General features: G+C 46.9%; 54 protein-coding genes and 1 tRNA gene (2 of these 55 running past the window's edge). 29 read left to right on the forward strand and 26 right to left on the reverse strand.

The genetic code is table 11. From position 1 onward, the window contains the following. Together gldJ and BUB43_RS06545 are read left to right on the forward strand one after the other, a co-directional pair. Nucleotides 1-374, forward strand: partial view of a gliding motility lipoprotein GldJ gene (gene gldJ / locus BUB43_RS06540; RefSeq protein WP_073179554.1) — the 3' end only. It extends 1,228 nt beyond the left edge of the window; 374 of the gene's 1,602 nt are visible here — the last part of the coding sequence; its start codon lies beyond the left edge, outside the window; it ends in the stop codon at nucleotides 372-374. 57 nt (nucleotides 375-431) lie between these two features. Continuing rightward, a complete protein-coding gene (locus BUB43_RS06545; protein WP_073179448.1) occupies nucleotides 432-1,703 on the forward strand; it encodes a UDP-N-acetylmuramoyl-tripeptide--D-alanyl-D-alanine ligase in 1,272 nt (423 codons plus the stop codon). Here the strand turns inward: BUB43_RS06545 and BUB43_RS11260 are convergent. Further along, nucleotides 1,700-1,846: a hypothetical protein gene (locus tag BUB43_RS11260; RefSeq protein ID WP_159430232.1), complete on the reverse strand. Its 147-nt coding sequence runs from the start codon at nucleotides 1,844-1,846 to the stop codon at nucleotides 1,700-1,702. The genes BUB43_RS06545 and BUB43_RS11260 overlap by 4 nt on opposite strands. Before the next feature lie 26 nt (nucleotides 1,847-1,872). On the opposite strand from BUB43_RS11260, the gene BUB43_RS06550 reads away from it, so the two are divergent. From BUB43_RS06550 to BUB43_RS06560, 3 genes are read left to right on the forward strand one after another with little or no spacing between them, the layout of a single operon-like run. Continuing rightward, a complete protein-coding gene (locus tag BUB43_RS06550) occupies nucleotides 1,873-2,598 on the forward strand; it encodes a GNAT family N-acetyltransferase (RefSeq protein ID WP_260200477.1) in 726 nt (241 codons plus the stop codon). 21 nt (nucleotides 2,599-2,619) lie between these two features. Next, complete coding sequence (gene kbl / locus BUB43_RS06555) at nucleotides 2,620-3,813, forward strand: glycine C-acetyltransferase (RefSeq protein ID WP_073179449.1); 1,194 nt, start codon at nucleotides 2,620-2,622, stop codon at nucleotides 3,811-3,813. 52 nt (nucleotides 3,814-3,865) lie between these two features. Then, nucleotides 3,866-4,300 (forward strand): DUF4268 domain-containing protein, encoded by a 435-nt coding sequence (locus tag BUB43_RS06560; protein ID WP_073179451.1) that lies wholly within the window; start codon nucleotides 3,866-3,868, stop codon nucleotides 4,298-4,300. Between the two features lie 15 nt (nucleotides 4,301-4,315). Here BUB43_RS06560 and gldG read toward each other — a convergent pair whose 3' ends face one another. The 4 genes from gldG to BUB43_RS06580 form a co-directional block, all read right to left on the reverse strand. Then, a complete protein-coding gene (gene gldG / locus BUB43_RS06565) occupies nucleotides 4,316-5,971 on the reverse strand; it encodes a gliding motility-associated ABC transporter substrate-binding protein GldG (RefSeq protein WP_073179453.1) in 1,656 nt (551 codons plus the stop codon). Next, nucleotides 5,968-6,696 (reverse strand): ABC transporter permease, encoded by a 729-nt coding sequence (locus BUB43_RS06570; protein ID WP_073179454.1) that lies wholly within the window; start codon nucleotides 6,694-6,696, stop codon nucleotides 5,968-5,970. Before BUB43_RS06570 ends, gldG begins: the two co-directional genes overlap by 4 nt. Further along, nucleotides 6,696-7,253 carry a CopD family protein gene (locus BUB43_RS06575; RefSeq protein ID WP_073179456.1) on the reverse strand — a complete coding sequence of 186 codons (558 nt, stop codon included), beginning with the start codon at nucleotides 7,251-7,253 and terminating at the stop codon, nucleotides 6,696-6,698. Before BUB43_RS06575 ends, BUB43_RS06570 begins: the two co-directional genes overlap by 1 nt. A 70-nt stretch (nucleotides 7,254-7,323) precedes the next feature. Then, nucleotides 7,324-8,154 carry an SAM hydrolase/SAM-dependent halogenase family protein gene (locus BUB43_RS06580; protein WP_073179458.1) on the reverse strand — a complete coding sequence of 277 codons (831 nt, stop codon included), beginning with the start codon at nucleotides 8,152-8,154 and terminating at the stop codon, nucleotides 7,324-7,326. A gap of 103 nt (nucleotides 8,155-8,257) precedes the next feature. Between BUB43_RS06580 and BUB43_RS06585 the strand changes: the two genes are divergently transcribed. Both BUB43_RS06585 and BUB43_RS06590 read left to right on the forward strand, forming a co-directional pair. Next, nucleotides 8,258-9,217, forward strand: coding sequence for a PhoH family protein (locus BUB43_RS06585; protein ID WP_073179460.1), 960 nt, complete (start codon nucleotides 8,258-8,260; stop codon nucleotides 9,215-9,217). A gap of 135 nt (nucleotides 9,218-9,352) precedes the next feature. Further along, nucleotides 9,353-9,883, forward strand: a complete 531-nt coding sequence (locus BUB43_RS06590; RefSeq protein ID WP_227411545.1) for a hypothetical protein — start codon at nucleotides 9,353-9,355, stop codon at nucleotides 9,881-9,883. 68 nt (nucleotides 9,884-9,951) lie between these two features. On the opposite strand, the gene ffh is transcribed toward BUB43_RS06590, so the two are convergent. Next, nucleotides 9,952-11,325, reverse strand: coding sequence for a signal recognition particle protein (gene ffh, locus BUB43_RS06595; RefSeq protein WP_073179463.1), 1,374 nt, complete (start codon nucleotides 11,323-11,325; stop codon nucleotides 9,952-9,954). A gap of 59 nt (nucleotides 11,326-11,384) precedes the next feature. On the opposite strand from ffh, the gene BUB43_RS06600 reads away from it, so the two are divergent. From BUB43_RS06600 to prmC, 10 genes are all read left to right on the forward strand, one after another. Then, nucleotides 11,385-11,765, forward strand: coding sequence for a hypothetical protein (locus BUB43_RS06600; RefSeq protein WP_143154055.1), 381 nt, complete (start codon nucleotides 11,385-11,387; stop codon nucleotides 11,763-11,765). A gap of 90 nt (nucleotides 11,766-11,855) precedes the next feature. Further along, a complete protein-coding gene (gene atpB / locus BUB43_RS06605; protein ID WP_073179467.1) occupies nucleotides 11,856-12,914 on the forward strand; it encodes a F0F1 ATP synthase subunit A in 1,059 nt (352 codons plus the stop codon). A gap of 40 nt (nucleotides 12,915-12,954) precedes the next feature. Beyond that, nucleotides 12,955-13,170 (forward strand): ATP synthase F0 subunit C, encoded by a 216-nt coding sequence (gene atpE, locus BUB43_RS06610; RefSeq protein ID WP_073179469.1) that lies wholly within the window; start codon nucleotides 12,955-12,957, stop codon nucleotides 13,168-13,170. Nucleotides 13,171-13,246: 76 nt separating this feature from the next. After that, nucleotides 13,247-13,741: a F0F1 ATP synthase subunit B gene (locus BUB43_RS06615; protein WP_073179471.1), complete on the forward strand. Its 495-nt coding sequence runs from the start codon at nucleotides 13,247-13,249 to the stop codon at nucleotides 13,739-13,741. 2 nt (nucleotides 13,742-13,743) lie between these two features. After that, nucleotides 13,744-14,280, forward strand: a complete 537-nt coding sequence (gene atpH, locus BUB43_RS06620) for an ATP synthase F1 subunit delta (RefSeq protein WP_073179473.1) — start codon at nucleotides 13,744-13,746, stop codon at nucleotides 14,278-14,280. A gap of 15 nt (nucleotides 14,281-14,295) precedes the next feature. Further along, complete coding sequence (atpA, locus tag BUB43_RS06625) at nucleotides 14,296-15,873, forward strand: F0F1 ATP synthase subunit alpha (RefSeq protein WP_073179475.1); 1,578 nt, start codon at nucleotides 14,296-14,298, stop codon at nucleotides 15,871-15,873. A 39-nt stretch (nucleotides 15,874-15,912) separates the two neighbouring features. Continuing rightward, nucleotides 15,913-16,776 carry an ATP synthase F1 subunit gamma gene (gene atpG, locus BUB43_RS06630; protein ID WP_073179477.1) on the forward strand — a complete coding sequence of 288 codons (864 nt, stop codon included), beginning with the start codon at nucleotides 15,913-15,915 and terminating at the stop codon, nucleotides 16,774-16,776. A gap of 99 nt (nucleotides 16,777-16,875) precedes the next feature. Next, nucleotides 16,876-18,234 (forward strand): hemolysin family protein, encoded by a 1,359-nt coding sequence (locus tag BUB43_RS06635; RefSeq protein WP_073179479.1) that lies wholly within the window; start codon nucleotides 16,876-16,878, stop codon nucleotides 18,232-18,234. 6 nt (nucleotides 18,235-18,240) lie between these two features. Next, nucleotides 18,241-18,540 carry an ATP-dependent Clp protease adaptor ClpS gene (locus tag BUB43_RS06640; protein ID WP_073179481.1) on the forward strand — a complete coding sequence of 100 codons (300 nt, stop codon included), beginning with the start codon at nucleotides 18,241-18,243 and terminating at the stop codon, nucleotides 18,538-18,540. Between the two features lie 54 nt (nucleotides 18,541-18,594). Next, nucleotides 18,595-19,452, forward strand: a complete 858-nt coding sequence (gene prmC, locus BUB43_RS06645) for a peptide chain release factor N(5)-glutamine methyltransferase (protein WP_073179482.1) — start codon at nucleotides 18,595-18,597, stop codon at nucleotides 19,450-19,452. Between the two features lie 8 nt (nucleotides 19,453-19,460). Here prmC and BUB43_RS06650 read toward each other — a convergent pair whose 3' ends face one another. The 5 genes from BUB43_RS06650 to BUB43_RS06670 all read right to left on the reverse strand — a co-directional run bounded on the left by BUB43_RS06650 (nucleotide 19,461) and on the right by BUB43_RS06670 (nucleotide 27,589). Further along, nucleotides 19,461-20,114, reverse strand: coding sequence for a rhomboid family intramembrane serine protease (locus tag BUB43_RS06650; RefSeq protein WP_073179484.1), 654 nt, complete (start codon nucleotides 20,112-20,114; stop codon nucleotides 19,461-19,463). Nucleotides 20,115-20,117: 3 nt separating this feature from the next. Continuing rightward, nucleotides 20,118-22,718: a DNA gyrase/topoisomerase IV subunit A gene (locus BUB43_RS06655; protein WP_073179485.1), complete on the reverse strand. Its 2,601-nt coding sequence runs from the start codon at nucleotides 22,716-22,718 to the stop codon at nucleotides 20,118-20,120. 49 nt (nucleotides 22,719-22,767) lie between these two features. Further along, nucleotides 22,768-24,663 (reverse strand): DNA topoisomerase IV subunit B, encoded by a 1,896-nt coding sequence (locus BUB43_RS06660; protein ID WP_073179487.1) that lies wholly within the window; start codon nucleotides 24,661-24,663, stop codon nucleotides 22,768-22,770. Between the two features lie 141 nt (nucleotides 24,664-24,804). After that, on the reverse strand, nucleotides 24,805-25,896 hold the full coding sequence (gene ychF, locus BUB43_RS06665; protein WP_073179488.1) for a redox-regulated ATPase YchF: 1,092 nt from the start codon (nucleotides 25,894-25,896) through the stop codon (nucleotides 24,805-24,807). 100 nt (nucleotides 25,897-25,996) lie between these two features. Then, on the reverse strand, nucleotides 25,997-27,589 hold the full coding sequence (locus BUB43_RS06670) for a glycoside hydrolase family 10-like protein (protein WP_073179490.1): 1,593 nt from the start codon (nucleotides 27,587-27,589) through the stop codon (nucleotides 25,997-25,999). Nucleotides 27,590-27,642: 53 nt separating this feature from the next. Between BUB43_RS06670 and lipB the strand changes: the two genes are divergently transcribed. Then, nucleotides 27,643-28,365, forward strand: a complete 723-nt coding sequence (gene lipB / locus BUB43_RS06675) for a lipoyl(octanoyl) transferase LipB (protein WP_073179492.1) — start codon at nucleotides 27,643-27,645, stop codon at nucleotides 28,363-28,365. 62 nt (nucleotides 28,366-28,427) lie between these two features. Further along, the gene (locus tag BUB43_RS06680; protein ID WP_073179493.1) at nucleotides 28,428-29,783 is read left to right on the forward strand and encodes a dihydrolipoamide acetyltransferase family protein; all 1,356 of its coding nucleotides are present in this window, start codon (nucleotides 28,428-28,430) and stop codon (nucleotides 29,781-29,783) included. A gap of 40 nt (nucleotides 29,784-29,823) precedes the next feature. Here BUB43_RS06680 and typA read toward each other — a convergent pair whose 3' ends face one another. Then, nucleotides 29,824-31,626: a translational GTPase TypA gene (typA, locus tag BUB43_RS06685; RefSeq protein WP_073179495.1), complete on the reverse strand. Its 1,803-nt coding sequence runs from the start codon at nucleotides 31,624-31,626 to the stop codon at nucleotides 29,824-29,826. Nucleotides 31,627-31,713: 87 nt separating this feature from the next. Then, nucleotides 31,714-32,235, reverse strand: coding sequence for a hypothetical protein (locus BUB43_RS06690; RefSeq protein WP_073179497.1), 522 nt, complete (start codon nucleotides 32,233-32,235; stop codon nucleotides 31,714-31,716). 164 nt (nucleotides 32,236-32,399) lie between these two features. Between BUB43_RS06690 and BUB43_RS06695 the strand changes: the two genes are divergently transcribed. The 4 genes from BUB43_RS06695 to BUB43_RS06710 all read left to right on the forward strand — a co-directional run bounded on the left by BUB43_RS06695 (nucleotide 32,400) and on the right by BUB43_RS06710 (nucleotide 40,500). After that, nucleotides 32,400-32,472, forward strand: a tRNA-Met gene (locus BUB43_RS06695). 179 nt (nucleotides 32,473-32,651) lie between these two features. Next, nucleotides 32,652-37,676, forward strand: a complete 5,025-nt coding sequence (locus BUB43_RS06700) for a translocation/assembly module TamB domain-containing protein (RefSeq protein WP_317615160.1) — start codon at nucleotides 32,652-32,654, stop codon at nucleotides 37,674-37,676. Beyond that, nucleotides 37,663-39,993: a translocation and assembly module lipoprotein TamL gene (tamL, locus tag BUB43_RS06705; protein ID WP_073179499.1), complete on the forward strand. Its 2,331-nt coding sequence runs from the start codon at nucleotides 37,663-37,665 to the stop codon at nucleotides 39,991-39,993. The genes BUB43_RS06700 and tamL overlap by 14 nt, the downstream gene beginning before the upstream one ends. Before the next feature lie 69 nt (nucleotides 39,994-40,062). Then, nucleotides 40,063-40,500: an HD domain-containing protein gene (locus BUB43_RS06710; RefSeq protein ID WP_073179501.1), complete on the forward strand. Its 438-nt coding sequence runs from the start codon at nucleotides 40,063-40,065 to the stop codon at nucleotides 40,498-40,500. A gap of 58 nt (nucleotides 40,501-40,558) precedes the next feature. Here BUB43_RS06710 and BUB43_RS06715 read toward each other — a convergent pair whose 3' ends face one another. The 13 genes from BUB43_RS06715 to BUB43_RS11105 form a co-directional block, all read right to left on the reverse strand. Beyond that, the gene (locus BUB43_RS06715) at nucleotides 40,559-40,825 is read right to left on the reverse strand and encodes a hypothetical protein (protein WP_073179503.1); all 267 of its coding nucleotides are present in this window, start codon (nucleotides 40,823-40,825) and stop codon (nucleotides 40,559-40,561) included. Between the two features lie 79 nt (nucleotides 40,826-40,904). Further along, nucleotides 40,905-42,593 carry a signal peptidase I gene (lepB, locus tag BUB43_RS06720; protein WP_073179505.1) on the reverse strand — a complete coding sequence of 563 codons (1,689 nt, stop codon included), beginning with the start codon at nucleotides 42,591-42,593 and terminating at the stop codon, nucleotides 40,905-40,907. Nucleotides 42,594-42,681: 88 nt separating this feature from the next. Beyond that, nucleotides 42,682-43,386 (reverse strand): 4-hydroxy-tetrahydrodipicolinate reductase, encoded by a 705-nt coding sequence (gene dapB, locus BUB43_RS06725; RefSeq protein ID WP_073179507.1) that lies wholly within the window; start codon nucleotides 43,384-43,386, stop codon nucleotides 42,682-42,684. A gap of 9 nt (nucleotides 43,387-43,395) precedes the next feature. Continuing rightward, nucleotides 43,396-43,977, reverse strand: coding sequence for a DUF5683 domain-containing protein (locus tag BUB43_RS06730; protein WP_395858372.1), 582 nt, complete (start codon nucleotides 43,975-43,977; stop codon nucleotides 43,396-43,398). 32 nt (nucleotides 43,978-44,009) lie between these two features. Then, nucleotides 44,010-44,894, reverse strand: coding sequence for a ParB/RepB/Spo0J family partition protein (locus BUB43_RS06735; RefSeq protein WP_083541186.1), 885 nt, complete (start codon nucleotides 44,892-44,894; stop codon nucleotides 44,010-44,012). Continuing rightward, entirely contained in the window at nucleotides 44,891-45,682 is a 792-nt protein-coding gene (locus BUB43_RS06740) for a ParA family protein (protein ID WP_073179511.1), read from the reverse strand. Before BUB43_RS06740 ends, BUB43_RS06735 begins: the two co-directional genes overlap by 4 nt. 166 nt (nucleotides 45,683-45,848) lie before the next feature. After that, on the reverse strand, nucleotides 45,849-46,646 hold the full coding sequence (locus BUB43_RS06745) for a SpoIIAA family protein (protein ID WP_073179512.1): 798 nt from the start codon (nucleotides 46,644-46,646) through the stop codon (nucleotides 45,849-45,851). 147 nt (nucleotides 46,647-46,793) lie between these two features. Beyond that, nucleotides 46,794-48,080: an adenylosuccinate synthase gene (locus BUB43_RS06750; protein WP_073179514.1), complete on the reverse strand. Its 1,287-nt coding sequence runs from the start codon at nucleotides 48,078-48,080 to the stop codon at nucleotides 46,794-46,796. Between the two features lie 21 nt (nucleotides 48,081-48,101). Continuing rightward, on the reverse strand, nucleotides 48,102-49,466 hold the full coding sequence (locus BUB43_RS06755; RefSeq protein WP_143154059.1) for a peptidylprolyl isomerase: 1,365 nt from the start codon (nucleotides 49,464-49,466) through the stop codon (nucleotides 48,102-48,104). A 73-nt stretch (nucleotides 49,467-49,539) separates the two neighbouring features. After that, on the reverse strand, nucleotides 49,540-50,466 hold the full coding sequence (locus BUB43_RS06760) for a PfkB family carbohydrate kinase (RefSeq protein ID WP_073179518.1): 927 nt from the start codon (nucleotides 50,464-50,466) through the stop codon (nucleotides 49,540-49,542). Between the two features lie 19 nt (nucleotides 50,467-50,485). Continuing rightward, nucleotides 50,486-51,040, reverse strand: coding sequence for a gliding motility lipoprotein GldD (gldD, locus tag BUB43_RS06765; protein ID WP_073179519.1), 555 nt, complete (start codon nucleotides 51,038-51,040; stop codon nucleotides 50,486-50,488). A gap of 28 nt (nucleotides 51,041-51,068) precedes the next feature. Then, entirely contained in the window at nucleotides 51,069-52,088 is a 1,020-nt protein-coding gene (gene mutY / locus BUB43_RS06770; protein WP_073179521.1) for an A/G-specific adenine glycosylase, read from the reverse strand. 25 nt (nucleotides 52,089-52,113) lie between these two features. Beyond that, a complete protein-coding gene (locus BUB43_RS11105; RefSeq protein ID WP_143154056.1) occupies nucleotides 52,114-52,299 on the reverse strand; it encodes a hypothetical protein in 186 nt (61 codons plus the stop codon). A gap of 493 nt (nucleotides 52,300-52,792) precedes the next feature. Between BUB43_RS11105 and BUB43_RS06775 the strand changes: the two genes are divergently transcribed. From BUB43_RS06775 to BUB43_RS06800, 6 genes are all read left to right on the forward strand, one after another. Continuing rightward, nucleotides 52,793-53,269: a hypothetical protein gene (locus tag BUB43_RS06775; RefSeq protein WP_073179523.1), complete on the forward strand. Its 477-nt coding sequence runs from the start codon at nucleotides 52,793-52,795 to the stop codon at nucleotides 53,267-53,269. 92 nt (nucleotides 53,270-53,361) lie between these two features. Further along, nucleotides 53,362-53,820, forward strand: coding sequence for a hypothetical protein (locus BUB43_RS06780; protein ID WP_073179525.1), 459 nt, complete (start codon nucleotides 53,362-53,364; stop codon nucleotides 53,818-53,820). 30 nt (nucleotides 53,821-53,850) lie between these two features. Further along, nucleotides 53,851-55,287 carry a TolC family protein gene (locus BUB43_RS06785; protein WP_073179527.1) on the forward strand — a complete coding sequence of 479 codons (1,437 nt, stop codon included), beginning with the start codon at nucleotides 53,851-53,853 and terminating at the stop codon, nucleotides 55,285-55,287. A gap of 3 nt (nucleotides 55,288-55,290) precedes the next feature. Continuing rightward, on the forward strand, nucleotides 55,291-56,292 hold the full coding sequence (locus tag BUB43_RS06790; RefSeq protein WP_073179529.1) for an HlyD family secretion protein: 1,002 nt from the start codon (nucleotides 55,291-55,293) through the stop codon (nucleotides 56,290-56,292). Between the two features lie 12 nt (nucleotides 56,293-56,304). Next, the gene (locus BUB43_RS06795; protein ID WP_073179531.1) at nucleotides 56,305-57,471 is read left to right on the forward strand and encodes an ABC transporter permease; all 1,167 of its coding nucleotides are present in this window, start codon (nucleotides 56,305-56,307) and stop codon (nucleotides 57,469-57,471) included. After that, nucleotides 57,455-57,671, forward strand: the beginning of a protein-coding gene (locus BUB43_RS06800) for an ABC transporter permease (protein ID WP_073179533.1). Its footprint extends 953 nt past the window's final position; the window shows 217 of its 1,170 coding nt (coding positions 1-217); the start codon lies at nucleotides 57,455-57,457; its stop codon lies beyond the right edge, outside the window. Before BUB43_RS06795 ends, BUB43_RS06800 begins: the two co-directional genes overlap by 17 nt.

The raw sequence follows: 57,671 nt of genomic DNA on the forward strand, positions 1-57,671 counted from the left end.
TGCCGGGGCAGTTTGAGCGCGAAGTAATTGCAGATAACAGTGACTTCCGGGATGGTGACTTTATGTCATCACTGGATGCGGGCTACGGACGCGAACCGGACAGTTCAGGGTCCTACAGCATGTACAATTCCCCACGCACGAGATTTCGTGTGGATGAAAAAGGCCGCGTGATTCTGGAAAAAGATGAAAGGCAAAGGACTTCCGCAGTCTCTAACGAGTCCCGCGTTGTAAAAGGCGGCTCCTGGCAGGACACTGCTTATTGGCTGGATCCGGGGCAGCGCAGATTCAAAAATGAAAATAAAGCCTATGGATGGATTGGCTTCCGCGTTGCGCAGGATGCTGCCAATGCAAAAGGAGGCAGGTCGAGGAGATAATGTGAATTTTTTTCAGTAAAGCCTTCCCGTATTGGGAAGGTTTTTTATTTTTGAATGATGAACATTTCGGATTTTTACCAGATTTTTCTAAAATCAAGCAACACCGTTATAGACAGCAGGAAGGTACAGCCAGGCGACATTTTCTTTGCTTTTTCCGGAGAAAATTTCAACGCTGCGCTGGCAGCAGAGCAGGCCATCGAGTCCGGTGCGCTGGCAGCGATTGTTGAAGATAAAAATTATGAGAATCCCGACAAAAATATTTTTTACACTCCTTCCACATTAAAGTTTCTTCAGGAACTCGCAGTGCATCATAGAGAAAAACTAAACATCCCAATAATCGGGCTTACCGGAAGCAACGGCAAAACCACTACCAAAGAGCTCATCAGCGCAGTTTTGGCAGAAAAGTACAAAGTGCAGTTCACGCAGGGAAATTTAAACAATCATATCGGAGTGCCTCTTACGCTGCTTTCCGTAAAAGCCTTTCACGAAATTGCCGTGGTGGAAATGGGTGCTAATCATCAGAAGGAAATAGAATTTCTCTGCAGTATCGCCAGACCAGATTACGGATATATCACCAATTTCGGTAAGGCGCACCTGGAGGGATTTGGCGGATTTGAGGGCGTAATAAAAGGAAAATCTGAGCTTTATGATTTCCTGCTAAAAAACAGCAAAACAGTTTTGGTGAATGCTGCAGACCCATTGCAGGCAGAAAAAACTGAAAAATATCCGAAAACTATTACTTTCAGCACAGCCAATTCAGATTATGAATTTTCTCCCGCTGAAAAGGATAATTTCGTCGGGATCTGCTATCGCGATGTTTGCGCTATTTCCCACCTCACAGGTCCTTACAATTTTACGAACCTTTGCGCCGCTGCAGCTTTAGGATTGCATTTCGGCATTCCCTTTCACAAAATAAAAAATGCAGTTGAAAACTATAAACCTACCAATATGCGCTCGCAGGTTGTAGAAAAAAAAGGCAGAAAACTGCTGCTGGATACCTACAACGCCAACCCCAGCAGTATGGAGGCTTCCCTTCGGAATTTTGCTGACTTCAAAGGCACAAAAGCTGTGATTCTGGGAGATATGCTGGAGCTGGGCGCGGAAAGTAGGAGAGAGCACCAAGCTATTTTATCCTTAGCTAAAACACTGAAATTCAATGAGATAATCACGGTAGGAGAAAATTTCCTTGAAGAAAACAGCGAGAATGCTTACCGAAACACCGAGCAACTCGCGGAGCATCTCAGAGAAAACCCGCCACAGTGGGAGAACATTCTGCTGAAAGGCTCCCGGGGAGTCGCGCTGGAAAAACTAATGGATGTATTGATTTAACCCCCGCAGCTCCTCAGGCCCTCCGCTCCCAAATAAAAGACCGCCAGCCAGGCAAGCCCTTTTACTGTGAAAAATACCAGACCACCGATGCCCACTCGTTTTAACCAGGTTTTGCCTTTGTCGTTATTTTTAGTATTCATCATTATTTTTGCAAACATAATAAAAAGATATGACCGCCACCGTATTTGAAGATGAAAATCTGCGGCTCGTGGAGGATATAGCAGGCCATCTATCTGCCGAAGGAATGAGCCCGGAAATTGTAAACGAGTACGAAGCTTCCGGGTTATATAAACTAAAAGTTACCTTACTGGAGGAGTTCCGCGCTTTTGAAATTATTGATAAATTTTTAAACGATAATTTTCAGACTAAAACCCACGCGCTTGTCTGTGCAAAAAATGAGCAAGCAGATTTAATCTGGAAAATCCTTCAGCACGGAATCCGTCTGCGTGCCGAATCGGGAAGTGCCCAATGGCAGGACGGCTATCCAAACCCTGAGGTGGTAGCCGATGATATTGCTAAAAACCAAGCCTATTTGCTTTTAGAAAATGGAGTTGCCGTCGCTTATGCTGCATTAGTTCCCGCGCCGGACCCTAATTACGAATATATTTTCGGAGAATGGCTTTCTGATGGAAACTACATCGCGGTGCACAGGCTAGCGGTGGCAGAGGGGCAGCAGGGACGCGGCCTAGCCGGTATTTTCCTTAATATGGCGGAAGGTTATGCACTTGAAAATCAGTTTAAAAGCATAAGATTGGATACAAATTTTGATAATCTGGCAATGCTGAAAACCGCAGAAAAACTTGGATACAAATTTTGCGGGAAAGTGATGCAGAGAAGCGAGGAGCGCCTAGCATTTGAGAAACTTCTTTTAGCCGATTCCGATTTTTTAGGCTAAATTAGCGGGAAAAAAAAAATTATGATTTCTGAAAAATTTTTGAAAAATCTGCAAAATGAATTGCTGAGCATAGATAACGACGGACTGTACAAAAGAGAGCGCATCATTACTTCGCAACAATCGGCAGAAATTGAAGCCAACGGAAAAACGCTGCTAAATTTCTGCGCCAATAATTATCTTGGCTTGGCGAATCATCCTGAAGTGATGAAGGCGTCGCAAGATATGATTGAGAAGCGTGGCTACGGGATGTCCTCCGTCCGCTTTATCTGCGGAACTCAGGACATCCACAAGGAATTGGAAGAAAAAATTTCCGACTTTTTGGGAATGGAAGACACGATTCTTTACGCGGCGTGCTTCGATGCAAACGGTGGCGTTTTCGAGCCGCTTTTCACGGCGGAAGATGCTATTATTTCCGACGAGCTCAATCACGCCTCCATCATCGATGGCGTAAGGCTCTGTAAAGCAGCGCGTTACAGATACAAGAATAATGATATGGTGGATTTGGAAGCGCAACTGAAGACTGCTTCCGAACAGAACCACCGCTTTAAAATTATTGTGACTGATGGCGTTTTTTCAATGGACGGCATAGTTGCCAACTTGAAGGGCATTTGTGATTTGGCAGAAAAATACGATGCTTTGGTGATGGTAGATGATTCTCACGCCACAGGATTTATCGGCAAAACTGGCCGCGGAACGCACGAGGCAAATGATGTAATGGGCAGGGTGGATATCATCACTTCTACGCTGGGCAAAGCTTTGGGCGGTGCTTTGGGCGGTTTCACTTCGGGGAAAAAGGAAATTATCGATATGCTTCGGCAAAGGTCTCGGCCTTATCTTTTTTCGAATTCTTTGGCACCAGGAATTGTGGGTGCGGCAATGAAGGTTCTTGACCTGGTTTCTGCCGATACTTCGCTGAGAGACAGCGTGATGGAAAATGCGGAATATTTCCGTAATGAGATGAAAGTCAAGGGTTTCGACATTCCGGATGGCGATGCGGCAATTGTTCCCGTGATGCTTTACGATGCACCTTTAGCGCAAAAAATGGCTGAAATGCTGATGGACGAAGGCATCTATGTCATCGGGTTTTTCTACCCGGTTGTTCCGAAAGGCAAGGCAAGAATCAGGGTGCAGCTTTCGGCGGCGCACACCAAAGAGCAGCTGGATAGGGCCATTGCAGGCTTCGAAAAAGTAGGGAAGGAATTGGGCGTAATTTAATTTTTACATAAATTTTGCAGAATCCTTCAGCGATGAGGGATTTTTTTTTAAAATGTTTTCAAGACAGGAAGCGCAGCAGCTGAAGACGGAATTCTGGACGGTTTTTGGAAAAGCTTTTCCAAGAAAGTGGCTGCTGTATGACACGAAAATTAAGGATTTTTCCTTTAAATTTTTTGCGGATAACAAAAAGGCAGAGGTTTCGCTGGAAATAGAAATGAAGGACGAAGACTTGCGCAAAGCCTATTACGATAAAATTTGGTCGCTGGAAAATATGCTTGCCGATTATGTTGGCGATTTTCAGAAGGATGAATCTTACGCTTTGGAAAACGGCAAAACGATTTCCAGATTTTGGGTGGAAAAGCACGGCGTATCCATCTACAATAAAGATAGCTGGCGAGAAATCTTCGAATTTTTCGTTGAGAAAATGGACGGTTTCGAAAGATTTTTCTACGAATTTGAAGACTATATAAAAGATGTTGATATATAAGCAATAAGCCTGATTTTACCGGGAAAATTTTCTTCGGAAATAAAACAAACTTGCGCCGAAGATTCCTATCACGAATAGTGGCAGCAACAAATTCAGCCATTGCCAAAACGCCCTTTCCTCGCTAATTCTTCCGCGGTCCAAGAGCCGTGCCTCAATATTGCGGTTCCGCAAATCAATCAAGTTGGCATCGTCCAGAAGCCAATCCAAAGCATTGCGCAAAAACTGCTCGTTCCCAAAGTGCTCATTTGTAAGCACATCCATTCCCAAGGGCAAGGCTTCGCCACGCAACAATTTATTCCTGCCCACATCACCGTCCGCAATTACAATCATCTTATTTTCAGGGCTTTGCGCGGAAAAATTCGGGAAAGTATTGCGCTGCATTCTCGTAGCATAGGCAGAAGGAAATTGGCCTTCCAATGCCACGGCATAGATTTTCGGCGTGCTCGCTTTTTCATTCATTCCCAAAGAATCCACGCTGGCAATTTCCTTCAGATCCACAAAATTCGGCACCTGTTTCAGCGTCGTTCTGTCGGACGATTCGTACAGCACCTTCGTTTTAATGCCAGGTCTTGCAAGCGTATCAATGGAAGTTGGGAACTCAAATTTCACGGGGTTGATGTTTCGCGTGATTGGGTGGTTGGCCTCATCAATCCCCAGCGTAAAATAAGGCCACGGCAAACTCATATATTGCGGATTGCCGCTGATTTCGCCGGTTACCAGGCGCAGTAAAGCGAATTTTTTAAAATCTTTTACCAAAGACGGATTTATTCGCAATCCATAATTGAAGAAAAAATCGCCAAGATTCAGGTCTATCGGCATCGCCACCATTTTGTTTGAGCGCATCAGCGTATCCATCTCAGCATTCACCGCATCCAGCATCCACAGCGTTTTCCCGCCCTTCATTATGTATTGGTCCAGCAGCAGTTTTTCGTCATCGCTAAAGGCTTTCCGCGGTTTTGCAATTACCAGTGCCTGCGTTCTCGAAAGGTTCGGGAAATCCTCCAAAGTCAGTTCCTGAAGGTTTTTCGGGATGATGGGAAAGGCATTGTAATTTTCCGTTGCCATTTCCATAAAACCTTGGAATTCATCCGGCCGAAGTTCATCGTGGTTTACGAGGATGCCGATGTTTTTCCGTTCAGTTTGCATCACATTTTTTATCGCGGAAATCAGGCTGTATTCCAAATTCTCGATCGAGCGGTTCAGCTGTTCATCGGCGTTTACATTCTGCTGCTGAGAAATCAGCGGCACGGAAATTCCTCTGCCTTCGTACTTGGCAACGGCATAGGGGAAGAGTACAATCTGCGAAATCCTGCCGTCCCGCACATCTGGGAGCACCGATGGCTGCATCCCCATCGCCATCAGCGTGTCTTTGGACATTTTATTTTTTACAGGATCAGTAAATTTAAAACTGATGTTGGGATTAATTCTTCGGAATTCTTCCAGCATAAATTTTGTCTCCGACTGCAGTTGCTTGAAGTTGGCGGGGAAATCGCCTTCGAGATAAACTTCGAAACGAAGAGGATGTTTAATCTGTGTTAAAATATTTTCGGATGTATCGGAGAGCGTGTACCGCCGGTCTGCCGTGAGGTCCAGACGGAATTTAAAAACCCCAGCCGCTCCCAGCAGGGAGATCAGGATTAAAAAAATATAGGGTAGGGTAGTTTTCTTCATTTTTTTCTTTTCAAAATCCAGCCTGCCAGAAGGAGGTTCAGCAAAATCATCAGTACAAAGTAGAAGAGGTCTCTGCTGTCGATCAGCCCCCTGGTAAATCCTTGAAAATGATAATAAAAACCCAGGTTCCGCAGGAAAAAATCCGCACTTCCTAGCAGCGAAAAATTGGCGAGCTGCTCGATCCCGAAATACATCGTAAAGCATAGCAGAAGTCCGAGGAGGTAGGCTAAGACCTGGCTGGAGGAGAGCGCGGAGCAGAGGATGCCAAGCGCAGAAAAGGCGCCGGTAAGGAGTGTGAGCCCTAAATAGCTGCCAAATGTAGCGCCAAAATCCCAGTTGCCATTGGGGATCCCCAAAAAATGGATAGTGCAAAGGTGCATTAGGGAGGGTAGCAGGCAAAGAAGCCCTATGAGCCAAACGGCGAGAAATTTACCCAGAACAATGTCCGACAGTTTCACGGGCAAAGTGAAAAGGAACTGAAGCGTGCCGGTTTGCTGCTCCTCCGCGATGCTGCGCATAGTAAGTGCGGGAATTACAAACATCAAAATCCAGGGGGCAAGCACGAAATAGCTTTGCAGAGAGGCTGCCCCGATATCCAGAAGGTTGAAATCATTACTGAAGAAAAAAAGGAACGCGGCACTCACGAGGCTGAACGCAGCAAAGGCCGTCCACGCCGTGTAGCTGCCCAGATAGCTCCACAATTCTTTTTTTAAAATTGGCTTCATCAGCTATTGGATTTATTTTTTCTTCGGTTTACAAGCCGCACGGTAGCCATTATAAGAACCACAAAGCCCGCAAAACCCAGGAGGAGCTGCCACCAGTGCTCAAGTGCCAGATTCTTGAGAATCACAGTGAAAACCACAGCGAAGAGAATCAGGGTTGCAAATTCGTTTGCCATACGCAGTTTCAGGTTGTCTTTAGGCAGGTTTTCTCCGTTTAAATTTTTTATGAGCCGTACCATCTTCCAGCACCAAGCGTGGTAGGCTGCGAGGGCAAGCAGGAATGTAAGTTTCAAATGAAACCACGGCGCGGAAAGCAAGCCTGGATTCATCACAATCATTACGATACCGAAGGAGAGCATAAGTACTCCTGCTGGCAGCGTGATGATGTTCCAGAGGCGTGCTGCCATGAAATTGTATTGTTCGCGGAGGATTTTCCGGCGGGTTTCGTCAAAATCATCGGTATCCTTATAGTAGACAAAAAGACGCACTAGATAGAAGATCCCTGCGAAATAGCTGACCATAAAAATGATGTGTAAGGCTTTGATAACGGAGTAGGCCATCTGTTTTCCTGCTAATATATACCTGCTAATATATAATTGTGTATTTGTATAATTATTTATACCAAAAAATTTACTCGTCAAAAAATTCAATATAAACCTTTTCGCCCACATTCATCCCGAAGAGTGTTTTGGCGCCGTTATTTTTATTCCCGCGGTAAATTACCAGCTCCAGAAGATTTTCTTCATTGAAAACCGCTACGGACTTGCCGTGATAGTCGGATTCATTCGCCCAGTCCTTTACAAACTCGGTGTGGTGGTTGTAGATGGAGGTAAGCGCGAGGTTGCGGAATTTCACGATATACCGCGCGTGGCCGGCAAGTTTGTTAATAAAAAACTTCTTGCTGATATTGCTCACCAGATTCCCGAAATTATCTATGTACATTACCTCGCCCACTATCATCTTTTCCGCACCCGTGTACACGGCACGCTGGAAGGAGAGGATTTTCGGGTCATCGATCTGGCGGCCTATCACCTCCGGCACACCGCCGTGCGAGAGGTGTACCGCAGCAGGCGCAAGTATGTCCGTAGCCACGGATTTCAGCTCTTCATCGAAGCGCTTCAGGGTGATTTCGTGCACGCTTTCGGGATTAATATCAAAAAAAATGAGGCTTAGCAGGCCGTTGTCCGCAGCTACGAAATAATGCCCGTCCGCGCTGTACACAATGCTCCGCACCTCCTTCCGGTAGAAGCTGTCCACCGCAATCAGGTGCACGGTACCCTTGGGGAAGTACCGGTAGGCATTGTGGATGATGTAGGATGCCTGCCGGAGGTTGTATGCCTCGATCTCGTGGGAGATATCGGCGATCACTGCCTGCGGGCTTTGGGAAAGTATCGCCCCCTTCACGGCAGCCGTGCGGTAGTCTGTAAGGCCGAAATCTGAGGTAAGGGTAATCACAGGCATTTTGCAAAAATAAGAAAGATAGGATAAAATTTACAGAAAATTTAAAATTGCCGTTTTTAGAAAAATTTCTAATTTTAGGAGCTGAAATTTCTAAAATCTTTTAATGTTTGAACTGAATTATGAACTCTCCGGCATAGACACTAAAATATTCTACGGCGTTCAGAACCAGAATTTTAACAAGATAAAATCTGCCTTCCCCACGCTGAAAATTACAGGAAGAGATCATTACATTTTCGCGATGGGCAACCGTGAAACGCTTGATATCCTTGAGAAGAAGCTGAACGATATCGTGAACTTCATCTCAAAAAACAACAGCATCAGCTTAAAAGACATAGAAAATATTCTTAGCATAAAAGATGAATTCGAAAAGCAGCTGGTGTTCGATCAGGATATCATAGTAAAGGGCGTCAACGGCAAAGTCATCAAAGCAAAAACCACCAACCTGAAAAAGCTCGTTCGCGAGAGCGAAAGGCGCGATATGGTTTTCGCAATAGGGCCTGCGGGAACGGGAAAAACCTACACCAGCGTGGCACTTGCCGTGCGCGCGCTGAAGGAAAAGGAGGTGAAGCGCATCATCCTTACCCGGCCGGCGGTGGAGGCGGGGGAGAGCCTAGGCTTTCTGCCTGGCGACCTAAAAGAAAAGCTGGACCCGTACCTGCAGCCCCTTTATGATGCGCTCCGCGATATGATACCCCACGAGAAGCTGGAGGGCTACATCGAGAAAAAGGTGATAGAAGTGGCGCCGCTTGCCTTTATGCGCGGTCGCACGCTGGATGAGGCTTTCGTAATACTGGACGAGGCGCAGAATACCACGCATTCCCAGATGAAGATGTTCCTCACGAGGATGGGGATGAATGCGAAGTTCATCATCACCGGGGACCCGAGCCAGATAGACCTTCCGCCCAAACAGAGCTCCGGGCTGAAGGAAGCGATGCGCATCCTGAAAGATGTGGAAGAGATTGGCTTCGTTCACCTTACGGAAGGCGATGTAGTGCGCCACCCGGTGGTGAAGAAGATTATTTCTGCCTACAATATAGAAGAGAAGAGGCTGAGAGAAGAGTAGTAGTATGCAATTTTTTATGATTTTTTTAATTTTTTTTAAACAGAATATTTGCAGAAAGAATATTTGTTTGTAGATTTGCGCTGTAAAAATATTTAAACTATGAAAAAATTATTAGTAGCTGGTGCTCTGGCACTTATGGGAACTGCAGCAAATGCGCAGCTTCAGCAAGGTAACTGGACTGTAGGTTCTGACTTGGTAAACATGAGATTTACTAATGGTTTCGCATTAAGTCTTCAGCCGAGAGCTGCTTACTTCATTCAGGACAGATGGGCAGTTGGTGCTCATGTAGGTGTAGATGTACAAAAAGTAAATGGTGAAAGCGACACTCAGACCAACTGGGAAATTGCGCCATTCACCCGTTATTACTTTACTAGCAGCCAGATTGACTCTATGTTGAGAAACGGAGCTTTCTTCGGTGAAGCGCTAATAGGTGTGGGCGGCGTAAACAGCTCCGGCGGCGACACTACAAATGGTTTCGTATACGGTATTGGTGCTGGTTATTCTTATTTCATCACTGAGAATGTGAGTGTAGAAGGTCTTTTAAAATTTAGAGGAATCACAGGTGGAGGTAATGATTCTGACAACAATGATGTTTTCCTTGGTGTAGGTTTCAGCATCTACCTGCCTTCTGCTAAGGTTCGCCAGGTTGCAAACGACAGACAGTAATTATTACTTTTAAAAAACAAAAATCCCGATATTTTTATCGGGATTTTTTTTTGCCATAAAGTTAAATTTTATCGTCCGAAAAGATTGCCCATCCCTGGCATTCCGCCCGGCATATTGCCCATTTTGCTCATCATCTGCATCATCTGCTTGCCCTGCGGTCCCTGCATCATCTTCATCACTTTTCCCATCTGGTCAAATTGCTTCATCAGCTGGTTCACCTCTTCCAGCTTTCTGCCGGAACCTTTCGCAATTCGGGCTTTCCGCTGGGTGTTGATGATGGAAGGCTTCCGGCGCTCTTCCGGCGTCATAGAATAGATGATGGCCTCGATGTGCTTGAACGCATCATCCGAAATATCCACATCCTTGATGGCCTTGCCAACGCCTGGAATCATTCCCATCAAATCCTTCATATTTCCCATTTTTTTGATTTGATGAATCTGCTTCAGGAAATCGTCAAAACCAAATTCATTCTTCGCGATTTTCTTGTTGAGCTTCCGCGCTTCTTCCTCGTCGAATTGTTCCTGAGCCCTTTCCACAAGGGAAACCACATCGCCCATTCCCAAAATCCTGTCCGCCATTCTTTCGGGATAGAACAAGTCGAGCGCTTCCATTTTTTCACCGGTGGAGATAAATTTAATAGGCTTTTCCACCACGGAACGAATGGTGAGCGCAGCACCGCCCCTTGTATCGCCATCCAACTTCGTAAGCACCACGCCGTCGAAGTTCAGCGCATCGTTAAAGGCTTTAGCAGTGTTCACGGCATCCTGCCCAGTCATCGAATCTACCACGAAAAGCGTTTCCTGCGGTTTGATGAAATAATGAATCGACTTGATTTCGTTCATCATCTGCTCATCCACGGCAAGCCGCCCTGCCGTATCCACAATCACGGTATCGTGGCCGTTTTTCCTGGCGTACTCAATGGCGTTGGCTGCAATCATCGATGGATTTGTGGCGCCTTCTTCGGTATAAACTGGGATATTAATCTGATTTCCAAGCACTTTCAGCTGATCCACAGCAGCAGGCCGGTAAACATCGCAGGCTACGAGCAACGGTTTTTTATTTCTTTTTTGTTTTAGGTAATTGGCTAATTTTCCTGAAAAAGTAGTCTTTCCCGAACCTTGAAGTCCGGCAATCAGGATTACCGTAGGTTTTCCGGAAAGGTTGATGCCTTCCTGGGTACCGCCCATCAAATCCACCAGTTCATCGTGGACGATTTTCGTCATCAGTTGTCCTGGCGTCAAAGATGTCAACACATTTTGGCCAATGGCCTTATCCTGAACCCTTTTGGTAAGGTCTTTCGCCACTTTGTAATTCACATCGGCATCCACCAAGGCACGGCGGATTTCCTTCACGGTTTCCGCCACATTGATTTCGGTAATTTTTCCGCGGCCAGAAATATTGTGCAGCGCCTTATCGAGTTTATCCTGTAAGCTATCGAACATAGAAAATTAAAATAATTGCAAAAATACAAATAGCCGCCAAGCTTTCAAAATGTGAAAAAATGAAATACTTTTGCGGAATGGTCTACCGCAAAAAAACACTGCTTTCTGCCTCGCTGGGTTTTTTAGCCGTGGCAGGCGGGATGTTTGCCTTGCAGTGGCTGGTCTGCGAATTCGGCTGGCTGTGCCTGGGCTATCGTGTGCACATCCTGATTTTCTTTTTATCGCTGCTCCTCTGCGCCACCTGCGGCGCGGCATACCTCCTGAAAGTAAAGGAAATAGGTTTCATCTATCTTGCTTTTATTATTGTAAAAATGTTTGCGCTGGGCTTTATCACCGTATATTACTCAGAATTTAGGGAAAATGTAATCGCATATTTCGTGCTGATATGGCTTTACATCGCCGCTGATTTGCTTTTTACGGTAAAATTGTTGAGAGAATAAGATTTTTATCATACAAAGTGGCTGGAAAAATATACTACTGAACAGATAATTTTTATATTTTTGCAAACACTAAGAATTAAGAGTGTTCTGATGAATTTCAAGAAACTGTTTACGCTGGCGCTGTCTTTTATCTTCGTCCTATGTTTTTCTCAGCAAGATGCTGCCCATGCTGCAGATGCTGGTGAGGAGAGGTATGACCCTGTGCCGTTCATTATGCACCATATTTCTGATTCGCATCAGTGGCATCTTTGGGGCGAGGGCGAAAACAGTGTAGGCTTCAGCCTTCCGGTAATCCTTTTTGATGACGGGCTTCATGTTTTCAGCTCTTCTAAATTTGGCCATCACGAAGACCAGGTGGCGGAGAGCAACGGCAAATATTTCAAAATCGATCACGGGAAGATCTATGAGTCTGATGTCCAGGGAAATATCAAAAAGGATAATATACCGCTGGATTTTTCTATAACAAAAGTGGTGGCGCAAATGCTTATAGCGGCGCTGATACTCTTATTACTAGGTTTTGCCGCTGCAGCTTCTTACAAAAAATCTGCTGTGCCAAGCGGTGTTGCTAAATTTTTGGAACCGATAATCGTTTTCGTCCGTGATGATATTGCTTTCCAGAACATCGGATCACTTTATTATAAAAAATACACTCCATACCTTGTTACATTATTCCTCTTTATATGGATTCTCAACATCCTGGGTCTAATACCTGGTGCGGCAAATACCACGGGGAATATAGCATTCACTTTTACACTGGCGCTTTTCACGATGCTCGTGGTGAATTTCAGCGGGAAGAAAACCTACTGGCAGCATATGTTTGACCCGCTTGGCAACAATATGCCGTTTGGCGGAAAAATTCTGATTTATCTGATTCTCGTTCCGGTCGAGCTTCTCAGCATCATTACGCGGCCTTTTGCTCTTATGATCCGTCTTTTTGCTAATATGACGGCGGGGCATATCATCATCATGGCGCTCATTTCCCTGATTTTCATAATGCAAACTTATTATGTAACGCCGGTGTCTCTAGGTCTTGCGCTTTTTATCTACATACTAGAGGTGCTGGTGGCTGCGCTGCAGGCATACATATTTACAATGCTTACCGCGCTTTTCATAGGATCAGCGGTAGAAGAGCCTCATCATGATCATTAAAAAACAAATTTATAAGAACTAATATTTTAAATTTTTTGTTATGGTAGTAGCAGGTAGTATTGCCGCTTTGGGAGCTGGTCTTGCAGTTCTTGGCGTTGGTCTCGGAATCGGAAGAATCGGTGGCGCTGCGATGGATGGCATCGCAAGACAACCGGAGCAGTCAGGAAAAATCCAAACTGCGATGATTATTTCGGCTGCCCTTATTGAAGGTGCCGGGCTTTTCGGAATCGTAGTTGCTCTTCTGGGTAACGGCTAACAACCCTAAGGGATTCTGCAGACGGTTGGTTTGCGGAATCCCTTTTAATCCTAAAACAAAGAATTAATTCGTATATATGGACTTATTAACACCATCGATCGGTAATATTTTCTGGACTTCTGTAGTCTTCCTTATGCTGCTTTTCATTCTAGGTAAATATGCCTGGAGGCCAATACTTTCGGCAGTGGGGCAGAGAGAAAAGGACATCCAGGACGCACTGAATCAGGCGCAGCTTGCAAGAAAAGAAATTGAAGACCTGAAAGCTGATAACGAAAGAATACTTCGCGAGGCGAAACTGGAGCGAGATGCTATCCTAAATGATGCCAGAAAGATTCGTGAAAATATGATTGCCGAAGCGAGAGATACTGCAAAACAAGAAGGGGATAAAATGATTGAATCTGCGAGAATAAGCATTCAGAATGAAAAGGCTGCAGCTATGAAGGAGGTGAAATCACAGATCGGAGCCTTATCCGTAAGCATTGCGGAGCAGATTCTTAAACAGAAACTGGATGCCAGCGAGGCTCAGAATGCCCTCGTGGAAAATTATCTTGCACAAAATAACCTTAATTAAAAATGCGTTCTACAAAGGTATCAAGAAGGTACGCGCAGGGCTTGCTGGAATTTACTGAACAGGAGAATACCACTGCGGCTGTGCTTGGGGAGATGAAGGAAGTCGTTAATATTTTTAAAAACTCCCCGGACTTAGCTGTGTTTATGCAGACTCCATTTATAGATGCCAAAAAGAAATCGGCTGCCGCTTCGCAGATATTTGCGGGGTTTTCACCTGTTGTGCAGCGGTTTATAGATTTGGTAATCCGGCAGGGCAGGGAATCCCAAATTAAAAATATTGCGGAAACCTATATAGAAAAAGTGGAGGAAATGCAAGGAGTTCAGCGCATTACGCTTACCAGCGCGGTACCTTTATCCCATGAAAATATTAAAAAGATTCTCAACACTTCAGCACTCGTCAATAATCCAGAGAATGCGGAAGTAACACTGAATGTTGATAAAGATATCATCGGGGGTTATATTCTTCGAGCTGGGGATTTGCAGGTGGATGCCTCAGTAAAATCAAAATTGAACAAGATAAAAAAAGAATTTTCACAATAAAAATATACCATTATAATGGCAGAAATAAATCCGGCAGAAGTATCAGCGATACTGAAGCAGCAATTAGCAAATTTTGATACGCAGTCTGATGTAGAAGAAGTCGGCACCGTACTAATGATCGGCGACGGTATCGCAAGGGTATACGGACTCACACATGTGCAATATGGTGAGCTGGTGAGGTTCGAGTCCGGTGTGGAAGGTATCGTACTAAACCTTGAAGAGGACAATGTTGGCGTTGCGCTTCTTGGCGAATCGAAAATGGTAAAGGAAGGAGATACAGTGCGCAGAACACGCTCTATCTCTTCCATCAAAGTAGGGGAAGGATTGCTTGGCAGAGTAGTAGATACACTTGGGAACCCGATCGACGGTAAAGGGCCGATCACGGGGGAACTTTACGATATGCCGCTTGAAAGAAAGGCCCCTGGTGTAATTTTCAGGCAGCCTGTGAATGAGCCATTGCAGACCGGTATTGTTGCTATTGACTCCATGATTCCCGTTGGCCGCGGCCAGAGAGAGCTTATCATCGGTGACCGCCAGACTGGTAAGACAACCGTTGCCATTGATACCATACTTAACCAAAAAGAATTTTACGATGCCGGCCAGCCTGTATTTTGTATCTATGTTGCAGTAGGGCAGAAGGCATCTACCGTAGCACAGATCGTACAAACACTTGCTGATAAAGGCGCGCTGGCATACACCGTGGTGGTAGCTGCAAATGCTTCCGACCCTACACCGATGCAGGTATATGCGCCTATGGCAGGAGCTTCGATCGGGGAATATTTCCGCGACACCGGCCGGCCAGCACTTATCGTTTACGATGACCTATCTAAGCAGGCGGTAGCCTACAGGGAACTGTCACTGCTTTTGAGGAGACCTCCAGGCCGTGAGGCGTATCCTGGTGATGTTTTCTACCTACATTCCCGGCTTCTGGAGCGTGCAGCGAAAATCATTGCAGATGATGATATCGCAAAACAGATGAACGATCTACCCGAGTCTCTAAAACCTGTGGTAAAAGGCGGGGGATCGCTTACTGCACTGCCAATTATCGAGACACAGGCGGGCGATGTTTCTGCATATATTCCGACGAATGTGATTTCCATTACTGATGGGCAGATTTTCCTTGAATCTGACTTGTTCAACTCTGGTGTTCGTCCGGCAATTAATGTGGGTATTTCCGTTTCCCGCGTAGGCGGTAATGCTCAGATTAAATCTATGAAGAAAGTTTCTGGTACGCTGAAGCTGGATCAGGCGCAGTACAAAGAGCTTGAAGCTTTTGCGAAATTCGGTTCAGATTTGGACGCATCCACACTTGCCGTTATTACCAAGGGTGAGAAAAATGTTGAGCTGCTGAAACAACCGGTGAACTCGCCGCTGCCGGTGGAGAATCAGGTGGCGATGATTTATGCAGGTACAGAAAACCTTCTGAAAAATGTACCTGTAAATAAAGTAAAGGAGTTTCAAAAAGATTATGTTGAACTATTGAAAGCGCAGCATCCGGATACCATGAGTGCCATAAAATCCGGCAAGATTGATGACAGCATTACAGCCGTACTTAAAAGCGCTGCCAATGATGTGGCTTCAAAATATAATTAATCACAGGTTTAGCAAACTTTATTTTTAACCAAAGAGTAAATGGCTAATTTAAAGGAAATCCGCGGCAGAATTGCTTCCATAGCTTCTACAATGCAGATTACGAGTGCCATGAAGATGGTATCTGCAGCAAAACTGAAGAAAGCGCAGGATGCAGTGACGATGCTTCGGCCTTATTCAGAGAAACTACAGGAATTGATAGAGAGAGCAAGCGCTTCTCTTCCCGAAGAAAACACGCCTGTTTATGCAAGACAGCGCGATGTTCAGAAGGTACTGTATATTGCTATCACCTCCAATCGTGGACTGGCAGGCGTCTTCAACTCTGCGGTGGTGAAGGAACTTAACCAGAATCTTAATAAAGTAGGAGGAGACGCTGCTGATATCATCACCATTGGAAAAAAAGTTTATGATGCCGTGCGGAGAAGCAGAGGGGTACCTCAAAACGCGAGTGACCTTTACGATAATCTGTCCTTTTCAAAGGTTTCGAAACTGACTTCCTCAGTGATGCGTGATTTTAGAGAGGGTAAGTATGATGAAGTTTACCTGGTTTATAACAAATTTATCAACGCTGCGACGCAAGAGGTAGTTACAGAGCAGCTTCTGCCAATCCGTATGCCAGAAAAAACGGATGAAAATTCTGAATCAGATTATATTTTCGAGCCAGACCGCGATGAATTACTTGAAACACTGATACCTAAGTCTATAAAAACTCAGGTTTTTAGGGCCGTACTGGATTCGCTTGCTTCCGAACACGGTGCGCGGATGACCGCTATGCACAAGGCTACGGATAACGCCAAGGCATTACGCAGCGAACTGGTAATTTATTATAACAAGGCGCGCCAGGCTGCGATTACTAATGAAATTCTCGAGATTGTTTCCGGCGCGGAAGCACTAAAAAATTCCTAAGATATTATTTGCTGAATAAAAGCTGCTAATAGAGCAGCTTTTTTTGTGAGTAGGAAGATTAGAAATTATCTTATCTTTGCCCAATATTCCAAATCTTAAATGGATTCCGATTTATTTAAAATCCTGATTGCCATCTTTTTAGTTTGCCTGAACGGGTTTTTCGTTGCTGCAGAATTTTCCATCGTAAAAGTGCGCTATTCGCAAATTCAGCTAAAGGCTGATGAAGGCGATGCGGTGGCAAAAAGAGCAATAGAAATCATAAAAAATCTTGACTCGTACCTTTCTGCAACCCAATTGGGGATTACCCTTGCTTCCCTCGCGCTCGGCTGGGTGGGAGAGAGCGCCCTCCACCATATTATTGAAGGAATTTTTGCAAACTTTGGTGTTGAAACCGATGGAGCAACGATCACCACCATTTCTGTAGTCCTTAGTTTCCTGATTATCACGGTAATGCATATTGTATTTGGAGAACTGGTACCAAAATCCATAGCCATACGCAAGGCAGAAAATACGGTAATGCTTATTTCTACGCCTTTGATGCTTTTCTATAATATTTTCCGTCCGTTTATCTGGTCTATGAACGGAATTTCCAATGCCTTCCTTAGGCTTATTAAAATAGATCCGGCAAGCGAACAGGATATACACTCCACAGAAGAATTACAACTTTTGGTAAAGCAAAGTGCGGATTCAGGACAAATTGAAGAAGAAAATTACGAAATCATTAAAAATGCATTTGATTTCACAGACCATACCGCTAAGCAAATTATGGTACCGAGACAGAATATCATTTCCATCGATATTGAAGATACTGTTGAGGCAATAATGGAGGTGATGATGGAAAGCGGCTATTCACGCATACCTGTGTATGAGGATTCTATCGATAATGTGATAGGCGTTCTTTATACAAAAGAAATAATTCGGGAATTCATAAAATGCAAGGGAAAATTATCCCATGAGGATTTACGGGCCTTAATGCGGGAGGCTTTTTTTGTGGTTGGCAGTAAAAAAATCTCAGATTTGCTTAAAGTTTTCCAGCAGAAAAAGCAGCACCTTGCTATTGTGATAGATGAATTTGGCGGTACGGAAGGCCTCATCACTCTCGAAGATATCCTGGAGGAATTGGTGGGAGAAATTCAGGACGAGGAAGACGAGGAAGACAGCATAGTGAGCAAAATGGGAGAAAATGTTTACTGGGTGCAGTCAACAGGAAATCTGGAAGAGATCAATGACCAGCTGCCGAAGGCATTCCCGCTTTCTGAAGAGGGAGATTATCAGACGCTCTCCGGATTCATTATGCATGAGCTCGCTGATTTGCCGGAAGAAAATCAAGAGTTCTCTCTGCAAAATTACGATTTTAAAATTCTGAAAATGAATAACAAAAGCGTAGAACTTGTGGAGCTTATTTACAAACCAGTTACAGAATTAGAAGAAGGCTCAGAAGGTTTCATCAAGCTTTAAAAATTAATGAAAATTTTAGAAAAATATAACGAAAGTCCGTCCCGTGAATATGAAGAAGATATTCTCGTGGAAGAGATCCTTACTGACTCTCATAGACTAGTGCTCCATAATGATGATTTTAATACTTTCGATTTCGTGATCGAATGCCTCATCGAAATTTGCGGCCATACAGAAGAGCAAGCACAACAGTGCACTTTGCTTGTACATTTTAAAGGCAAATGTACAGTAAAAACTGGTCCAACCGATATACTTATTCCTATGCATGAAAAACTGATTTCTCGGGGGCTTACTTCGGAAATAGTTTAATCCTTTGCTCAGATTCACTCTATTTAACATAATATAAATTATAGGAATTTTTAATTGACCGTTTCCCAAATCAAAACTCTTTTTCGCGACGAAATTTCCGAGATCTATTCGGATACAGAAATTTCTTTTCTGTTTAAAATTTTTGCGGAAAAGTTTTTGGCGATGGATCTTACGGAAATTCGGAATGAAAATTTTGTTCCTGATGATGAGCTTCTGAAAATTTTTCTGGATAAAACTCAGCAACTAAAATCCGGCAAACCTTATCAGCAGATTCTCGGCGAAACGGAATTTTTTGGTTTGAATTTTTTCGTCAATGAAAATGTCCTGATTCCACGGCCTGAAACCGAAGAATTAATGGAAATTGCTATTCAAAGAATTCGGACAGTTCGCCAAAATTCGCGAGATTTAAAAATATTGGATATTGGCACAGGCAGCGGAATTATTCCCATCATCCTGAAAAAGAATTTCCCGGAAGCTGAAGTTTTCAGCGTTGATATTTCTGCAAAAGCCCTGGAAATTGCGCAGAAAAATGCCGACTTTCATCAAGCTGAAATTCATTTCATCCACGATGATTTTCTCACGATGAATTTCAGCGAAAAATTCAGCCAAAAGTTTGGCATCATTATTTCAAATCCGCCGTACATCGGTCAAAATGAATGGTCGGAAATTTCAGAATCCGTAAAAAATTTCGAACCAAATATCGCGCTGTTTTCACCTGTTTCAGATGCGCTCATTTTCTATAGAAAAATCGCTGATTTTGCCTGTAAATATTTGATTTCCAATGGTCTAGTCTTGTTAGAAATCAATCAGAAGTTCGGTAATGAAACCTTGGCATTATTTCAAAATTTCCGTAGGAAAGAATTGCTGAAGGACCTTTCAGGAAATCACAGATTTATCATCGCCCAAAAGTGAATTCCCCTTTATTTTCGGCGCTTCACGAAAATCATATAGGCGATGTAAAACAGCGGTAAGGCCATTACCAAAAGCTGCAGGATGTTCTGCATTGCAAGTTTTGGCGCCAATATGATTGCGCACAAAAGTCCGACCGCTGCGCCGCCTAAGTGCGCTGAATGCCCGATATTGTCGTACTGCCGTGGATTCAGCATCATATACGCTGAGTACGCGAAATACAGCAGCCCGAAAATGTAGCCTGGCACAGGAATCGGGATGAACATAATGTAGATGCCGATGTGCGGATAAAGCGCAATGCTGGCGAAGAGAATGCCCGAAACGCCGCCGCTTGCACCGATTGCCGAATAATGGCCCTGGTCCTTGTACACCAAAAGTGAGAAGAGATTTCCCGCCAAAACGGAACCGAAATATATGAGCAAAAATGTGATGCTGCCGAAAACTTCCAATACGATGGGCGCAAAGAAATACAGCGTTAACATATTGAAAATCAGGTGCATCCAATCGGCATGAAGGAATCCGGATGAAATCAGGCGGATGAAATCGCCGCGATTTACTGCGCCCACATTGAACATATATTTCTCGAAAAGTGCGCGGTTCTGAAAGCCAATGAATGAAATGATTGCAGTCACAGCAATTACCACAGTTATCGGTGAAATTTCCATAATTTATTCGTCAAAAAGATTACCAATCACACCTTCCTCCGGCATTGCACCACTGCCCTTTTCATCATGGTCGATGAAGGAAATGTGGTCCTCAGCCTGCTCCACCTCGTCAAAACCCGGATGTTCTTCTGGTTCAGGAATTGTGACATTAATATTTTTTACCTTAAATTTCGTGAGCTGATTTCCGATGGCTTTAATGCCTTTCACGGCGATAAAGCTGTCAATTTCAACAGTTTCCGCGTCACGCTGCTTGCCGTTTTCCTTGGCGAAAACCAGTTCTGCCGTGGCAGCGTTTCTCGTGATAATCTGCTCGATGAAGGACTTCGGATGTTCGGAAGGCATCACGGTCTGAACATTCGGCGTGGCATCCAGCAAGAAGCGTTTGATGTAATAAAGCTGCTTTTCCCCGTCGAAATAAATTACGGAAATCGGTTGCTCGGGTTGCCATTTTTCCAGCACAAGATACTCGTCGTCAAACCGGTTAGCAAGGTCAAAAGAGACCAGTTTTGCTTCGCCTTTGTTATTGATCGTCAGGATTTTATCATCGCCTTTGAAGCTGCCCAGGAAAGTTCCGCGAGCATCCACATTCAGCCTTCGTACCGCATCATCGAACCAGATTTTCCGCGGCGCCAAAGTTGAAACGCCCTCTTCCTTCAGGTCGATTTTTTTCACGGCATATTTCGTCACGAGATTTCCGCGGGAATTTCTGCCTTTTATTCCCAGTTCCGAAAAATCCACTTCGATTTTATTTTTCCTAATTCTCGAGTTATTTTTCAGTAGAACCGTTACGGTTTCTGCCTCTCCGTTAGCATTTGCTGAAAAATACAGCACCTCGGATGATTTTTTATCAGAAGCCAAGGCATACTCAGTATTTCTGGTAACAGCGGTTACCGGAAAGCGTTTCATATAGTACGGCCCATCTTTTCCTTCGCGGTAGATCATATTGTAAACCGTTCTGGCATCGCCCTTCTTCCAGATGCCGACATGCAGAATATCCTTACCGATAAAGGTTTTCTGCTCCACTTTTACCACCTTCATTGTGCCGTCTTTCCGGAAGGTAATGATGTCATCAATGTCCGAACATTCGAAGAGGAACTCATCCCTGCGAAGCGAAGTTCCGACGAAGCCTTCCTGTCTGTTCACATAGAAACGAACATTGGCTACGGCAACTTTCGAAGCATCAATGGTATCGAAAATGCGTAATTCTGTACGCCGTTCTTTGTCTTTTCCGTATTTTTTCTTGATATTTTGGAAATAATCAATAGCAAATTGAATTAAATTTTCGAGATGATATTTCACCTGCTCAATCTTCCCTTCCAGCGAAAGAATATTCTCCTTGAATTTATCCAAATCAAAGCGAGAAATCCGCTTGATTCGTATTTCCGTCAAGCGCACGATATCATCCTGTGTCACTTCGCGAAGCAAGTGAGAAATGTGTGGTTTAAGGCCTTCTTCAATGGTGGAAAGCACTTCTTCCCAGGTCGTAACTTCCTCAATATCACGGTAGATACGGTTTTCGATGAAGATTCTTTCCAGCGATGCGAAGTGCCAGCTTTCCTGCAATTCGTGCAGCTCTATTTCCAGTTCACGCTTCAGAAGGGCAACCGTGTTATCTGCGTTAATTTTCAAAATTTCCGAAACGGAAAGGAAGGCAGGCTTATCATCGATGATTACACAGGCATTCGGCGAAATAGAAACCTGGCAATCCGTGAAGGCATACAGCGCATCAATCGTCTTATCCGGCGAAGTATCGCTATAGAGGTGTATCAGGATTTCAACTTTGTCCGAAGTATTGTCCTCAATTTTTTTAATCTTAATTTTTCCGCGCTCTGTCGCTTTTACGATACTGTCAATTAATTCGCCTGTATTTTTCGAATATGGTAATTCAGAAATTACCAGCGTATTTTTATCAAGCTGCGTAATTTTCGCACGCGCTCTCAGCTTCCCGCCTCTTTCACCATCATTATATTCCGAGACATCCAGCAAACCGCCAGTCAGAAAATCCGGGAAAATCTGAAACTTTTTTCCTTTCAAATAATTGACCGTGGCATCAATCAGTTCATTGAAATTATGCGGAAGGATTTTCGTGGAAAGCCCTACACCAATGCCTTCAGCACCCTGCGCCAAAAGCAGCGGAAACTTCACCGGAAGGTCGATGGGCTCGTTGTTTCTGCCGTCGTAAGACCTCACCCATTTTGTAGTTTTCGGGTTGAAAACCACCTCCATCGCAAAAGGCGTGAGCCTTGCCTCGATGTATCGTGACGCAGCCGCAGAATCACCTGTGTAAATGTTCCCCCAGTTTCCCTGGGTATCGATGAGCAGCTCCTTCTGCCCCATCTGAACCATCGCATCCGTGATGGAAGAATCGCCGTGCGGATGGTACTTCATCGTGTTGCCCACTATGTTGGCAACCTTGTTGTAGCGGCCGTCTTCCAGCTCTCGCATAGAATGCATTATGCGGCGCTGCACCGGCTTGAAACCATCATAAACAGACGGAATTGCCCTGTCCAGAATTACATACGAAGCGTAATCCAGAAACCAGTCCTTGTAAAGTCCGGAAACTTTTTTCAGCTGTTCACCGCCTGTATTTTCTTCCTCCGCCATTTGTATTTTCGCAAATATTTTGCTAAATTTTTATCAATTTAATAATCTGCTACAATGGATTTTCCACGAATTCTTTCTTATCGATATCCATATCTTCCACCACCAGATTTTCCAGGATAAACTGCTGTCTGTCCGGCGTATTTTTACCCATATAAAATTCCAGTAACTGGTTGATTGTCTGTTCTTTACCAATCACCACAGGTTCCAGCCGAATATCTTTCCCAATGAAGTGTTTAAACTCATCCGGCGAAATTTCGCCTAAACCTTTAAATCTTGTAATTTCCGGATTTTTCCCCAGCTCGTTCAGCGCGCGGATTCTCTCTTCATCCGTGTAGCAATACCTTGTTTCCTTCTTGTTCCGCACCCTGAACAGCGGTGTTTGTAGAATATACAGGTGTCCGTTTTTAATTAAATCCGGGAAAAACTGCAGGAAAAAAGTGATGAGCAGCAAGCGGATGTGCATCCCATCCACATCAGCATCCGTAGCGATGATGACCTGATTGTAGCGCAAATCTTCCAGCGAATCTTCGATGTTCAGCGCAGCCTGCAGCAGATTGAATTCTTCGTTTTCGTATACTATTCTTTTTGTTAAACCAAACGAATTTAGCGGCTTCCCACGAAGCGAAAACACAGCCTGCGTCTCCACATCCCGCGATTTCGTAATGGAGCCAGAAGCTGAATCACCTTCCGTGATGAAAATCTGCGATTCCGATTTCCGCGGCGCTTTCTGATCGCTGTAATGCTGACGGCAATCCCGCAATTTTTTGTTGTGCAACGACACTTTTTTCGCACGCTCTCTCGCCAGTTTTTGTATGCCGGAAAGTTCCTTGCGCTCTCTCTCGGAAATCAGGATTTTCTTCTGAATAGCCTCCGCAGTTTCAGGATTTTGGTGCAGGAAATTGTCCAGTTTGCTCTTTAAGAAATTGGTCGTGAAGGTTTTAATGGTTTCCAGCTCATTCCCAGCCTTGTCCTGCCCCATCGTTGTAGAGCCCAGTTTCGTTTTCGTCTGAGATTCAAAAACCGGGTTGCCCACATTGATGTAAACCGCACCAATAATGGCTTTGCGGATGTCCGCCGCTTCAAAATTCTTGTTGTAAAATTCCCGGATGGTTTTCACGAAGGCTTCCTTGAATGCGCTCAGATGCGTTCCGCCTTGCGAAGTATATTGCCCATTTACAAAGGAAAAATAGGTTTCCGACTGAGATTTGTCAGAATGTGTCACGGCAATTTCCATATCCTCATCCTTGATGTGGATGATTGGGTAAACGATTTCACCGTCGAGTTCTTCCTCCAGCAAATCCTTCAGGCCGTTCTGAGATTCAAAGACCTGGCCGTTGTAATAAATCTTCAACCCGAGATTCAGGTACGCATAATTCCGCAGCATCCGCTCCACATATTCGTTGCGGAATTTGTAATTGATGAAGATGGAATTATCTGGGATGAAGGTAATTTCCGTGCCGTTTTTTTCGGTTGTATCTTCCTCATTATGAGCCTCTTGCAGAATTCCCTCGCGAAATTCTGCGCGGCGCATTTTCCCATCTCTCACGGATTTTACCTGAAAATAGGTGGAAAGGAAATTCACCGCCTTCGTTCCCACGCCATTCAGCCCGATGGATTTCTTGAAAGCGCCTTCATCGTATTTTCCGCCGGTATTCATTTTGGAAACCACATCCACGATTTTCCCAAGCGGAATTCCGCGGCCATAATCCCGTACCACCACTTTCCCGTCAGATATTTTTACATCGATGCGCTTACCGAATTTCATCCGGAATTCATCGATGGAATTATCCAGCACTTCCTTCACCAGGATGTAGATGCCGTCATCACTCGCAGAACCGTCGCCCAATTTCCCGATATACATCCCGGGACGCAAACGCACATGCTCGCGCGGCTCAAGCGTTTTAATATTATCTTCGCTGTAGTTTGCAGCAGTATTTTCAATCATCAATCAGGTTGAGAAAATCCGTAATTCTGCAAAAATAAGGTTTAAAATTTTAGATTCAAAGCGGGAAAGCCGCTAAAAATTTTAGCAAAAAGTTTTTTCTATTTTGAAGGAACGAATTTCAAACAAGCCCTAAATTGGTTTTTACACATTAAACCGGAAATGCATTATATCGCCGTCCTGCACTATGTATTCCTTTCCTTCCACACCCATTTTGCCGGCCTCCTTCACCTTCGCTTCCGAACCGTAATTCACGAAATCATCAAACTTGATAACTTCCGCACGGATGAATCCTTTCTCAAAATCCGTGTGGATTACGCCTGCAGCCTGCGGTGCTGTCCAGCCTTTGCCAATCGTCCAGGCCCTCACCTCCTTTACACCTGCCGTGAAATAAGTCTGCAGCTGCAGCAAATCGTATGCGCTTCGTATCAGCCGGTTTACGCCAGGCTCATCCAGCCCAAGCTCCTCCAGGAACATCTGCCTTTCATCGTAGGTTTCTAGTTCATTAATATCCGCCTCAATTTGCGCCGCCAAAACCACAACTTCCGCGCCTTCCTGCGCTGCCATTTCCTGCACCTTTTCCACCCATTCGTTGCCGTTTTTTATTGATGCTTCGTCCACATTGCACACATACAGTATCGGCTTGTTCGTGAGCAGATGCACCTCATCCAAAATTGGTTTGGTAAGGTCATTGGTTTCAAATTCCCGAGCGTTTCTGCCGTCTTCCACGAATTTTTGTAGCGCCTGCAATGTTTCATAGGTCAGGATGTCTTCCTTCTTTCCGGATTTTATGAATTTCTTGGCTTTCTCCGCAGCCTTCGTCAGCGTTTCCAGGTCTTTCAGCTGAAGCTCGGTATCGATGATTTCCTTGTCACGAATGGGATTTACCGAGCCCTCCACATGAACGATATTTCCATTGTCGAAGCATCTCAAAACATGGATAATCGCATCGCATTCCCTGATGTTCGCCAGAAACTGATTGCCCAGCCCTTCGCCTTTCGAGGCGCCTTTCACAAGGCCAGCGATGTCCACAATTTCTACAACTGCCGGCACTACCCTTTCCGGTTTTACCAGGTCTTCCAGCACATTCAGCCTTTTATCCGGAACGGAAACTGTTCCCAGATTTGGTTCAATGGTACAAAACGGATAGTTCGCACTTTGTGCTTTCGCATTGCTTAGGCAGTTAAACAGCGTTGATTTCCCTACATTAGGCAAGCCTACAATTCCGCACTTCATTATTTATAGTTCAAGTTTTAGGTTCAAAGTTTAAGGTATGGCCTCAGATATTGAAATTTTCGAGCATACCTATTCCTTTAAATTTTCAAAGTTTTAATAATTAATTTTTCAACTGCACGGCAGCATTTTCCGTTTCGTTGCCAAGCCTGTCCACAGCAGTTATCGCCACTATTTCCAGCGGTTTTCCGTTTTTCACGGCAGGCAGTGTTTTGCTTGAAATTTGCCTGTCCGTAATTTCGTAAGTCCAGGTGCCGCCGTACTTTGTGTAAAGCACCCAGCTGTAAATTTTACCCGAATCCTTTGAATTCCACTTCGCCTGAAAATCCGCGCCGTTTTTGCTGACATTAAGATTGGGCTTGGCTAATTTTTCCGACTTTATCCAATGGCTTACCGGCACCAGGGCTCTTTCTTTGTAAAGGTCCTTCACGGCAGAAAGCATCGCAGCATCCTTAATTACGCCATCCACATTATAATGGATTTCGCCGGCGTTATTCTGCAAAAGCGCACGGGTCGTGCGGATTTGCCCTGCAATTTCAGAAGGCTTATCCACGCCGCGAATTCCCACCGTGTTCAATCCTGGCCAAAGGTGAATGTTGCGGTAGTTTTCATCGTTCCACCATTTTAAAAGCGCGGAATAGCTTTGCGGCCCTCCTTCCTTCCAGTAAAGCTGCGGCGCAAAATAATCGCACCAGCCTTCGTTCAGCCAAAGTTTAGCATCGGCAAAAAGTTCATCGTACTGAGAAGAGCCCTTGATTCCTGCAGGATAGCCAGGCTTCCAGATTCCAAACGGCGAAATCCCGAATTTTACATAAGGTTTTTCCGCCTTGATTTCATCGTGAATTCTTTTGATGAAACCGTTCACATTCCCTCTCCTCCAATCCGCTCTGGACAATTTTCCGCCGCCGTTTCGGTAGGCATTCCAGGTACGGTTGTCCGGGAAATCCGCACCGCCATTGTATTCTTTGTAGGGGTAGAAATAATCGTCGATGTGTATCGCATCCAAATCATAGCGCTTCACTAAATCTCGGATGACCGCCGCAGAATGATCCTGCACCTTTTGGTCCGATGGATCCATCCAGTACATCCCGTTTTTCAGGCGGTAGATGGATTCTGGCATCCTGTTCACCATACTTCCGGAAGTTACCCTTCCTCCGGCAGAATGGTGCGCCCTGTAAGGGTTTACCCAGGCGTGAAGCTCCATTCCGCGCTTATGCGCTTCCTCGATCCAGAATTCCAGCGGGTCGTACATTGGTGATGGCGCTTTGCCGATTTCCCCTGTCAGGAAATAAGACCAAGGCTCCAGATTAGTTTTGAAAAATGCATCTGCAGAAGGCCTCACCTGGAAAACCACCGCGTTGAAATTCGCATCCTTCAGCGCATCCAGAATTTGTATCGCTTCCCTTTTCTGCGCCTCGGTATTGAAATTTCCTTTCGAAGGCCAGTTGATATTGGCAACCGTGGCCACCCACGCTGCACGGAATTCCCGATTAACAGGCGGCAAAGCCACTGCCACAGGTTTTGGCGCCTCTTCCTTTGCGGATTTTTTCGGCTGCTGATTGGTTGTGTTTTTCGTGCCCTGTTCGGTTTTCGGTTTCTCCTGTTTCTGCGGCGGTGCAGGCTTCTGCGTTGCACAAGATGCCGCGAAAATTCCGGCAAGTACCGCGCGGAAAATTTGGGATTTAAAACTTCTCATTCGGCAAAAATAATGAAGTTTTTAGCATTCCTTATTTTTGTTTAAATTTTATGATGAAAATTCAGCAGAACAAGCGTATCCGGTTTGAAGATTTAGGGCTGATGAACTACGATGAAGCCTTTGCCCATCAGGAAAAACTGATGCAGCACATCATTGCGCAAAAAATTGCCAACCGTGAAAATCCCGGTAATTTCCAACCTACGGAAAACCACCTGCTTTTTGTAGAGCACCCACACACCTACACCTTGGGAAAGAGCGGCCACGAAGAAAATATGCTTGCCAATCCGGAAAAATTGCGCGAGATAAACGCCGTTTACACCAAGACGAACCGTGGCGGCGATATTACCTACCACGGTTTTGGGCAAATCGTGGGCTACCCTATTTTGGATTTGGAAAATTTCCGGACGGATATCCACCTTTACATGCGAAATCTTGAAGAAGTCATCATCCGGAGCATCGCAGAATTCGGCCTGAAAGGTGAGAGAAGTTCCGGTGAAACGGGTGTTTGGCTGGATGTTGGGAAGCCCTTTGCACGGAAGATTTGTGCGATGGGTGTGAAGGCTTCACGATGGGTCACGATGCATGGTTTTGCGCTGAATGTAAATACGGACATGCGCTATTTTGAGTACATCGTTCCGTGTGGAATCAGGGATAAACAGGTGACTTCGCTTCAGCGTGAACTGGAGCGCGAACTTTCACCGGAAGAAGTGCAGAGGGTGAAAAATTTAATCGTAGAAAATTTCGCGGAAGTGTTTGAATGTGTAATAGATGATTGATAGGCCGGCTTCTTACTTAATTATCAATTATATCCTATCTTTGTAAAAATCAAAACAAATTTATGGCTGAATATAAACTGCTGCTGCCTTCGATGGGCGAAGGCGTGATGGAAGCTACCATTATTTCATGGCTTTTTAATGAGGGCGATTCTGTGAATGAGGATGATTCCGTAGTGGAAATCGCTACCGATAAAGTGGATAGCGATGTGCCTACGCCGGTTTCCGGAAAAATCGTGAAAATCCTGAAACAGAAGGATGAGGTGGCGAAAGTTGGCGAGGCAATCGCCATTCTGGAAATTGCCGGCGAAGGCTCTGCAGATGTGCAGGAACAGCAGCAGGAACCGAAGTCCGCGGAAGAAGTGCGTACCGATATTCCGCAGATTTCTCAGGAAGAAATCAGCGAATTGGAAAAGCCGCTGAAAGATGCCGAGCAAGTTTCCGCACAGAATCCATTTGCCCAAATTTCCGGCGAGAGATACCTTTCTCCTTTGGTAAAATCCATCGTGCAGGAAGAAAATATTTCCGAAGCGGAACTGCAGACCATCAAAGGTTCCGGGCTGGAAGGCAGAATCACGAAGGAAGATATTTTGAACTTCCTTGAAAACCGCGGGAAATCTCAGCCGCAAACTGAGCCGCAGCAACCGCAAACCGCACAGCCTGCCGCTGCTAAGCCTGTGGAAATACCTGCCGCAACAATCCCAACCTACGATGGCGACGAAATCATCCAGATGGACAGGGTGCGGAAGATCATCGCCGATGCTATGGTGAATTCCAAGCGCACATCGCCTCATGTAACATCCTTCATCGAAACGGATGTAACGAATGTGGTGAAATGGCGCAATAAAAATAAGGCACCGTTTGAAAAGCGCGAAGGTGGAAAGCTCACCTTTATGCCTATTTTCGTGAAGGCTGTGGTAAAGGCCATTCAGGATTATCCGATGATCAATGTATCTGTGGACGGCGATAAAATCATCAAGCGGAAAAACATCAACATCGGTATGGCAACGGCTCTGCCGGACGGCAACCTGATTGTGCCAGTCATCAAAAATGCCGATCAGCTTTCGCTTTCAGGGCTGGCAAAAGCCATCAACGATTTGGCGGAAAGAGCGCGCAGCAAAAAGCTGAAGCCGGAAGATACGCAGGGTGCCACCTACACGATTTCCAATGTGGGAACCTTCGGGAACCTGATGGGCACGCCTATTATTCCGCAGCCACAGGTTGCGATATTGGCAATTGGCGCCATCGTGAAAAAGCCTGCCGTGGTAGAGACGCCGGACGGCGATATGATAGGCATCCGCCATCTGATGTTTATGTCGCACTCTTACGATCATCGCGTAGTGGACGGCTCTTTGGGCGGGATGTTCCTGAAGAAAGTTCACGATTACCTGGAGGCCTGGGATCAGAATTTGGATATTTAAAAATGGTCTCTTAAAATCGTTTAAAAGACCATTTTATTTCTTAAGATTTCGCACTGCGCTCCACCCTCTTTCTCTCCTCTTCGGAAAGGATTTTCTTTCGCATTCTGATGAAATTCGGCGTTACTTCTATCGCTTCATCCGCCTGGATATATTCCATACATTCCTCCAGGGAAAACTCCACTTTTGGCGCTATGCTGCCGTCCTTGTCCTTCCCTGCAGCTCGCATATTATTCAGCTGCTTGCCTTCCACAATGTTCACCACCAGATCGCCGGGCTTATTCTGCTCGCCAACAATCATTCCTGCGTAAACTTCCTCGCCAGGATCTACGAAAAAGCGGCCTCTGTCCTGAAGTTTTTCAATGGAATAGGCGGTAGATTGTCCCTGATTTTTTGCAACCAAAACGCCGTTGTTTCTCCCCGGAATATTGCCCTTGAAAGGCTTGTACTCAGAGAAGCGGTGCGCCATAATGGCTTCGCCGGCTGTTGCTGTGAGCATTTGTGAGCGCAGCCCGATTAATCCGCGGGACGGAATTTCAAACTCCATATGCTGCATTTCGCCCTTGGTTTCCATTATGAGCAAATCGCCTTTGCGCTGCGTGGCAAGGTCGATAACGCGGGATGCAAATTCTTCCGGCACATCTACCACCATCATTTCGTACGGTTCCATTTTCTCACCGTCAATTTCGCGCAAGATTACTTGTGGTTGCCCTATTGTCATCTCGTAGCCTTCCCTCCTCATCGTCTCGATAAGCACGGAAAGGTGCAGAATTCCTCTGCCGAAAACCAAGAAGGTATTAGCATCATCGGTTGGTTGAACTCTCAGTGCCAGGTTTTTCTCCAGCTCTTTCTCCAGCCTGTCTTTTAAATGATTGGAAGTCACATACTTACCATCTTTCCCAAAGAAAGGCGAATTATTGATGGAAAAAGTCATATTAAGCGTAGGCTCGTCGATTTCAGTTCTTGGTAAGGGCTCTGGATTTTCCAGATCGACAAAGGAATCGCCAATTTGGAACGCATCGAAGCCTACAACTGCGCAAATGTCTCCTGCCTGAACTTCCTGCACTTTTTTCTTGCCAAGGCCTTCAAATTCATAAAGCTCCTTCACCTTGCCCTTCACGGTTTTCTCTTCCTGTGCAAGGCCAATCCACTCCCCTTCTTTTAGCGAGCCTCTTGTAATTTTGCCGATGGCAATTCTCCCTAAAAACGATGAATAATCCAACGAAGTAATCTGCATTTGCAGGCTGCCTTCTTCCACTTTTGGCGCGGGAACATATTGCAGAATGCCGTCAAGAAGCGGCGTGATATCGTTTGCAGGCTCCAGGCTTGTATTGAACCAGCCCTGCTTTGATGAGCCGTAGAAAGTCGGGAAATCCAGCTGTTCTTCCGTGGCATCCAGGTTGAAGAAAAGGTCAAAAACCTGGTCGTGCACTTCTTCCGGCCTGCAGTTCGGCTTATCCACTTTGTTGATGACTACTATTGGTTTCAGGCCAAGCTGGAGGGCCTTGTGCAGCACGAATCTTGTTTGCGGCATCGGCCCTTCGAAGGCATCCACCAGCAGAATTACGCCGTCTGCCATTTTCAGAACGCGCTCTACTTCTCCGCCGAAATCGGCGTGGCCAGGTGTATCAATCACATTGATTTTCACACCTTTATATGTTACCGCAATATTTTTTGAAAGAATGGTAATGCCGCGCTCACGCTCCAAATCGTTATTATCCATAATGAGCTCCCCGCTTTCCTGATTTTCGCGAAAAACACTCGTAGCGTGAATTATCTTATCCACCAATGTTGTTTTCCCGTGGTCCACATGGGCAATGATGGCGATGTTCCTGATGTTCTGCATAAAAATTTTTTAACGGCGCAAAAGTAATTAAAAATAAAAATTCCCGGGCAATCCGCCGGGAATTTCATCCTAATTTTTGTAGGTGGTTTATCTTGCAGAGTACCACTCATCATAGGTTTCTCTAGCATCATCGGCATTCTTCGGCCTGTAGCCAAGGTAAATACCGCCATCTTTGATGTCGCTTTCGTAGCGCTTCGCTTCCTCTTCCGGAACGCCCATACCCGTAAGCGCGCCGATAAGGCCACCAGCGGCAGCACCTGTACCTGCACCTGCAAGACCTGCTGCAAGGGGTCCCGCTACGATGAGGCCTACACCCGGAAGAAGTACATTAGTGCCGATAGCTGCAATCGCACCTACCAAGGCGCCGATAGAGCCACCAATAAGGGAGCCTTTGCCCGCATTCTCCGCTACTTTATCACCAAGTTGCGAGTCTATATCAGAATTTGTATAATATTTATCCCTGGTAGCATCGGACATCATTACATTCACCTCATCCTCTGTGTATCCTTTTTGTCTCAGGCGGTCATAAGCAGCATCCGCTTCTTCTCTTGTGTTAAATACTCGGGATACATAATCTTCTCTGTATTCCGGTCTGTAATCTGTAGCCATAATTTATATCTTTAATTTGATTAAACTTCTAAAAAAGATGCAATAGTGGTGCCGAGATTCCCCTTGCGTAGCATTTTAACTTTTTTTAACAATTCTTTTTTGTAATGAATTTTTTTAAAAAAATTGGATATTTAAAAATAAGTTGTATCTTTGCAGTTCAAAACCGCGGGGTAGAGCAGTAGGTAGCTCGTCGGGCTCATAACCCGGAGGTCGCACGTTCGAGTCGTGTCCCCGCTACAAAGTGGAAAAATCAGTTGTTGGAAAGCCGGTAACTGATTTTTTTTATTTTTTAGGAAATTCATCCATTCCTAACCTAATCATCCCGATGCAACTTTAGAAAACTTTTCTCCAAATTTTTAAAGGATACAATCCGAATTTTTTGCCGGGCTTCCAAAATCTTCCCTGAATTTCTATCTTTGCGGAAATTCACAGTTTTGAAGGCACGCCTTTTAAAGATACTTCGCGTTTTGGCCATCATCCTGCTCAGCGTTCTGGCGCTGGTCTTCATCCTGATTGGTGCGGTGCAGATGCCTGGCGTTCAGAATGCGCTTAAAAATAAACTCGTTAATTACCTAGAAGAAAAGGTAAAAACGAATGTTGAGCTGGAAAGGCTAGCCATAAAATTCCCCAACAGCCTGGTGATGGAAAACCTGTACCTGCAGGGCCAGGATGTGGATACGCTGCTATTCGCCAAAAAATTCGATGTAGGGCTGGATATTCCTGCGCTGCTGCGGAACGAAGCGAAGCTGACTTCCATTGATCTGGAAAAAATCCGTGCCAATGTTGTGCGCCGAGAAGATGGTAGTTTCAACTTCGATTATTTCGTGGATGCCTTTACCAACAAGGAAGAGAAAAGCTCCGAAAGCAAGCCGTTCATTCTCTCGCTCGACAAAATTAAGCTGCAGGATATAGGCGTAAGTTTCCGCGATGAACAGGCGAGAAACGATATGAATGTGCGCTTCCGCTACTTCGATACAAGGGTGAAGAAGTTCGACATTGACCAGAATACCTATGCGATCGGCGATATTGTGATGGATGGGCTGAAATTTCGGCTGAAGCAGGATTTGCTGGAAGAAGTGGCGGAAAAAGCCGATGAAAAGGTGGATTCCCTTCGTGAGAAAAAACCGATGAGGCTGGATTTGGCCGGGATAAAGTTCACGAATTTCGATATTGATTTTCAGGATGAAAATTCACGGATGAATTCCAAAATCTTGTTCAGAGAGCTGAATACGAAGGTTAAGAAAATCGATATTGAGCGCAACGATTATGAAATTCCGCACCTTTTGCTTTCCGGTGCCAATATCGATTTGAACCTCTACACACCGCCAACCAACGGAAGCGCCGACCCTGAAGCGAAAAACGACCGCGGTAACCCGATGACCTTAGTTTTAGGCAAAGGAAAGCTGCAAGATGTGAAGCTGCGCTACAACAATACGGCTGTTGGAAGGCAGGCAGGTTTAGACCCTAATCATTTGGATGTCAGCAAGTTAAACCTGGAATTATGGAATTTCAAAATGAACGAAGGTCAGTTTGCAGGCACGATAAATTCTGCGGAAATTCAGGAAAAAAGCGGGTTGAACATTCAAAAGCTGCATACTGATTTTCTGTATGCCGAAAAGCAGGCGTACCTAAAATCTCTGCTGCTGCAAACGCCGAAAACCTTGCTGCGCGATGAAATTATCTTGGATTACAATTCCATCCAGGAACTCAGCCAAAACCCTGGAAATGTGAAGGTTGCGGCGAACATCCGCAATTCAAAAATTGCATTTTCGGATATTTTGAATCTGGTGCCAAGTTTGCAGAAAACCGCGCCGTTCAACACCTACCCAAATGCTGTGATGAATCTGGATACCGGGATTTTCGGCAGGCTGGATGATTTGCAGATTAACCGTTTTAGATTGACAGGGATTGACAAAACCGTGGTGCTGGCTTCCGGAAAAATCCAGAATGCGGTGAGCAACCCGGACAACCTGTTTTTCGACCTGAACATCCGAGAGCTTTCGAGCGAGGGGAAAACGATTTACAAGCTGGTTCCGAAGGGCACGATTCCGCAGAACATCAGTCTTCCGGCGGCGTTTACAATTCGCGGAACGGCGAAAGGTTTTGCCAATAACCTGGCGGCAAATCTCAGCCTGAATTCTACCGCTGGAAATGCGAAGATAAATGCACGGGCAGATTTACGCAGAAAAGGTGCGGAACTTTACGATGTAGCCGCAGAGCTTGACAGGCTGAACATCGGGAAAATCATCCAAAACAATCAGCTGGGATTGGTGAGCGGAAAAGTGATTGCAAAAGGCCAAAACTTTGATGTGATGAAAGGTACGGCGCAAATTTCCGGCAATCTTTCAGCGTTTGATTTCAACGGCTACCGTTATCAAAATGTTCGGCTGGATGGGAAACTGAACCACGGCAATTACCGCCTGAACCTGGATTCAAAAGATGCGAATGCCAACCTGAAACTTGTGGCAAGCGGAATGCTGCGCGACAATAATCCTACGATAAAAATGCAGGGCGACCTGAAAAATGTGGACCTTTACAAACTTGGTTTTTACAAGGAAGCCCTGGCGCTAAAAGGCTCACTTTCAGCGGATTTCACGAACATTAACCCTGATTTTCTGAATGGTGGCCTGCTCATTGATCAGCTGCAGATTACGGATAAAAACGGCGTGTATCCTTTGCAAGAAATTCGTTTGACGGCGGTTTCCAACAATGAAAAAAACAGCCTGCAACTCACTTCGCAAATTGCCGATGTGGATCTGGAAGGAAGGTATAAACTCACGGAAATTGGCGATGCACTGATGCAGACCGTGAATGAATATTACCAGATTTCTGCGCCGAAGAAGAAGATTTCGCCGGGACAATATTTCGATTTCTCGGCAAAAATCAAGGATGATGATTTAATCCGGAAATTCGTGCCAGAGCTTAAATCCTTTGAAACCATTGCGCTGGACGGAAATTTTGCAGCAGACAGGAAATCATTAGCGATCAATGCTAAAATTCCACAGTTGCAGTACGGCGAAAACCATATTGAAAATGCGGCACTCAGCGTTCGCAACGAAGGCCCTGCCCTACTCTACAGCCTGAATGCCGAGGAACTGCATAACGAAAATTTGGCGCTGAACAAGGTGAGCATCGATGGTGATGTGCAGGAAAATACCATCACCTACAATCTTGCGGCGAAGGACGAGAAAGATGAAACGAGATTTTTGGCGGCTGGAAACCTCAGAAGTTTAGGCGAAATCACGGAAGTTTCGCTGGACGGAAATTTAGTGCTAAATTACTCAAAATGGCAGGTAGCTGACGGCAACAAAATCAGCATCGGGAAAAAGGGCATCATTGCAGACCAATTTGTCTTAACGAAAAACGACAGCAGAATTGTCTTACAATCTGAAAATCAAAGTTTTACGAGCCCGCTGAATGTGGAAATCGTGAACTTTAAAATTGACGACATTGCGGAACTTCTTCGCAAAGATGAACTTCCGGCTTCCGGAACAATCAACGGAACGGCGCAGATTCGTGATTTGATGGGTAAAAACCTGAACCTGAATGCAGACCTGAACATCACAGACTTGGCGGCGTACGAAAATCCGGTGGGCAATGTACAGGCGAAAATTTCGAACAGCAGCGCTGAAATGCTGAATGCAGACATACGGCTGACTGGCTACGACAACGATGTTTCCATCACAGGTACATACAACACGGCGGCTGCGCAATTCAATCTGCTGATGGATATGAAGGCGCTGCAAATGAAGAGTCTGCAGGGCTTCACGCAGAACCAAATCAAAAATGCGGAAGGCTACCTTTCCGGAAGGCTGGATATTACGGGCAGCACTGAAAAGCCGAGCATTTTGGGCAGCATTAAATTCAATGATGTTGGGATGGAAATTGCGCAAACCGGCAGTAATCTTCGCAACCTGAACGATGAGCTAAGATTTACAAATACCGGCATTAATTTTAACCGATTCAGAATTAATGATAAAGATGGTAACGCGCTGGTTATCAATGGTGATGTACTGACTCCGGATTACAAAAGTTTTGCCTTTGATCTGAAAGTCCGTGCGGATGAATTCCGTGCGGTAGATTCTGAAAAGGATAATGACAAAATGATGTACGGCCTGCTCATCATTAATGCAGATTTGACGATAGGCGGCAATCTGGATTTGCCAAAAGTGGACGGTAAGCTGAGCATCACCGATAAAACAGACTATACCTTCGTGCTGCCGCAGAGCAGCCCGGAACTGCAGGATAGAGAAGGCATCGTGGAATTTATCCCAAAAGAGCTTTGGGCAGCTACCGATACTGGGCAAAGTGAAGATCCGGCGGAGAAGGAAAGCAGGCTGCGCGGGCTGGATGTAAATGTAAATATCGAAATAAAAAGAGAGGCAAAAATATCCCTACTTATTGACAAGGCGAACGGCGATTTCGTGAAACTGCAGGGACAGGGCGACCTCACCGCGGGCGTGGATCCATCCGGAAAAACCACGCTGGTGGGAACTTACGATGTGGAAGAAGGCGCCTACGAGATGTCCGTAAGCCTCATCCGGAGGAAATTTGATATTCAAAAAGGGTCTACCATCATCTGGACGGGCGATCCTATGCTCGCGCAACTGGACATCACGGCCATCTACAGAACGGAGGCGCCTCCGTATGATCTGGTGGAGCAGCAAATTTCCGGAATGTCCCGAAGTGAGATGAACCAGTATAAACAAAGAATACCATTCAACACCGAACTGAAGCTCACTGGGGAGCTGATGGAGCCTGTCATAAAATTTGACATCACGATGGATGAGGAGAATAACAGCGTTTCCTCCTCTGTGGTGGATAATACCAAGGCAAGGCTGGAAGAACTCCGCACGGATGAATCGGAGATGAACAAGCAGGTTTTTGCCCTTCTCCTTCTGAACAGATTTATCGGTGAAAATCCTTTCGACAGTGAGTCGGGAATGTCCGCCGAGATGATGGCAAGGCAGTCTGTAAGTAAAATCCTCAGCCAGCAGCTGAACAATCTCGCGGGCGACCTGATTCAAGGTGTAGATTTAAACTTCGACCTGGAATCTTCTGAAGACTACTCCACGGGTGAAAAAAATACCCGTACAGACCTGAATGTTGGGGTAAGCAAGCGACTGCTGAACGACAGGCTGAAAGTAACGGTGGGAAGCAACTTTGCGCTGGAAGGACAGGCACGGCAAAACGAGCAGACTACGAACATCGCCGGGGATGTTTCGCTCGATTATCAGCTCTCCCGCGACGGACGATATATGCTGCGCGCTTTCCGCAAAAACGAATATCAGGTGGCACTGCAGGGGCAGATCGTAGAGACTGGCCTGAGTTTCATCATTACTCTGGATTATAATGAGTTCAAGGATATATTTCAAAAATCAAAGAAAAACAGAGAAAACCGGGAACTAAGCCGGGAAATCCATTTCGATGAAAGTAAATAACAAGACATATATATTTCAGGTTGCAGGTGCTGCAGCAATTCTATCCGCTGCCACCGCGTGCGGACCCCAAACTTACCTGAAAGAAGGCGAAACACTCTACACTGGCGCGAAGGTGGAAATAATAAATGACACGATGAGCAAGCGCCAGAAGAATAAACTTCGGGACGGAATTCAGGAAAAACTCCGCCCGAAACCGAATTCCTCCTTTCTGGGGATGCACCCAAGGCTTTCCATTTACGGAATGGTATCCGAGCCGAAGAAGGATAAAGGCTTTAAATACTGGCTGAAGTACCGCCTTGGGGAAGTGCCCATCACTATGGGCGATGTGGATAGGGATTTCAACCGGGATATAGCGAGGAATTATTCCGAAAACAAAGGCTACTTCAACGCGAGGGCAAAGTATGACACCGAGGAGAAAAACCGAATGGCGAAGGTCACTTATGAAGTGAAGCCAGGCGTTCAGTACCTCATCAACGAAGTAACCTATCAGCAGGATTCCAGCCTGGTTTCTACCGAAATAAAAAAGATGGAAAACACAAGCCTGCTGAAAAAGGGCGATGCATTTGATCTGGATGTGGTAAAGGCGGAGCGCAACCGCATTGACGGACATATGAAAGAAAACGGTTTCTACTATTTCCATCCTGACAATCTCGTGATACAGGCAGACAGTACCGTGACCGGCAGGCCGCGGGTGGATATGAACCTGAAACTGAAAGAAAATACGCCGGAAATCTCCAAGCAACAGTTTACCATTGATAAAGTAATCGTCTTTGCGGACTACAGCCTGCAGGGGCGCACCAGGAATAACCTTAGTGTACCGATGACTACGGACTCCACGCAGTTTTACAAAAAATTTTACATCGTAGATCCGGATCATAAATTTAAGCCAAAAATCTTTGAACGAGCCCTGATGGTGGAACCTGGCGAGATTTATAACCGCGCCGATCATAACCTGAGTCTCAACCGGCTCATCAGCCTGGGGACATTCCAGTTCGTGAAAAACCAGTTTGTAGTTTCGGATTCAGCTAACAGTAAGTTCGATGCCTACTACTTGCTTACCCCGCGCGCTTTCCAGTCGCTGCGCGTAGAGGCTACCGGGAAGACCAACTCCGCAAGCTATGTGGGAAGCGAGATAAATGTGAACTGGACTCACAGAAATGCTTTCCGCGGTGCCGAGCTCCTGAAAGCCGCCGTGTATGGCGCATTCGATGTGCAGGTTGGAGGCAAACGGGACAGGGAGGCCAACAATATCTATCGTGTCGGTGGCAATGTTTCTCTGGCGGTGCCGCGCCTTCTGGTGCCGTTCCGCGTGAAGAGCAGCAGCGCCTATGTGCCAAAAACCTTCACCAGTATCGGCTATGAATTTCAGAACCGCACGCAGCTTTACACACTTCATAACTTCAGCGGAAGTTTCGGCTACCTCTGGAAGGAAAATGCCAGAAAAGAACACGAGCTGAAGCTGCTGGATGTAACCGTGGTGGCACCGCAGAAAGTAACGCCAAAATTCGATTCCATAGCGGCGGGCAATCCTTATATGCGGCGCGTGGTGGAGCGGCAGCTCATCTACGGACCGACTTACAGCTACACCTACACCAACACGATGCTGCCGAAGAAAACCACTATCTATTACAAAGGTATGGCAGACCTGGCGGGGAATTTATCCGGTTTAATTTCTGGTGCCAATGCTGAGGAAGGAAAGCAGAAAAAAATATTCGGTACACCGTTCAGCCAGTATGCCAAGATGGAGCACGATGTACGGCTATACCACCGCGTGGGGGAGAAAAGCCAGATCGCCGCCAGGTTGGATGCGGGCATCGCCTATCCGTACGGCAACTCAGAGTTCATCCCTTTTTCAAGGCAGTTCTTCGTGGGGGGCAGCAACAGCATACGAGCTTTTCGTGCCAGAACTTTAGGCCCGGGCAGCTACGATCCGAATATTTTGCAGTCAAGTTTCTATGCAGACCAGGCTGGGGACATAAAACTAGAGGCCAACCTTGAATACCGCGCAAATCTCTACAAATTCCTGAATGCGGCCATCTTTGCAGATGCGGGGAATATCTGGCTTGTGAATGAAGATGTTAATAGGCCCGGGGCAAAATTCAGCAAAGATTGGGCAAAGGAAATCGCAGTGGGAGCAGGTTTCGGTCTCCGCTTGGATTTTAATATCCTCGTTCTGCGGCTCGATCTCGCCATGCCGCTGCGCGTGCCCTACTATCCTGATGGGGAGCGCTGGGCTTTCAGCAGAATTGATTTCGGTAACTCCGACTGGAGAAAGGATAATCTGATACTCAATATTGCAATTGGATATCCATTTTAGCGAAAATTAATTTCCTGTTAACATTAGTAAAATCTTGAAAGGCTAAATTTGTCCCCTATTTTTTCCCTGATGACTAAAGAGGAACTGTTGTTTAAAGCCATAAACATTGCCACCGAGGCACACCGCGGGCAAACGGATAAGTACGGCGCGCCATATATTGGCCATGTGATGCGAGTGGTAAACTATTGCCGGACGCTGGATGAGAAAATCATCGGTGCGCTGCACGATGTAGTGGAAGACGCTCCTGACTGGACTTTTGAACGACTGACTGCCGAAGGCTTCGGCGCCTATGTTTACGAACTGGATTGCCTCACCAAGCGAGAGGGTGAAGATTATGATACTTTTCTTTCCCGAACTCTACAGTCAGAACTTGCTGTACGGGTAAAACTCTGTGACCTTCAGGATAATATGGATTTGCGGCGGGTAAACCGGGCTTTAGCAGAAAAAGACCTGAAGCGTATGAACAAATACCTGAAAGCCTACCGATACCTTACGGAAAAATACTGATATAGATTGAAAAAAAGAAGCTCCTGATGGAGCTTCCTGCATTTTAAAGATGGGCTACTTATCTTGATACCCCCGTGTTGTCTACCGGCTGCGCAGGCGCGGCTACTGTAGAGTCATTAGTTATACCGCCGGAATTGGTAGCATTCACATCCACGCCTTCAGTCTGGCGGTCATTCCCGCTAGCATCCAGGTTTGAATTTACATCCGTAGCTTCATTTGGCAGCGGCGCAGTTTCGCTGATTTCTGAAGCGCTCTGGTTTTCAGCCGGTTTGTTGCAAGAAGCAGCTACCGATACTAAGGCGATTGCAAAGATCAATTTTTTCATAACAGATGATTTGTGTTTAAAAACTTTCGCAAATATACGCATAAACTCAATAGTTTACTAAATGAAAAAAATTCTGCTACTAATCTTCTTTCTTTTTTCTCTTAAACAGTTTTACAAAATATTCCCAGCCGAAGAACAGGATAAGAATAATCGCCGCAATCCACCAATACGAAGTTTTCTGGGCTTCACCAGTGTTGGTCGCCTTGAACATCCTGTCCCACCGGATGCGTTTTCCAGCAGGCTGATAGGTGGAATTAGCATCTGCGAAAAGGCCTTCCACGCTCATCCAGGTGAACATCGGCTTGCCCACGATGTGTGTTTCCGGAACGAAGCCGAAAAAGCGTGCATCCAGCGAAGCATCGCGGTTATCGCCAATCATCATATAATATTCCTGCTGAATTTTGTACTGGTTCGTAGGCTTTCCGTTGATGTAGAACTGTCCGTTTTTCGTTTCAAGTTTATTGCCTTCAAACTGCGTGATGATGCGCCTGTAAGTCTCGATGTTTTCCGGCGTTAAAGTAATCGTCTCGCCTTTCTTCGGAACTTTCAGCGGGCCATACCAATCAGGGTTCCACGGCTTTCCGAAAGGGAAGATACTGTTCGTGCTGTCAATTTTTTTGGAAAACATTGCCCTGCCAAATTCATCGCCCACAAGTTCACCGTGGCGCTTTATCGGGAAATATGAAATTACGCCTTCACCTTGTGGCGCCAGCTCTTCCTGCATTGAAAGCACTTCTGGCAAAGCTTTGATGTCCTTGGCAATTTCATCCGTCAAGCCCTGAAATCTGTAGATGAAGCCCTTCTCAGTCTGCCCTTCCTGTAAAGGCAAAAAACCGTAGGCCTGGTAAAGCGCCGCAATATCCAGCTGCTCGGAAGTTTCCACGAAATAAGCGTGCTGCACCTGTGCATCCGCCAGCCTTCGTTCAGGTTTTCCGTTGATGTACATTCTGCCAGCACGCATTTCAAAAGTATCGCCGCCTACTGCCACGCAACGCTTTACATAAGGGTCCTTCCGGTCAATAGCCGTATGCACGGAATCTTCGGGATAATTGAAAACCACGATGTCGTTCCGCTTTACTTTCTCCCAGCCTGGAAAGCGGAAGTACGGCAGCTTCACCGCTTCCACATAAGATTTCGGGTCGTCTTTCGGGTTGCCCTTCTGCCCTGTATCCATTATCGTTCCCTGCAAAAATGGGATGGATAGCGGGCGCATCGGCAAACGCAAACCGTAGTTCATTTTATTCACGAAAAGAAAATCGCCCACCAGCATTGTGCGCTCCATAGAACCTGTGGGGATGCCGAAAGGCTGCGCTATGAAATGGTGGATAATGGTGGCAAAAACGATGGCAAAAGTAAGGCTGCCAACCAGCGTGTCCTTCTTTTTTTCCTTCGGTTCGTCGGTTGTATTGGCGTAGAAATATTCCGTTTCGTCTTCCAGTTCGGTATCTTTTCCGTAGTTTACAACTGCCATATAAATGAACGGAAGTAAGGCTGTAAGTACCTGATGCTGAATAAGTTGCTTGCCAAATTTCTTCATCAGCAAAATGTGGAACACCGTCATCATAATAGGCCCTACGATGGGAAGGTAGGCTAAAGCCACCCACCATTTCGGATTTTCAGTTTCCTTCAAGATGATGAAATAATTGTAAAACGGGACGAACGCAACCAGCGGATTGTAGCCCATTTTTTTGAAAAGTTTCCAAGTGGAAATGCCCATCAATAACGATAAAATCAGGACATAAACGGTATAGGTAAGAAAGTAATTCATTGCGTTGGCTTTAGGCGATAAGCTTTAAGTAGCTTTTTGCTTATTGCAAATGGTTTTTAATTTTTTAATATTTATTTCTCAAAATCTCTCAATCAATTCCCAGCACATCCTTCATCCCAAAAACACCGCTTTTGCCGTGCAGCCATTCCGCTGCGATTACGGCGCCCAGCGCAAAACCCTTTCTGCTGTAGGCGGTGTGCTTCAGCTCGATTTCATCCACTTCAGAGCGGTAGAAAACGGAATGCGTTCCCGGCACTTCGTCTTCGCGCAAAGCAAAGATGCCCAGCGCATTATCCTTGGTCTGGCCTAATTGCCAGCCGTCAAATTTCGGATTATTTTCAATAATGCCTTCCGCAATTGTAATCGCCGTGCCAGAAGGTGCATCCTTTTTATGGATATGATGGATTTCCTCAAGCTGCGGCCTGTATTCATCGAAATTGCGCATCAGTGCGGCAAGTTTTTTATTGACCTCAAAAAAGATGTTTACGCCCAGACTGAAATTCGATGCGTAAAGAAAAGCGGTGCCGTTTTCAATCGCCAAATCATCCATTTCCTTTTTCCGGAAAAGCCAGCCTGTAGTTCCGGAAACCGTGGGTATTTTAGATTTCAGGCAAACGGAAATATTTTCCGGCGCAGCATCCGGATGCGTGAATTCTATCGCCACATCTGCAATCTTCAGGCTTTCTGCAGTAGGCGTCTCGTTCAGCTTTGCCACGACGCTGTGCCCTCTTTCCACGGCAATTTCCTCTATTGCCCTGCCCATTTTTCCGTAGCCTACCAGTGCTATTTTCATTGGCTAAATTTAAAATTTATAGTTTAAACTAAGCCCGGCAGCTGTAGTTTTTATTGATGTCTCGTTGAAAAAAAATGCCGGTTTCAGAGCAAGGTCCGGGTCGTGCCTCTGCTCGTAGAGGTGGGCATCCACCACGGCATCCACGATGTTCAGAATGTAAATGATGCCGCTGATCCCGATGGCATAATCGCGGTTGCGCTTCTGCCGGTCCTGGGTTCTGCCGAGGGTGTCCGCCGTCACGCCTTTTATATCCGAGAACTCGTGCTTCTGCCCGTTCAGCTCTGCAATGAATGCGTTGCGGTAGCGGTGATACTGGTGATCGTTCCAGAGCGCGATGCCCACTCCGGCACCCACTGCGCCCCACACTACCGGTATTTTCCAATATTTTTTGTTGTAAAACTGTCCCAGCCCCGGGAGTACCGCCGAGTAAAGCCCCGCGCGGGTGGGATTCAGCCGCAGCGGCCCGGTGTTCGCATTCGCCCTCAGAATTTCCTCTTCAGCCTGCTCCGTTTTTTTTAATGCCTGCAGCGAGTCTGCCGGGCGGTAGTCCACCCGGATGCTGTCATTCGGGCGCACCTGCGAGTAAGCGATACCCGAAAAAAATATCAAAAAAATCAGAAGCCTCACCGGATGTGTGATAGTATTTTTTGAAGTTCATCCTCATCTTTAAACTCAAGGACGATGGTACCCTTCTTCCCGTTTTTGCTTCGGATTTCTGCCTTCACTTCCAAAATATCTCCCAGGTTCTTTTCTGCCCTGCGGAAGCTGTGCGGCAGTTCCAACTGCTTTTTCGGGCTGTAGCCTGCCGGGTTCTTCATCTGCGATGCCGCCCTCTCTGCCTGGCGAACATTGAGTTTTTCGCTAATGATTTTTTGGAACAGTTGCCGCTGCATCGCCTCGCCTTCCAGACTGAGGATTGCTCTGCCGTGGCCGGCAGAAATCTCGCCGCTGCGGATCGCATTCTGGATCTCCGGGCTCAGCTTCAGCAGGCGGATGGAGTTGGTAATTGTGGAGCGCTCCTTCCCCACTCTGCCGCTAAGGCTATCCTGCGTCATCCCGATTTCATCCAGCAGCCGCTGGTAGGTAAGCGCGATTTCTATCGGATCCAGGTCCTCACGCTGGATGTTTTCCACAAGTGCCATTTCCAGCAACTCGCGGTCGTTCACCAGACGGATGTAGGCAGGTATCGTTTTCAGCCCAGCAATTTTCGATGCGCGGAACCTCCGCTCGCCGGAAATAATTTCAAAACGGTCGCCATCTTTCCGAAGGGTGATGGGCTGAATCACGCCCAGGCTTCTGATGGACTGAGCCAAATCGTTCAGCGCCTTCTCATCGAAGTAAGTCCTTGGCTGCGAAGCATTTGGGTAAATATCTTCCAGCGCCACCTCCATAATATTCCCCACTAGCTCATCCGCGCCCTCATCTGTGGCAGCGTTTATGGAAAATTTGGATTCCGAGCTGAGGATGGCACCCAGCCCCCGGCCCATTGCTCTTTTCTTATCTTTCAAACGGTCTGTCTTTTCGGTTTAAAATTTTTATCCTGATTTTTCAGCAGTACTTCCTCTGCCAGCTGTATGTACTGTACGGCGCCCTTGCTCTCAGCATCGTACATCAGGATGCTTTCCCCAAAACTCGGAGCCTCGCTCAGGCGCACATTCCGGCTGATAATAGTCTCGAAAACCATCTCCGGAAAATGGGAATTCACCTCCTCTACCACCTGATTGGAGAGGCGCAGGCGGCTGTCGAACATTGTGAGCAGCAGCCCCTCGATGTCTAGCTCCGGGTTGTGGATTTTCTGGACATTTTTAATGGTGTTAAGAAGTTTGCCGAGACCTTCCAATGCAAAATATTCGCATTGGATCGGGATAATGACGGAGTCCGCGGCAGTGAGGGCATTTACCGTGATCAAGCCTAAACTTGGAGCGCAGTCTATAATGATAAAATCATATTCGTCGCGCACCTTGTCCAGGGCTTCCCGCATCATATACTCGCGGTTTTCCCTGTCCACCAGCTCTATTTCCGCCGCCACCAAGTCGATGTGAGACGGGATGATGTCCACATTCGGGGAGGTGGTTTTCAGGATGCATTCCTTAGCGGGTACGCTGTGCTCCAGCAGGTTGTAGGTAGAGTGGCTCACTTCCTCCACGCCAAGGCCGGAGGTTGCATTCGCCTGCGGGTCGGCATCTATGAGCAGTATGCTCTTCTCCAGCACGCCCAGCGCCGCAGCAAGGTTTACCGCCGTGGTTGTTTTACCCACGCCGCCCTTTTGGTTTGCCACACCGATGATCTTCGCCATAGAAATTTTTAAACTTCAAAAATAAGATTTTTTTAATGATGATGAGCTCCCGAAGTACCGCTCTTTAAAATAATCAGATGGTTCCCAGTCTTTTACAGGATAAAAAACTTATCCACAAAAAAACCGGACAGCCGCAGCCATCCGGTTTCATCAATAATTTAAAACCTTAATCTTTGTGCCTGAATCTGTCGAAAAGAGCCTTTGTAATCACCGCGCCCAGTGTGTAATAGGCTACAGTCATTAGTCTTTTCTTCCTTGTGGAAGCTACCGGCTCGTCATCCAGCCCGATATATTTTGGGAGCGATACTGCTGCAAGACCCCCGAGGATGCCGGAGAAAATCCCAAGCTTGCCCGTAGCGGTAGCCGCGTAGTACAATGAGTTGGAAACCACATCGCCAACGAGCGCAGCTGTATAGAGTTCGTTCTCGTTCAAGTTTATTCCAGCCCCGTCGAGGATTCTATCAAGTCCTTCTTCCGCTACTTCGTTAATGGCAGGTACATTCTCGGCATTTTTGCGGAGGCTCTCGTGGAGGATGTTCAGCGCAAACGCACCGCCCAGCCCGGCAGCAATAGCCGCAACGCGCGCCGGTTTGGTTTCATCAATTCCGGTGGATGCCCATTTTTTCGCGGCTTTAAAATCTTTTTTCTCAAAAACGCGGAATTCCCCGATTGGGAGCATATTAAACATCTGGGTTGCCTTATCCACAAAGATATCGTCCGTCACGATGGCACAGCGGTTCCAACGGGAAAGATTACTGATGCCAAGCAGCAGATCCTGAACCCACGCACCTTTGGAAAAATTGAGGACATGCGTATCCAGTTTCAGGAGATAGTTCAGTTCGTGAGTTCTATTCACCACTTTTTCTACATGGTCAAAAACTCTGTCAAAATCTTTAGCGGTTACTTTGCCCTTAGCTTCGAATGCTGCCACATTTTTCGGCGCACATCTGATTACCTTAATCATAATAAACTTTTTTTGATAACAGAGATGCACAAATCGTTCCGCAAAGGCTTTTTAAAATATAAATATTTGTTAAAAAAAACCTTATGCAGCAGGCAAAATCCATCAGGCTATACGCTGCCTAAAGCCTTCTGCTTAAAATATCCTGCCTCAGAAAAGATCCTTCCTGATGATATTCTGGCTGCGCTCCGGCCCTACGGAAACAAGGTATACGCTGATCCCAAGATAATCTTCGATGAACTCAATGTACTGCTTGGCATTTTCGGGAAGTTCCTCGTAGCTCCGTGCTTTGCTGATATCTTCCGTCCAGCCCTCAAGCTCCTGATAGACAGGGGTATAGTTATAAAGTTTTGTTGTAGAGGATGTGAAGTAGTCTATCATCTTGCCGTCTTCCGTCTTGTAGTGGGTCACTGCCTTGATCGGCGAAATACCCGTGAGCACATCTATTTTGGTAATCACAAGATGGTTGATGCCGTTTATCATACAGGCGTGCTTCAGCGCCACCAGATCCAGCCAGCCGGTTCTGCGCGGCCTCCCGGTAGTTGCCCCGAACTCGTTGCCTGTCTTACGGATTTTCTCGCCCAGTTCATCGTGCAGTTCGGAGGGGAATGGGCCATTGCCCACCCTGGTGGTATAGGCTTTAGAAACGCCGATAAGATTCTGTAGGGCAGTCGGCGGAACTCCGGCTCCCGCGCAAACTCCCCCTGTGGAAGGAGAGGAAGAAGTGACGAACGGGTAAGTCCCGAAATCAATATCCAGCATCAGAGCCTGAGCGCCTTCGAAGAGGACATTCTTGCCACTGCGGATTGCCTCGTTCAGCTCCACCTCGGTATCTACGATCCGGTGCTTCAGTTTTTCACCGATCTCGGCAAACTGGGTGTAAATTTCTTCAGTATCCAGGGTATCCCGCTCGAAATATTTCTCGAATACCGAGTTTTTTACCCTCAGGTTTTTCTCAATTTTTTCTCTCAGGATTTCAGGATTCAAAAGATCCACCATACGGATGCCCACCCTCGCAATCTTATCCTCATAGCAAGGGCCTATGCCTTTTTTCGTGGTACCTATCTCTGTGCCTCCCTTTTCCTCCTCGCGGTATCTGTCCAGTAGAATATGGTACGGCATAATGACATGCGCGCGTTTGGAGATGAAAATGTGGTCCGTACTAATGCCGCGGCTTTCCAGCTGCTCTATTTCGTTGAGGAAAGACAGCGGGTTTACCACCACCCCGTTGGCGATGATGCACTTGCCCCTGCACTGCAGCACTCCGGAGGGCAGCAGGTGTAGCACAAATTTCTCGTCCCCCACATACACCGTATGGCCGGCATTATCGCCTCCCTGAAACCTCACTACATAGTCAGACTTTGCTGAGAGCACATCTGTTATTTTTCCTTTCCCCTCATCCCCGTACTGAAGGCCTACCACCACATATGTTGACATAGCTTTACCCGGAATTTGCAGTTAATTTGATAATGAATGTGTACGAAGATCGCTGCGGAATCCGCAATCGCTGTAGCGCTTGTCTATGGAGATGAAGACATCAGGCAGGCGGCCGTTCACCCACCTCTCCACGATTTCGTTTTTCTTCTTATTCAGAGCCATATTTTTAATGCGCTCATAGTCGGTCTTCAGGTCTAGTCGGTGCGCGGGGATTTCAGCATTCAGCATCATTATGTTTACTGTTTTGCGGTCGTTCTCTGTATCCTCGAAAACCTCGGTCATATCCCCTGGCTTAAGGCCTGCCAACTGATAGGACACCAGGGACGGCAGGGTGTCGCGCTCTATTTTATCGCTGCCGTCGTGGCCCGTTACCACCCCTCCGTTAAACTTCGTGCCCTTATCATCGGAAAACTTGAAGGCAGCTTCCTTGAAGGTCATTTTCCCTTCCTTAATCAGGGTGCGGATGCTGTCCAGCTTCTTCGTAGCCGCCGCCAGCTCCGCTGCGTTCGGCTCGGCTTTCAGCAGGATATGGCGGGCGTCGTACAGTTTGCCGCTCTTTTTCACCAGCTGTATCAGGTGGTAGCCGTATTCCGTCTCTACAGGTTCGGAAATTTCGCCCTCCTGAAGGTTCAGCGCGGCAGCTTCAAAAGGCTTTACCATCCTCCCTCTCGGCACCCTGGTATAGAGCCCGCCGCCCGATGCCGAGCCCGGATCCTCGGAATAAATCCTCGCCATAGATTCAAAGCTGGCACCGCCGTTTATCTCATCCTTTATTTTGTTTAGCCTGTCAATAAGTTCCTGCTTGTGCGCATCGGTAAGCTCCGGGTACATAAAGATGTGTGAGACGCCTATTTCGTCCTTCGCCATAGGGAGATTCAGGGCATAGGTATTGTAAAAATCCTGAACCTCGTTGGGCGTTACATCGGTTTTTTCTGTAATCCTTTCTATTTTTCTCTGGCCGTAGTAGTTGTCCGTATCTATTTTTTCGATGGTATTTTTCATCTCATACGCCGTGCGGAATTTGTAGGCGTTCAGCATCGTTTTCTCATCCGGGAACTGGGCAAGTATCTGCTGGTACTTCTGCTCCGCCATCTGCTGGAGGGTCTCCGTCCGCTTCTCAATCAGCGTATCGCGCTTCGCCTCGTAGATCAGCAGTTTGTTGTTAATCATATTTTCCAGGAACTCGCACTGCCCCGGCACCTGCCCGCCCTGCTGCCTGGCATAATGCATCTGCTCCTGTATGTCGGATTCCAGCACAATCTCGTCGCCGATTACCGCAGCAATGCCGTCTACGAGCATACCGGGCTGCAGCTGTGCATTCAGTGGGGAAAATACTGCCGCCAGGAGGCAGATAAAGATGGTTTTTATGTAAAGTCTGCTACTCATCATGAATGTTCGGTTTTGCAAAAATAATACAATCCTCGCTAAGGCTAAGCTAAGCCTGAGCGTTTTTAGTTTTTTAAAGGTAAAAGTCTGATTCGAAGCCCGTAAGTTCCTTAAACTGGGCTATCCTCGCCTTCAGGTCTTCGGCGGAGATTTCCGCGATGCGCTCCGTCCCGAATTTCTCCACCGTGAAGGACGCCATCGCAGATGCGGCGATGAGTGCCGTTTTCATATTTGCGAAACTAAGATCCCCGGTGCTCGCCAGGTGGGCTGCAAAGCCTGCCGCGAAGGTATCGCCGGCGCCCGTAGGGTCGTATACCTCGGCTATCGGCAGTGCCGGCACCGCGAATATTTTATCCTCGCTGAAGAGCAGCGCGCCGTGCTCGCCTTTTTTGATGATCACGAAATGCGGCCCCATCGCGTGGATTTTCTTGGCGGCATTTACCAGGGAGTACTCTCCGGTCAGCTGGCGGGCCTCCTCATCGTTAATGCTGATGACATCCGTGCGCGCGATCATCTGCTGCAGGGTGTCCATCGCCGTATCCATCCAGAAATTCATAGTATCCAGGATTACCAGCCTCGGGCGGGTGCTCATCTGGTCGAGGACGGAAAGCTGCACAGCGGGGTCGAGGTTTCCGAGGAGAAGGATCTCGGCATCGCGGTAGGCATCGGGTACTTTCGGCTGGAAATCCGCCAGAACATTCACCTCGGTAGCCAGCGTATCCCGGGAGTTGAGGTCATCGTAATACTTCCCGCTCCAGAAGAAGGACTTCCCCTCTGGTTTTACCTCAATACCGTCGGTATTGATGCCGCGGTTTTTAAACAGGTCCAGATATTCCTGCGGGAAATCCCCGCCCACCACGGACACCACCGCCGCATCCACTTTTAAAACTGATACCGCAAGGGCAATGTAGCTTGCCGCCCCGCCGAGGATCCTGTCCGTTTTCCCGAAGGGAGTTTCTATCGCATCGAAGGCTACCGAGCCTACTACCAAAAGTTTCATTTTTTTTACTTTTTGTTTATTATTTCCACTCAAAAGTATCGAGCATATGTTTTAAATCTTTCCTGATGTACTCCACCGCTGGCGCGAGGGAATCCGGTTTCGGCCGGGTATTGAAATAGAGGCTCGCCGTTACGAAATGCCGCGCGCTGTCCGTGGCATACAGCTGGATGTTCGAGGCGGTCTGCCCCTTTAGCTCATAGAAATTCCCGAAGACTTTTTTTTCCGGATAGGCGAAGGATTTGGTCTCTATCGCGGAGGCCTTCACCGTATGGCCGTACACCATCTTCTCTGCCTCGGCTATGTGCAGCTGCAGATCATCCCGCACCGGGAAGTAGGTCACGAACACCCTGGCCTTCATCGTAGGATACTGTATGTAATACCAGCAGGGCTGCTTGCCGGGCACCACGCGCGCGTAGTCCGAATACTGAAAACTGAAACCGCAGGGAGAGCGGAACTCCTGATATGCCGCCGCCGGATACTCCAGGCGGAGCTCCCCCGAGGGCTTTGGCAAGGGCGCCTTGCCGCACGAAAACAAAGAAACCAGAAAGCCGGTGAGCAACATCTGCCTAAACATTTTGCAAAAATAAGCAAAAGCACCCAAGTCAGCCACTGAAAATTTCACCTATGAATCTCTGCAGCGGCTGCGGGAAGGATTTCCTTGCGGAACCTTCTAAATCTGTGATGAGGAAGCCGCCCTGCGCTGCGTAGCGCCGGAAAAGATGCTCATCAGGGATTTTGTAATGATTAATCGTAATGCGGAGGCTGCGGTGGGTAAGCTGATGATTGATAAGGAAAGAAGATTCTGAATATTTCTGGAAACTCTCCGGTACCTCCGCCGGAAATTCATAAAGATTTTTCCAGATAAAGTCCGTGCCGCGCCGCCTGATGAGGAACGATCCCCGCCACTCCACGAAGGCATAGCCGAGCGCGAGCTCTGTCTTCCTCACTTTTTTTGTCTTTTTTGGGTAAAGCTCGGCAGTTCCGGTACCTGCCGCGGCGCAGCCCTCCTCCAGCGGGCACTCCCTGCACAGCGGCTTGCGTGGGCGGCATATCCCCGAGCCCAGATCCATCACCGCCTGATTAAAATCCCCCGCCAGCCCCGGCGGCATCAGCATTTTGGCAAGCTCCGAGAAGTAGCCGTGAGCGGCACTCCTGGAAACATCGAAATCATCAGCAAAAAACCTTGAAAGCACCCGGTAGAAATTCCCATCCACCGCGGGGATATCTTCACCGAAGGCGATGCTGGCAATTGCCGCCGCGGTGTATCTTCCCACCCCTTTCAGCTTCAGGATCTCATTAAAATTATCGGGGAAATTCCCTCCGAAATCATTCACAAGCTGCTTCGCCGCAGTGTGCAGATTCATCGCGCGGGAGTAGTAGCCGAGCCCCTTCCAGCTAAGCAATACCTCGTCTGTATCGGCATTTGCCAAAGACTCCGCGGTCGGGAATTTTTCTATGAAATTAAGGTAGTGCTGCCTGCCCTGTTCCACTCGGGTCTGCTGCAGGATAATCTCCGATATCCAGATTTTATAAGGATCGTCCGTGCTGCGCCAGGGCAAATCGCGGGCATTTTCCGCATACCATTGCAGGAGGCGGCAGCCTGCCTCAAGATTGAAATTCACAGCGGCAAATTTACCGTTAATATTTTTAGCCGCTCATTAGGATTACAAGCGGCCTTTGCATCAGGCGGCATCTCGAAGCTTCGGGCGTGGCTAATGGCACCCTAGGTAGCATCCCGTGAAGTTTTCCGCGGTGGTCTTCTGCGGGCGGTGGTATTGCAGGCTGGCGGCGATGAGAAGCCAGGTGCCTTCTTCTAGTATGGGTAGGTGCCATTCCAAGGGCTGTGCGGATGAGGACGCGGAAATTTCCCCGCTGATTTTTGCTTGCCCTTCGACAGGCTCAGGGTGACACTCAGCTATAGGCTTTAGGCTATAGGCAGTAAGCGGCTGGCTGATGGCGGTTTGCCCTTCGACAGGCTCAGGGTGACACTCAGCTATAGGCTTTAGGCAGTAAGCGGCTGGCTGCTGGCGGTTAGCTCTTGGCTCTCGTGTCTTGGTTCTTGGCTCTTGTGTCTTGTCTCTTTTTCCTTGACTCTTTTACAAAGAAATTTTAAAATTTGCGGGGTTAGGCTTATATTTGAGGAATAATTTTTTGAGGAAGAAAACCTAATTCCCGAATGATCAATCAGTATCAAGCTAAGTATTACGCTTAGGAGGTTATGATTAAGAGATTAGAAAAGAATATGTCTTCAAGCATATACAGGTGAACATTCCTTACCGATGGGTAGTGCAGATTATTTTAAGTTAACTTTACAAAAACATTCTTTATGAATTATTCAGAAAACTTAAAAAAGAAAATCGACGAATTGAACCTGAGCAAAGAGAACATTCTCTACCTGCCGATAGCACGGGTGCACCTGCGCAGAATTGTAGACGGCAGCAAGACAGTAGAGTTTCGTGATCTCACGGACTATTACCTTAAAAAAATCAACAATTACAAAAATCTTCAATACGATTCAACCAAGCCTATAACGCACATTTTGTTTCAGGGTGGCTACAACGCCGACTCTCCGAGGGTGCTGGCTGAGCTGAAGTATACCGGGGCGAAATTTAACGCCAATAAAGACTTGCCCGATGAGTTCATTATTTATTCAAAAGGGCGAGAAGTGATTGCGATGAGCCTCGAAGAAGGCGAGGCCAACTACCCGAACATATTCAGAGAAGCCGAGATTGAAGGCTTCGAGAACGGCGACGAATACCTGGCGCTGCAGCTTGGCAGAGTGGTATACACCGAAGGCATTTAGCCAAAAAGATCAGGCAAAAGTCGCTTAGGGAAAGTTTTTTTAAGCCTTTATATATTTTCAAAAATTAATTTCAGCACATTACATATTCCCTGATGAACGAGCAAAACCAGCAAATCCACAGCGCTGTAATCTGGGCTTGGCTTCGTGTGCCGATGCTTGCGGTAGCGTTGCTGTTTCTCGGTTTTGTTGGGGGATTTTTCTATTCCCTTTCAATTGATGATGCAGGGATGCAAGGCTGGGGAATGATCGGAAGCCTCTATTACGCCGCGGTCTATTTTCTGTATTTCGTGGTTTTCAGCATTTTATCTACCACCATATTTTTTAATTTTAATGAAAAAGTTCGGGGCAATCCGCTGCTGAGCGTTCTCAGTTTCTTTCTGTTCCCTGCGCTGGTTTGGCTGTACAATATTGGCAGCTCGCTGCTTACCAATTACTACCGCAATGCTATTTTCGAAACCTATATTCCGCTTGGGATTTACAGTGGGGCACTTGTAATCAGCTACATTATTTTCCGCAGGCAATTACGAAGAATCAGGAATTCCGTAATTTAGCGGACAATTTTTTTTAAGCAGTTTTGCTCAATGTTTAAGCGTACACTTATTTCCTTACCGCTCATCCTTTCCGCGCAGGTTTTCTTCGCGCAGGATTTCACGCTGGCGCAGGTCATCAGCAGGGCAAAGGAAAACAGCACCACCGTAGCCATCGCGCGCCAGTCGCTGGAGACGCGCCAGCAGCTCTACAATTCCTCAAAAAATAACTATCTGCCGAAGGTGAGCCTGGCAGGCACTTATAACCATTTCGGAGAAAAGGCAAGGCTGAACCTGGAGGAGTACCGGAACGATGTGCTCACCAAGGTGCCGCAAAACTTCACCACCCACGCCAATGAGCTGAATACCGCGCTCTTCGGCCACCCGCTGCCGCAGGGCATCCAGAATCATATTTACGGCATATCACAGAAGATCCTTGGAGACATCTACCCGGACAATAACCCCGAGGTCGGGAAGAAGGATTATTTCTTCGCAGGCGTGCTCGTACGCCAGCCGATTTACCTCGGCGGAAAGCTGCGCGCCTCCCAGGAGCTCTCCCGCCAGCAGCTGGAATCCGGGAGAATCAACTTGGAAAACAGCGAAGACCTCGCCGCCTACACTGCCACGCTGCAGTACATCCAGATAATGTATTTCAACTCCATGATTGCCGTGCAGCAAAGGCTGCTGGAATCCCACAGGAAGAATGTGGAGTATGCCAACGGGCTCTCCCGCGCGGAAGTGATCCCCCCCTACCTGACCGACTGGGCGCAGATAGTGGAGAAGCAGGCAGAAACCTCGCTGCAGGGATATCAGCTGGAGAAGGAGAATTTGGAAAACAGCCTCGGCACTTTAATAAACGATACTGCAGAAGCGCGGGCACCGGTAGAAGCTGAGCTTCCCGAAACGCTCCCGGACTTTCGGCCGGCAGCAGATAGCGGGCAGTCCAGCGCCGATGTGCGCCTATTGGAAAGCAAGCGCGAGGAGGCAAGAACGCTGGAGCGCGTAACGGGGGCAATATCCAAACCCAATGTGTTTGCCCTGGGCAATGTTCAGTTCATCCGCGAGGGGCTGCCGATCATCCTGCCGCCGTGGTCGGTGGGCATTGCGGTAGAGTGGACGGTTTTCGACAATGAAAAAAAATCCAGAAACTTAGCCGCCAAATCTTTAACCGAAGAGACCGACCTGCTGGTGCGCCAGAAACAGGAGACGGTGGATACCGCCCTGCGCAACGCCGTAAATACGCTGCAGTCCCTAAGGACGCAGACGCAGACATTGGATGCGGCACGCAAGCAGGCGGAAACCACCACCAGGATGGTACGGCTGAGGATGGAGAACGGCCTCTCCTCCGTAAAGGATGTGGATGATGCGCTGAGGCTTCAGCTGGAGTCGGAGAAGCTTTATAACCTCAGCGTAGCAGCCTACCACACGGCACTTGCCACTTATTTCTATCTTCAGGGAAATCCTGAGCAGATCACCCAATATATTCCATAAACTATGAAAAAATTCCTAAGAAATTACTGGGCGGTGTTCATCCCGCTGATCATACTCGCGGTAGCTGTGATATTTTTAATCCGGAACAAGCGCGAGACCGCGGAAGCCAGCGTAATAAAAATCACCGGTATGGTGGAAGGCGAGTTTGTAGACATCTCCTCCTCCCTGCCGGGCAGAATTGAGCATCTCACAGTAAATGTGGGCGATTCTGTAAAGGCGGGGCAGATAGTGGCGCAGATGGAGACGGACAAGCTGGCTACCATGCGGGCGCAGGCGCAGAGCGCAGTAGTAATAGCGCAAAGCAGGCAAAGCAAGGTGGACCGCGGCGCGGAGCCGGAAGCCATAGCGGCGGCGAGAAATCTACAGTCCATAGCGGAGGACCAGGTGGAGCTGATGAACAAAACTTACGAGCGCTTCCAAAAACTTTATGAGGAAGGCGCGATCTCCGGGCAGGAAAGAGACCTGGTATACTTCCGCTACAAAGCCGCTCAGAAGGAATACGAAACCGCGAAGCTGAACCGGGAAAGACTGGAGAGGGGCAGCACGGCGGAAAGAAGAGAAATGTCCGACGCGCTTGCCGACCAGGCACGCAACAGCGAGAAGCTCATCCGCCAGCTGGAGGAAGACGCGGAGATAAAGTCCCCGGTAAGCGGTACCATAAACACGCTGGTATCCAAACAAGGCGAGATGGTGAACGCCGGATACCCGATGATGACGGTGCTCATCAACGATTCTTACTTCATAAATTTCAACATCCGGCAGGATATGATGCAGAACTTCCAACTTGGGAAGAAGGTAAAACTGTACATCCCGGGAGCCAACCCGGAGAGAACCGAGGGCATAGTTACGGAGCTCGCGCCCGCGCTGGGCTATGCCAATTATATCCCAAGAAACCAAGCCGGGCAGATAGAGATGCGTACCTTCCAGATCAAGGTAAAACCCGTAAAGACAGGCAAGAACAGCGGCATCCGTGCCGGGATGACGGCAGAGCTGATAACGGAATAAGAGAGGCAGAGAATGCAGAGAGTAAATGCCATAATAATCCGCGAGTGGAAAAGGATTTTCTCAATACCGTATTTCTATATGGTGCTGCTGGTGATCCCGCCCATCGTATTCGTTTTCTACGGACTTATATATAAAAATGAATTTGTAAGGAACCTGCCAATTGCGGTGTGGGATGAAGACCACTCCAGCATCACGAGGACGCTTACCGATATGCTCGCCGCTAGCGACAATATCAATATAGCCTATACGGCATCCAGCGAGGAAGAGATTTCTGAGCTGATGCGCCGCAGCGATATCTTCGGTGCGATACACTTCCCGAAGGACCTGGAGGCGGATGCCAAGAAAAACAAGCCGGCTACCATCACGCTCTTTACCAACAGCTCGCTGATCGTGCCCTCCAATATGGTGTACAAGGACGCTGCGCCCATCATCATCCAGGGCTCCCTGGCGGCTGTGCTGCAGCGGGCGGAGAAGGGGGGGCTGCCCGCCTCACAGGCTAAGGCGCTGGTACAGCCTATTAAGCTGAACATATCCAACCTGTATAACCCGGAGCTGAATTATAAGGAATACCTGGTACCCGGGCTGGTAACGGTGGGGCTTCAGATGGCACTGCTGGTGGCAGGGGTGCTTGCCCTGAATATGGAGGAAAATCGGAAAACCCTCGGCGAGTTGCTGAGCATATCCAGCTCCTCATCCGAGATTATCGTGGGGAAAACGCTGGCGCATATTACAGTGTCCTGGATTAATTTCGGGCTTATTTTCTATGTAATCTTCCCGCTGTTCGGGCTGGCACATCCTGGGAATCTCTCGATTTTTATTGCCTACAACCTGCTGGTGCTTGCCAGCTTGGGATTAAGTTTTGCGGTTTCCGCCATTGTAAAAAACCTGCTCACCGCGGTGGAGGTGGCGCTGTTCTATGCTGCGCCTGCCTTTGTATTCAGCGGCTACACCTTCCCGAGAAGTGCGATGCCTTGGTACGACCAGTATTATGCCCTGGCGATGCCGTATTCTCATTTCTTGGATGCTTTCATTAAGCTGTATTATATGCATCTGCCGGTTGATTATGTGACGAAGCATCTTGTCTCGCTGCTGATTTTCGGTGGGGTGGGCTTCCCGATAGCAATCGTGGTATACCAGATGCGTATTAACAAAACTTTAAGGAATGCGGCACATAGTTGAGATATTTCTTAATGAGATCCGGCTGGTATCGTCGCAGAGGAGTCTATTCCTCACGCTACTCGTGGCGCCCATCCTATATGCGTTTCTGTACGGCAGTATTTACATTAATAAAGATCAGCCGCCGGTGAAGATCGCCGTGGTGGATGAGGACCATACCAACATCAGCCGCCAGTTTGTAAACGAGGTGCATAGCAGCACCA

This window comes from Cruoricaptor ignavus (assembly GCF_900141665.1).
Classification (GTDB): Bacteria; Bacteroidota; Bacteroidia; order Flavobacteriales; family Weeksellaceae; genus Cruoricaptor; species Cruoricaptor ignavus.

Excerpts from the sequence above, each read along its gene's own strand:
- BUB43_RS06545 (WP_073179448.1), top strand. The coding sequence starts at position 432 with ATGAACATTTCGGATTTTTACCAGATTTTTCTAAAATCAAGCAACACC.
- BUB43_RS11260 (WP_159430232.1), bottom strand. The coding sequence starts at position 1,846 with ATGATGAATACTAAAAATAACGACAAAGGCAAAACCTGGTTAAAACGA.
- BUB43_RS06550 (WP_260200477.1), top strand. The coding sequence starts at position 1,873 with ATGACCGCCACCGTATTTGAAGATGAAAATCTGCGGCTCGTGGAGGAT.
- kbl (WP_073179449.1), top strand. The coding sequence starts at position 2,620 with ATGATTTCTGAAAAATTTTTGAAAAATCTGCAAAATGAATTGCTGAGC.
- BUB43_RS06560 (WP_073179451.1), top strand. The coding sequence starts at position 3,866 with ATGTTTTCAAGACAGGAAGCGCAGCAGCTGAAGACGGAATTCTGGACG.
- gldG (WP_073179453.1), bottom strand. The coding sequence starts at position 5,971 with ATGAAGAAAACTACCCTACCCTATATTTTTTTAATCCTGATCTCCCTG.
- BUB43_RS06570 (WP_073179454.1), bottom strand. The coding sequence starts at position 6,696 with ATGAAGCCAATTTTAAAAAAAGAATTGTGGAGCTATCTGGGCAGCTAC.
- BUB43_RS06575 (WP_073179456.1), bottom strand. The coding sequence starts at position 7,253 with ATGGCCTACTCCGTTATCAAAGCCTTACACATCATTTTTATGGTCAGC.
- BUB43_RS06580 (WP_073179458.1), bottom strand. The coding sequence starts at position 8,154 with ATGCCTGTGATTACCCTTACCTCAGATTTCGGCCTTACAGACTACCGC.
- BUB43_RS06585 (WP_073179460.1), top strand. The coding sequence starts at position 8,258 with ATGTTTGAACTGAATTATGAACTCTCCGGCATAGACACTAAAATATTC.
- BUB43_RS06590 (WP_227411545.1), top strand. The coding sequence starts at position 9,353 with ATGGGAACTGCAGCAAATGCGCAGCTTCAGCAAGGTAACTGGACTGTA.
- ffh (WP_073179463.1), bottom strand. The coding sequence starts at position 11,325 with ATGTTCGATAGCTTACAGGATAAACTCGATAAGGCGCTGCACAATATT.
- BUB43_RS06600 (WP_143154055.1), top strand. The coding sequence starts at position 11,385 with ATGAAATACTTTTGCGGAATGGTCTACCGCAAAAAAACACTGCTTTCT.
- atpB (WP_073179467.1), top strand. The coding sequence starts at position 11,856 with ATGAATTTCAAGAAACTGTTTACGCTGGCGCTGTCTTTTATCTTCGTC.
- atpE (WP_073179469.1), top strand. The coding sequence starts at position 12,955 with ATGGTAGTAGCAGGTAGTATTGCCGCTTTGGGAGCTGGTCTTGCAGTT.
- BUB43_RS06615 (WP_073179471.1), top strand. The coding sequence starts at position 13,247 with ATGGACTTATTAACACCATCGATCGGTAATATTTTCTGGACTTCTGTA.
- atpH (WP_073179473.1), top strand. The coding sequence starts at position 13,744 with ATGCGTTCTACAAAGGTATCAAGAAGGTACGCGCAGGGCTTGCTGGAA.
- atpA (WP_073179475.1), top strand. The coding sequence starts at position 14,296 with ATGGCAGAAATAAATCCGGCAGAAGTATCAGCGATACTGAAGCAGCAA.
- atpG (WP_073179477.1), top strand. The coding sequence starts at position 15,913 with ATGGCTAATTTAAAGGAAATCCGCGGCAGAATTGCTTCCATAGCTTCT.
- BUB43_RS06635 (WP_073179479.1), top strand. The coding sequence starts at position 16,876 with ATGGATTCCGATTTATTTAAAATCCTGATTGCCATCTTTTTAGTTTGC.
- BUB43_RS06640 (WP_073179481.1), top strand. The coding sequence starts at position 18,241 with ATGAAAATTTTAGAAAAATATAACGAAAGTCCGTCCCGTGAATATGAA.
- BUB43_RS06650 (WP_073179484.1), bottom strand. The coding sequence starts at position 20,114 with ATGGAAATTTCACCGATAACTGTGGTAATTGCTGTGACTGCAATCATT.
- BUB43_RS06655 (WP_073179485.1), bottom strand. The coding sequence starts at position 22,718 with ATGGCGGAGGAAGAAAATACAGGCGGTGAACAGCTGAAAAAAGTTTCC.
- BUB43_RS06660 (WP_073179487.1), bottom strand. The coding sequence starts at position 24,663 with ATGATTGAAAATACTGCTGCAAACTACAGCGAAGATAATATTAAAACG.
- ychF (WP_073179488.1), bottom strand. The coding sequence starts at position 25,896 with ATGAAGTGCGGAATTGTAGGCTTGCCTAATGTAGGGAAATCAACGCTG.
- BUB43_RS06670 (WP_073179490.1), bottom strand. The coding sequence starts at position 27,589 with ATGAGAAGTTTTAAATCCCAAATTTTCCGCGCGGTACTTGCCGGAATT.
- lipB (WP_073179492.1), top strand. The coding sequence starts at position 27,643 with ATGAAAATTCAGCAGAACAAGCGTATCCGGTTTGAAGATTTAGGGCTG.
- BUB43_RS06680 (WP_073179493.1), top strand. The coding sequence starts at position 28,428 with ATGGCTGAATATAAACTGCTGCTGCCTTCGATGGGCGAAGGCGTGATG.
- typA (WP_073179495.1), bottom strand. The coding sequence starts at position 31,626 with ATGCAGAACATCAGGAACATCGCCATCATTGCCCATGTGGACCACGGG.
- BUB43_RS06690 (WP_073179497.1), bottom strand. The coding sequence starts at position 32,235 with ATGGCTACAGATTACAGACCGGAATACAGAGAAGATTATGTATCCCGA.
- tamL (WP_073179499.1), top strand. The coding sequence starts at position 37,663 with ATGAAAGTAAATAACAAGACATATATATTTCAGGTTGCAGGTGCTGCA.
- BUB43_RS06710 (WP_073179501.1), top strand. The coding sequence starts at position 40,063 with ATGACTAAAGAGGAACTGTTGTTTAAAGCCATAAACATTGCCACCGAG.
- BUB43_RS06715 (WP_073179503.1), bottom strand. The coding sequence starts at position 40,825 with ATGAAAAAATTGATCTTTGCAATCGCCTTAGTATCGGTAGCTGCTTCT.
- lepB (WP_073179505.1), bottom strand. The coding sequence starts at position 42,593 with ATGAATTACTTTCTTACCTATACCGTTTATGTCCTGATTTTATCGTTA.
- dapB (WP_073179507.1), bottom strand. The coding sequence starts at position 43,386 with ATGAAAATAGCACTGGTAGGCTACGGAAAAATGGGCAGGGCAATAGAG.
- BUB43_RS06740 (WP_073179511.1), bottom strand. The coding sequence starts at position 45,682 with ATGGCGAAGATCATCGGTGTGGCAAACCAAAAGGGCGGCGTGGGTAAA.
- BUB43_RS06745 (WP_073179512.1), bottom strand. The coding sequence starts at position 46,646 with ATGATTAAGGTAATCAGATGTGCGCCGAAAAATGTGGCAGCATTCGAA.
- BUB43_RS06750 (WP_073179514.1), bottom strand. The coding sequence starts at position 48,080 with ATGTCAACATATGTGGTGGTAGGCCTTCAGTACGGGGATGAGGGGAAA.
- BUB43_RS06755 (WP_143154059.1), bottom strand. The coding sequence starts at position 49,466 with ATGAGTAGCAGACTTTACATAAAAACCATCTTTATCTGCCTCCTGGCG.
- BUB43_RS06760 (WP_073179518.1), bottom strand. The coding sequence starts at position 50,466 with ATGAAACTTTTGGTAGTAGGCTCGGTAGCCTTCGATGCGATAGAAACT.
- gldD (WP_073179519.1), bottom strand. The coding sequence starts at position 51,040 with ATGTTTAGGCAGATGTTGCTCACCGGCTTTCTGGTTTCTTTGTTTTCG.
- BUB43_RS11105 (WP_143154056.1), bottom strand. The coding sequence starts at position 52,299 with ATGGCACCTACCCATACTAGAAGAAGGCACCTGGCTTCTCATCGCCGC.
- BUB43_RS06775 (WP_073179523.1), top strand. The coding sequence starts at position 52,793 with ATGAATTATTCAGAAAACTTAAAAAAGAAAATCGACGAATTGAACCTG.
- BUB43_RS06780 (WP_073179525.1), top strand. The coding sequence starts at position 53,362 with ATGAACGAGCAAAACCAGCAAATCCACAGCGCTGTAATCTGGGCTTGG.
- BUB43_RS06785 (WP_073179527.1), top strand. The coding sequence starts at position 53,851 with ATGTTTAAGCGTACACTTATTTCCTTACCGCTCATCCTTTCCGCGCAG.
- BUB43_RS06790 (WP_073179529.1), top strand. The coding sequence starts at position 55,291 with ATGAAAAAATTCCTAAGAAATTACTGGGCGGTGTTCATCCCGCTGATC.
- BUB43_RS06795 (WP_073179531.1), top strand. The coding sequence starts at position 56,305 with ATGCAGAGAGTAAATGCCATAATAATCCGCGAGTGGAAAAGGATTTTC.